Source organism: Desulfotomaculum sp. (genome assembly GCF_982386235.1).
In genome coordinates this window covers 57,672-115,342 of the sequence record NZ_CEVWQM010000007.1, presented here as the reverse complement: position 1 = coordinate 115,342, position 57,671 = coordinate 57,672, and the positions used below count along the sequence as shown (strand labels likewise).

Sequence of the window (57,671 nt, the reverse complement as noted above, 5' to 3'; positions counted from 1 at the left end):
CTGTTTGAAGGGACTACCAATATAGGAGTTATTAACTTTACATCTGTAACGTTGTCAATGTTTTTAATAAAGTCAATCATACTCGGTTCAACATCTTTTCTAAGTTTGATATTGAATAAGCTTTTGTTGTTAACCGTTGACAGCGTTATTCCTTCATTGTTAATAAACTTTGAAGCAACCGTATTTTTGATATTTTCAAGTTCCTTTGTATTTGCTGAGTGGATATGTATGATAAGTTCATAACAATCGCCAACAACAGAAATATCAAATCCATCTACTTGTAATAGTTTAACCGTGCCACCACCCATGGAATCGGAATATATTACAACGACTTCGTCCTGATCACTGGTCATGGTAATTTTAGCGATATTAGGAACAATCGGTTCAAAATCGCTAATTACAAATTGGATATCGACTCCCGAATCCTTTGCAATCTGAAAGGCTTGTTTTAGTCTAGGATCCTCCGGTCTGAAGCCCAAAAGCCCTGAAACAAATCCCAAATCAGAATGTTGTCCTTTATACATATCCGTATAGGCACCATTTTTGGCAAATTCGATGACAGCCTTTGTGAGGTTGCCGTGGATAAATTGTCTACTAAGGAATCCGATTCTTGCTGGGCCACAAGTGTGTGCACTAGAAGGTCCAACCATTGTTGGCCCAACAATATCATTAAATATACTGGGATTTTGACGTTTCACGATTACCACTCCTTTAGCCTTTAAGTATCGATTTAAAGCTTTTTTAAAGAAAAAGAAGTCGCAAACCTTGATATTAATGGGGTGCGGCTTCTTGTATTTGGCATAATGCCAGTTAATTTGCTGATTAATCAAAATTTTAAATCATCATGTGGTTTTGATGGTCACATGCGTAGTTATAGTTATAGTGGAAGATACTATTATTTTCCTAAAACTAATTGGGGTAACCACATTGATAATGCAGGCAGGTAGGTGGTTATTAATAAGGTTGGTAGCCAGGCGAATACTAATAAATAAAATGTAGGGGTGAACATATTTTTTAACGGAGCATTTCCAAGGCGGCTACTTAAATATAATAACGGTGCCGTTGGTGGTGTAATATTACCCATGCCAAGGTTAACTCCAACAACTGCGGCAAAATGTACAGGACTAATACCAATTTGAATGGCGATGGGGAGTAAAATAGGAGTGCAAAGCAGTACAGCACTGACATCGTCCATAATCATACCCATAATAATCATAAATATGTTCATCATAAGTAGGATTATATACTTATCTTCAGAAATAGCGGTTAGAAAACCTGCCAATACCCCGGTCAAGTCTTCCGTTATATATAATCGGCTTAAGATCATAACCGAATATAACATCACCATGATTACACCGGTCGTCACAGCTGATTCAATGATTGATTCAATAAAGTTCTTGCGGTTTAATCCTTTGTAGATAAAAAAACCTACGGGTATGGCATAAAGTGCTGCTAATGCCGCTGCTTCGGTGGGTGTAAACATGCCGCTATAAATTCCACCTAGAACCATAACCGGCATAACCAAGGCTGGACCCGCTGATACAGTTCGTTTTCCTAAGAGCCTAGTGCGTGTGCTAAAATCCATTTTTTCATTAATCACAATATCTTTATTGTTTCTCAATAACCAAATATTTACCAGGGATATTAATACTACGAGAATAATACCCGGAATAACCGAGGCTAAAAAGCTAGCCAAAACCGATTGGTTACCGATCCAAGCATAAAGAATCATAATCGAACTGGGTGGTATCAACATGCCTAGCACCGCTGCGTTGGCAATAAGAGCGGCGGAATGCCCTTTGGGGTAACCTGCCTTTTCCAGGCGGGGAAACATTAAGGAACCGATAACGGATAAAGTAGCTGCTGCACTTCCTGTAATAGAACCAAACACAGCACAGGAAACCACGGCCACTACTCCTAAACCACCCTTGATCCTCCCTACAAAGACTTCAACTAAATCAATTAACTTACCACCGATTTTACCCTTTGCCATAAAGCCGCCGGCAAGAATAAATAAGGGAATGGCTAATAAGACACTGGTACTCATTTTACTATAGCCGTATGGAAGCAGGAAACTTGGGTCATAGCCAGCTGTGATAACTAAAAAGATAGTTGAGGCAAAGAATGCGAAGGGAACAGGGATGCCTAAAACTAATGTTATGATTAATAATACGATGGCAATTTGTACAAGCATTTATTCACATCCTTATTTAAGCAATTTGACCTTTTCTATATGCAGCAAGATCCTTAATAAAATGGATGACAGTGTATAACGACATTAAAACAAAGCCAATAAAAATGGAGCTTTGTGAAATAATCAAGGGTATTTTTAAAGCGGTGGTGGTACCTCCCTTAGCCAGGCTCCATAAAAAGAAATTCGCAGCAAAATAAGTTACAACTAGACAAAGTGCCGTTGTCATAAATGAGGAAAAAAGTTTTAAAGGACCTAGTATTTGCGGTTTTTTTACCATAGTAGAAATTATTTCTGCAGTAATATGACTTTTCTCATAACTACCATAAGACCCGCCCATAAAATACATCCAAAAAGCCAGCACCACAAGTATTTCCTCAAGTCCCTTGATATCTGTCTTAAAAACGTATCGTAAGATAGCCCCTAAACTGATGGCTACGATAATTGACAAACTAGTAAATACCATAATTCCTTTTTGTATTTTTAAAAGTCCATCCCAAGATAACTTTAACCAATCATTAAAAGTACGGTGGCTCAAAATACTCCCCCCTCGAGATTTTTGTAAATATGCGGATGTTTTGTTTTTCTTTCAGAACATCCGCATATACCAATTCTATTATTTAGTCTCGTATTGAGCCATCAAGCCATCAACGATTTCCTTGCCTAACAATTTTTCCAGTTTAGGCCAGGTTGTTTTGCGGGTATGTTCGGCCAAGGTGTGAATTTCTTCATCGGATAACCGTACAACTTCAATTCCTGCCTTTTCCATTTCAGCCATGCATTCGTTATCGATTTGTTCTGCTTCATCAATACTCCTAGCAGCCAAATCAGCAACAATGGTAGAAACGGTTTTTTGGTCTTCAGGGGTCAGGGATTTAAACAATTCATGATTCATAACCCAGGATGTGTTTTCAAAGTAGTTGTTTACCTGCACATAGTATTTAATAACATCTCTAAATCCGTTGTAATTGGCCACCGGAGGTCCACCGCTCCAGCCATCAGCAACACCTGTTTGCAAAGCGGTATATAATTCTGCATAGGGCACCGAAACAGTTGTAAAGTTCATATCTTCTGCCCATTGTCTAAATACATCAATGGGGGGTACCCGTAATAAAATATTTTTCTTGGCTGTGGGGTCCGTAAGGTTTGTGGGCATTTTGGTCAGGCCCAGTCCACCAAAACCTTCTACGTTAAGGCCTAAAAATTTTACACCTAGTTCTTCATGAACTTGTGCTAGGGTATTGTAGACAAAGGAGCCGGGTGCATAAAGTTTTTTGGCTTGGTCATAGTTCTCAGCAACGGAGTGAACATAAAGTAGTTCTAATCTAGGATCGTAATTACTGGGGATGGTAATTAGGGCCATGTCGATGGTGCCCTTCATGATCTCTTCATAAACGACCGTGTAGTCGCCCAATTGGTTGGCAGGATATACACTAACTTGAATTCGCCCATCGGTTTCCTTTTCGACTCTAGCTTTAAACTCATTCAATGTCTTTGTGCCGGGGTGTTCCACTGGATATTGTCCCGCTATTTTTATTTTGATTGGTTTGTCGCCGGAACTTGCTCCTTCCTTATTAGAGCAGCCGGTTAAGAAGATCGTACCAAGAACAAAAATTGCAAGTACCATGGAAACTAATTTTTTATGCCGCATGATTGCCCCACCCTTCTAAATTGTTAAAATTTTTTAACTTTTTTACAAACGCACAGACTATTACTTTATATTGTAAACAGCAAAAGTATCATTAGACAAGGAGGAACTAGCTGTTGCCGTTTACGTGTAGTGTTAGATTTAGGTTTAAAATATTTTTAGGGCTTTATTCAATAATAAGGCAGGATCTAATACAGAAATTACAGAAAATTTGAGACGGTAAATATGGGACAAGGACTCCTGAAGGGGAGTCCGATTTGATTTAAATTATAAGGGGAGGATTACACCAAGGTCTTTTTCAAGGGCCCTTTCATAAATTCGAATAGCGGTTGCCATATCATCCATTGCGATACCAATATTATTGGCAAGAATAATTTCACGATCATTTTTCCTGCCGGGGGCTTGTTTAGTTAGCAGCTGACCTAATTCATAGAGATTTTTAGGTGTAAAGTTAAAGTAACCTGCATTTTTAAAGTGATCAAATTGGCCAAAATCATCTGTATAATTCTTAACAGCTAACTCAATGGCTTCTCGTTTCCACATGCAATCAAAATCTACCGGAGCAAGCAAGGCACCTTCTTTAATCCATTCAGCTTCAATTACAGGGGTTGGGTTTTTGACAATGGGACCGGCTGTTACAATGATATCACTATTTACAATTGCTTCTTTTGGAGTTGCTACTTGAATGACCTCAACACCAAATTGTTCTGACATATTCTTAGCATAAGCCTTACTAATTTCAGGGAATGCGTCATAGGCCTTGACTTTTTTAATGTCGGGGCAAGTAACCAATAATCCTTCGAGGTTGGTTCTTCCTTGGACACCGCAGCCCAGAATCCCTAATTCTTCACTGCCGGGCCGGGCTAAATATTTCGCGGATAAGCCGGTAACGGCACCGGTTCTCATAGCAGTAATCCAAACGCTATCCATAATCACCAAAGGAACACCCGTATCCGGACAGTTCAATACTAACAAACCATTAATATAGGGAAGACCAATTTCTTGGTTTGAAGGATATCCAGATACCCATTTCATACCGGCGGATTTTAGTTCGGGAATCCAGCAAGGCATAGCGTGAATATAGCAATTTTCCCGGGTGTGAATGCCTGGTTTAGGTGGCATTTCTATTTGATTGTTACCTTTAGCAGTAAACGCTACTTCTAATAAATCAATCATTTCACTCATAGGCATATTGACATTTTCTACGTCACTTTTAGAAAGATACAATACTTGTTTGCCCTTCTTCAATTCGATCTCTCCCTCTCCGTTGTTTTTTCAGTATTATTGAATAATTCTTACATTATTAGTTTATTCTTCGTACGAACTAATTGCATTGTTCCATAAACACAAAGATTTCGATAAATTAAGGCTAATTTTTATACCCAAAGCATAATTCGACATTCTTCGTGTGCTATAATATTAGGAAGAATTATTTGTATTGTTATGATTACGGACGAACGAGGAGCGCTTTTTATGCTAAAAGTTGTGGCAGAAGAACTCGTATTGGCCATGAGTAAAATAATTGGTCGTAATGCAATCCTTACGGATGAAAAAGGTATCATTATTGCCAGTTCCGATGATGCAAATCGAATAGGAAGTCTTCACGAACCCTCGTTGGATGTTATAAAATTACGAACGCCCATATTTACGGACAGTAATGAGGCAAAAAAATACAAAAATGTTAAGCCCGGTTTTACGGCACCCATTGAATTTGCTCATAAAGTTGTTGGTACGGTAGGGGTAGGTGGGGACCCGGAAAAAGTAAGAGATTTTTTATTAATTGTAAAAAAACAAGTTGAAATAATGCTGCGTGAGAACGTATTATTAAAATCAGCCCAACTGCGAGAAAATGCGATTCAAAACTTAATTCGAGAGATTACTGTTTTTGATCTAGATGTAGGAGACACGGCTGTCTTAATATCCCGGGGCCAGGAACTGGGGTACAATCTCAATCTTCCGCATATAGCTATCGTTATCGACCTGCACCAATTTAAATCCCTAACCCAATCAATTCGTAGCAGTGATGCTTCAGAAGGTGATAATCCTGAACTGCTTATTCAATCGTTAATAATGAATGTGCTGAATATCATCAAGCAGACCTTTGATTCCCCCCAGGATATAACTAGTTTTATTGGCAATGATAAATTTGTGGTATTACGTGCCATCTTAACGGTGAAAAAGGAAAGTTCGATTATTGAATACATTGATAACAAATGCTTAGCTTTATTAGCTAACCTCAAAGAACGGGGTATCGATGCAACCATTGGTATTGGAACCATCGCCATGAATTTGGTTGAACTAAGGAATTCGTACCGTGATGCCATTAGGGCCTTAACGATTGGTAACAAGCTAAACGATAAGTCTGACATTTACAATATTAAGGATTTACAGCTAGAAGAACTGATCATCAGTATAAATAAACAAAGGGGTCAGAAAATTGTCGCGAATGTATTAAAAAGTTTACAAGAACAATCAGATTGGCCAGAGCTTGCTCGGACGATACGTGCCTGGTGTGAAACTGGTTTTAGTCCCATTAATACCTCCAAGAAACTAAATATCCACCGCAATACATTTTTCTATCGATTAAATAAAATAGAGCAAATCAGTGGGTTGAATTTGCGTAAGTTTAGGGATGCTACGACTTTATATTTCTCTTTACTATTTTTAGAGTTGGACTAAATTGGGCGCTAAAACTACCCAGGGGCACATTAATACCTTTAAAAATGTGCTGGAAGCACATAGCTTTTCGCTGTTGATTTGTTATATTAAATAGTAAGAGATACCGGCAGATGGAATTTAGGGAGGGTGGAATCTTGCGAATTTTAGTGGCAGAGGATGAACCAATTATCAGAATGGACCTCTGTAGCTTATTAGAGGAATTGGGGCATCAAGTGATTGGGGAATGCCGCAATGGTCGGGATGCCATTAAAATTACGCAAGAGCTGAGACCGGATATCGTTTTGATGGATATTAAAATGCCAGATGTGGATGGTTTAACAGCAACAAAGGTTATTCGTGATAAAAAGCTATCCGCAGTAGTCTTACTAACTTCATTTAGTGATCAAAATACGATAACCAAGGCGATTGACAGTGGTGCTCTTTACTATTTAGTTAAACCCATTGTAAGGGGAAAATTAAAACCGGCTTTAAAGATTGCCTATAAACGATTTACAGATATGCAAAGGTTAAACCAAGAAGTAAGAGAGCTATCCGAAACATTGTCAGAAAGAGATGTTATCTCCCGGTCAAAGTTAGTGCTCCAGCAGAAATTAGGATGCAGTGAAGAAGCAGCCTATAAAGTCTTGCGTAAGCTCAGTATGGAAAGACAGCAAAGGATGATCGTTACAGCTAAACAATTATTGCATAAATACAATGCTTATAAATAATGTTAAAAAATGTTGATAGGATTATAGCAGGAGAAAAAACCAATCGATAGAATATATAAAATATTCAATGCTAGGCTTTAAAATAAAATACAAAAACAGGGTTTGTTTTACCACCCTGCAAGGCAATGAAGCCTTATCGTACTGTTATAGGTATTAACAGTATGGTAAGGCTTCTATTTTTAAAGGGGTTTTTAGAGATGATAGAGAAAACCAGATCAATTCAAGAGTATGTACCAGGCAAACAGGTGACCTTAGCCCACTTGATAGCTCACCCGGTGGAAGACTTATACAGAAAACTAGGGGTAGATGCAGGTGGTGCCATCGGGATACTTACTCTTACCCCCGGAGAAACTGCTATCATTGCAGCGGACATTGCTACTAAGGCTGCCGACGTTCGTATCGGTTTCTTAGACCGTTTTACCGGATCTTTAGTCATTACTGGCGATGTGGCTGCGGTGGAACAAGCATTGATGGAGGTCAATCGGGTTCTAAGGGATAAATTGAGTTATACTTCCTGCGATATTACTCGTTCTTAGGATGGGGGGAAATTAAATGGGACGTGCGATGATGGTAGGTGCTGTGGGTGCTGGCAAGAGTACATTGATAGCTGCACTAAAAGGAGACAGTTTAAATGTACGAAAGACTCAGGCCATGGAATTTGATTCCTACACGGTAGATACCCCCGGTGAATATATTGAAAACCCACGCTTTTATAGGGCTTTACTGGCAACCGCTTTACAAGTAAAGGATGTGCTTTTTTTACAGGATGCCACCAGTGAAAGGTGTATTTACCCACCGGGAATTGCCCAAAGCTTTCCTTGCAGCACGATTGGTGTCATAACAAAAATAGATCATCCAGAAGCGAACATTGAAAAAGCAAAACAATTATTAAAAACGGTAGCCTTAAAAAGCAATGATGTGTATGTTGTTTCGGCCATAAATGGCCAGGGTATTAAAGAATTAAAAGAAAGACTAGCGAGGGAATGAAATAAACAATAGGCGGTGCTAAGCGTGCCTTATTACACCATTAAGCAAGGACAGAGATTAGCTGACCTTTGCCGGGAAAACAGTAATTTAACAGAATCGGATATCCACATTCTGCAAGGTTTACTCAATAACTTGCAGGATTTTGCTGATCTTACCGGGTCGGATATTTTCATTGATGTTCCTACCAAAGATCCGGAGGCTTTCATGGTGGTGGCTGAGGCAAAGCCTACGAATGCGCCATCTTTATATAAAGAAAATGTCGTTGGTAAGTATGCCTTGCGCTTTAATGAACCGGCTATTTTTAAAACCTATGAAAAAGGCGAAACGATGGTAAACATGCAAGGGGTTAGCCAGGAAGGTGTTCCCATCAGCCAAAGGGTTAAATCAATCAAAAATAACCAAGGTGAGGTTATTGCCGTATTAATAATGGAAAGGGATAACAGTTTTCAGGTAAGGCAAGAGAAAACAGTGGAGGTCCTTTCGAATACGACCCAAAAACTTACGGATACTTTATTGAATCTTTCGAATGTCGAAGAACTCTTCCCAACATTAATCCATGATGCTTTGCTCATTATCGATTATGATGGTAGAATTTCTTATGCGAACAAAATAGCCAATGGTTGGTTAAAGAGTCTAATGGCAGGTATTAACCCCATAGGAGTGGCGATTGATGAACTAACCCAAGAGATCGATGCGTTAAAATTAATATTTAGCAGTGATTCCGATGTAAATGAAGTAAATATTAATGGACGTAATCTCTTAGCAAGATCTTTACATATCCTTGATAAAACAGATGTACGAGGTACCGTTTATTTGTTAAGGGATATAACGGAACTGCGTAAAAAGGAAAAGCAGCTGATTGCCAAATCCGCAGTGATCAAGGAAATACATCATCGGGTAAAAAACAATCTGCAAACCATTTCCAGTCTGATGCGATTGCAGATGAGGCGGGTAAATAATGAGGAAGCCCGGGTAGCTTTTCAGGAAAGTATTAACCGTATTGGTTGCATCGCCTTAGTACATGAGCGATTTTCCAGAGAAAGCCCCGATGTGATTGAGTTGCGGGAGTGTATCCAAGATATCGTAAATATTTTAACCGATATGCTGCCGCCGGATCAAAATATTACCATTGACGTGAATGGTGATGTGATTTATCTTGCATCCGAACAAGCCACACCGGTAGCCATTGTAGTCAATGAAATCATCCAAAACTCATTTAAATATGCCTTCAATAATGCCATCAATGGTAAATTAACCATTGATATAGAGCAAAATAAAGGGAGGGTTAAGATCGTCATTCATGACAGTGGGGCAGGATTTCCAGAGGGATTTGACATTGCAGTTAATGCAAACCTTGGTTTGCAGATAACCCAAGCACTTGTTGGAGAAAGTTTAGGTGGCAATATAACCATGTACAATGATGCTGGCGCAGTCGTGGAAATTGACTTCCCTTGGGGGGTTGAAAACAGTGAAGTCCCTGCGAATCGTATTGGCAGATGATGAGTTTCTAACCCGTATGGATTTAAAGGAGATGCTTATTGAGCTGGGACACCAAGTAGTCGGTGAGGCCCCAAATGGATTGCTGGCGCTGGATTTAGTGCGAAAATTAAAACCTGATTTAGCAATACTGGATGTCAAGATGCCAAAGCTGGATGGCATAAAAGCGGCGAAGCTGATTACAGGGGAAAAACTCGGCATGGTGATATTACTGACAGCCTTCAGTGAAGATGAGTTAATAACCAGTGCTTTGGATGCTGGGGTAATGGGTTACCTTACCAAACCTGTAACGGAGAAGGAGCTGGCACCAGCTTTGCAGATTGCCTGGGAGCGTTACCGGGAGATCATGTTATTGAAACATGAAAAAGTGCAATTGAAAGAACGTCTTAACAAAGACATCCGACAAGAAAAACTCAAAAATACCAGTGGTAAGTTATCAAAATAGAATACACGGGGCAAAGAGGTCCTTAGGGTATGGAATGACGTTTGTTGATTTCATGCCTAAGGACCTTTTTGTTTTTAGATAGAACGAACTGACAAGGGGTGAGGCATAGGGATGAAACGAAGGACCAAGATTTTTGGCCAAGTGTTCTCCTTCCAAACTGTTCGGGAGGTATTAGCAAAGGCCAGTGAAGAAAAATCCGGGGACATCTTAGCCGGTATTGCCGCTACATCGGCTGCGGAGCGAGTGGCTGCCAAGGTTGTGTTAAGCGAACTTACTTTGGAAGATATCTATAACAACCCATCCGTTTCATATGAGGAGGATGAAGTTACCCGAGTAATATATGACCATATCAACCAACCAATCTATCAACAAATTAAAGGTTGGTCGGTTGCAGAGCTGAGGGAGTTTATCCTAAGCAATGAAACGAACAATGGTTGTTTGAGACGGCTAAGCCGGGGACTAACAAGTGAGATGGTGGCGGCTGTTACGAAACTAATGAGTAACCTGGATTTAATTTATGGTGCTAGCAAATTAATCGTTACTGCCCACTGCAACACGACCATCGGTTTGCCGGGAACACTGGCAACCCGTTTGCAGCCAAACCATTCCACCGATAGCCCGGAGGGGATACTTAGCTCACTGAGGGAGGGCTTGGCCTATGGCATTGGGGATGCTCTGGTGGGCTTAAATCCAGTGGAAGACTCGGTGGTAAGTACGACTCGCTCTTTAGAGACCATGTATAACTTTGTGCAGGAGTGGGAGGTTCCTACCCAGGTTTGTGTTTTATCCCATGTAACCACACAGATGAAAGCCATCGAAAAAGGGGCACCGGCGGATTGTATTTTCCAAAGCATCGCAGGTACCCAAAAAGGGAATGAAGCTTTCGGTATTCGTGTGGGTTTGTTGGAACAAGCGAGGGAATTAGCCCTTAGTTATGGCCGGGGGACGGGTCCCAATGTAATGTACTTAGAAACGGGTCAGGGTTCAGAGCTTTCATCGGATTCCCACCATGGCGTGGATCAACTAACTTTGGAAGCCCGTTGCTATGGTTTGGCCAAGCACTTACAGCCATTTATGGTCAATACCGTGGTGGGTTTTATTGGACCAGAGTATTTATATGATGCTAAACAGGTAATCCGTGCTGGTTTGGAAGATCACTTTATGGGTAAGTTAACCGGTATTCCGATGGGTGTAGATGCCTGCTACACAAACCATATGAAGGCAGATCAGAACGACATTGAAAACTTAGCGGTTCTTTTGGCCAATGCCGGGGTAACGTATTTTATCGGCATTCCCATGGGTGACGATGTCATGCTGAATTATCAATGCACCAGTTACCATGATAATGCAACTTTAAGACAGGTATTAAACAAGCGACCCTTACCGGCCTTTGAAAAATGGCTGATCAAAATGGGCCTGCTGGAAAATGGGCGACTTACTGCCAAGGCCGGTGATACCTCATTTTTCACGCGAAAGGGGGTGTAATCCGTGCTAGAAGAACAAATTCGCCAGATCGTGCAAGCCGTTGTTAAACAAATGAATGATACGGTGGCGGAAAATAATCAAATAGAAGCTAACGGCTTAGAAAATGACAAGAGCATCCCTGCCGGCGAGGGGAATGTGGTAGATGAAGATTTGGAAGATTTTTCAGCCATCGATCTGCAAAAGGAAATTCTTGTTCCTCACCCCAGGGACAGTGCAGCATTAGCCTATTATAAGCAGACAACAACGGCACGTATTGGCGTTTGGCGCTGTGGCCCGAGACCCTTAACACGTACCTTGTTGCGCTTTAGAGCAGACCATGCAACGGCCCAGGATGCAGTTTTTCAAGAAGTAAACGAACAGTTTTTAGAAAAATTTGATTTGGTTAAGGTAAAAACCTTAATTCAGGATAAGGATCAATATTTAACTCGGCCCGACTTGGGTAGAAAACTGCCAGATGAAGAAATAGCCAAGATAAAACAAACGTGTAGTCTAAAACCACAAGTGCAAATTGTAATTGCAGATGGTCTGAGTTCTAAAGCAATTGAGGCAAACTTAGCAGAGATTTTGCCCTCACTAAAACAAGGACTGCAGGCGCAAAACCTCACATCCGGCAGGGATATCTTTGTTAAATTTGGCCGAGTAGATGTTATGGATGTTATTGGCATGGTTTTGGAAGCGGAGGTGGTCGTGCTCCTGGTAGGTGAAAGACCTGGTTTAGGAAGTTCTGAGAGCATGAGTGCTTACCTGGTTTATAAGCCGGGCCCCGCAACATTGGTGGCGGATCATACCGTTATATCGAATATTCATAAGGGTGGTACACCTCCGGCCGAAGCAGGGGCTCACCTAGCCACAGTTATCAAGACAATTTATGATGCGAAGGCCAGTGGGGTTAAATTGAGCCTGCAATAGGCGGGGGGAATTCAGTGAGTGATAAGCTGACGAAAGAATTATTAAGTGTCGGTATTGATATTGGCACCACGACCACCCAATTGGTGATTAGCCGCATCATTGTGAGCAATACCGCAGCCGGGTCGGCTGTGCCTAGGATGACGATTACCGGAAAAAAGATCTTGTACAGAAGTGATATCCATTTTACTCCCTTAACAAACCATGAATGGATAGATGCCCCTGCTGTAACTGAAATAATAACACGGGAATATCACCGGGCGGGCATAACTCCTGCTGAAGTAGATACCGGTGCAGTAATCATAACGGGGGAAACTGCTAAAAAGGAGAATGCCCGTAGAATTTCGGAGGCAATGGCTGGCTATGCCGGTAACTTTGTGGTGGCCAGTGCAGGACCCTTAATGGAGTCAATCATAGCTGGCCGGGGGGCCGGAGTTGCCACAACTTCTTTAGACATGCATAGGGTATGCCTTAATCTTGATGTTGGTGGCGGTACATCAAATTTGGCTGTTTTTAAAGATGGTACGCCCATCGATGCTACCTGCATTAATATTGGGTGCCGCTTAATTGAACTGGAGCAGGGCGGCAACACGATAAAATTTTTGGCACCTGCAGCAAGGGTGGTCATGCAGGAGTGTGGTTTGGCATTGCAAGTAGGAGAGAGGATATCTTTAGACCAAATTCGCTTGATAGCAAGTCATATGGCGGCTGCCGTAAAAAGTCTGGTCGTTTCTACTCAGCTTCCCCAATTAAGTGAACGATTGCTGATGGGGCCCGCATTAAGGTTAGATTATCCGGTTCAGATGATCAGTTTTTCCGGTGGTGTGGCTGATTTTGTGTACTCGCCCGAAGAAATCTGGAGTATTTCTGAGGGAACTCTCTATGGGGATATTGGACCATTTTTGGGAGAAGCACTGAGGAAAGCCTTCATCGGTGAGCAATGGCAGCTGGTTAAGCCTAAGGAAACCATTCGGGCTACCGTTATCGGTGCGGGGGCTCATACCTTAAGCTTAAGCGGCAGTACCGTACAGATAGCACCAGAACTTTTGCCAATACGAAATGTACCTGTTGTAAAACCTTTTGCCCAGGGATGTCCAACGAACATGGCTGATTTTAAAGCAGGACTAGTCAGGCAATTACAACCTTATCAATTGGATGGGTTTAATGAACCACTGGCAATCTCCCTTAAAGGAATTGGGGGAGTACAATTTAGCAAAATACAAGAAGCGGCAAGGACAATCATAGAAGGCGCCAAGGATTACATTGCTTCGAAACAGCCCCTAATATTAATTCTCGAAGAGGATTGTGCTAAAGTTCTGGGGCAAACGTTGCAATATTACCTGGGTCACCGGGCAGGAATCATTTGTTTAGATCAACTCTGTGTGGATGATGGCGATTACATTGATATCGGTGAACCCATTATGGCTAACACGGTCGTTCCCGTAATCATAAAAACGCTGGTATTTGAAAGTGACCAGAAAAAACCGTAACACCAAATAAGCCAGAGGGGAGGGGAAGTAAAGTTTTAACTCCGATTAAAGCAGATATTTTAGCTGTTAAGTTTATCCCAAACGTGTCAGCAGACTTAGCCGTCAAATTAGAGCTAAAAGAAGAACAGCGTAGTATTGGCATGATTACCTGTAGTATTGATGATGCTGGTTATACTGCCCTGGATGAAGCGACCAAAAAGGCAATGGTTGATGTGGTCTACGCAAAATCTTTTTATGCCGGTGCTGCCCATGCCTCGGGGCCATTATCTGGTGAATTTATTGGCATTTTGGCGGGACCAACTCCGGCGGAAGTGAAAAGCGGTATGGAAGCAGCCATAACCTGTTTAGAAACCGAAGCCTTTTTCTATACGGCGGATGAACAGGGCCTGATCGCATTTTACCCACATGTTATTTCCCGTACAGGCAGTTATTTATCAAAGACAGCGGGAATCCAAGAAGGTCAACCGCTTGCCTACCTCATTGCACCGCCTCTTGAATCTACCTTTGCAGTAGATGCAGCACTCAAAGCAGCCGACGTTGAAATGAAGGTTTGGTTTGGGCCACCAAGTGAAACAAACTTTGGCGGGGCCTTATTAACGGGTACCCAGAGTTCCTGTACCGCTGCTGCAGATGCTTTTAAAGAAGCTGTTTTATCCGTAGCTAGGTCACCGAGGGATATTTAAAAGGCCGTGAGCCATGGGCCGTGGGCCTTGGGCTTTGGTGAATGTTTTGCTTTGGGGTCTTTGGCTCATGGCTCACGGCACAGGGCTCATGGCCGACTGATTTTTATTAGTTGTTTGTGACCAAGGCCATGGATAGTTAGTTAGTTAAACTTATTAAATCAATCATTTAGGAGGTAAAAATTATGAGTAATGCAAACGCATTGGGATTAATTGAAACGAAGGGTTTGGTCGGAGCCATCGAGGCTTCTGATGCCATGGTAAAGGCGGCTAACGTGTATTTAATCGGTAAAGTTCATGTTGGTGGTGGGCTTGTTACGGTAATGGTACGCGGGGATGTTGGTGCTGTTAAAGCAGCCACCGATGCAGGTGCAGCAGCAGCCCAACGGGTTGGCGAGCTTATTTCCGTGCACGTTATTCCCAGACCACACGCGGATGTAGAATTAATCCTTCCTAAGCTAGAGGGCTAGGACCAATTAATTGCTGTGTTAGGGGAGGGTTTTATCGTTGAGAATATTTACCGAAATGGAGCTGCAAGAAAGATACCGTAAAAAGCCCTTTGCAATCTTTAACCTTCCGGCAAATTGCAAACTCACCCCGGCAGCGGTTCAATTTTTGCAAGATAAACGTATTAAGGTTGAGACAGGGGACAACAATCCCCCTGTCTCGAATGCCGAGGTGAATTTAGCGGGTAGCCCTAGAAATACAAAGGGATATCTGCTGCCAGATGGCAAGGCTATTGAACAAAAGCCTGAACATATGACCCAATTAAGAGGGAAAAATCTGGTGGATAAGCGTCATCCGGTAATTCGTCTAAGAGGTAAGTTGGATTCCCTACAGGCCCAGATCATAGAAACGATCATCGATTTGCAAACAATGGGTTTTAGCCAAATAGCAGAGGAAATGATTGAAATATTAAAGCTTTCCAGGGCACTAATGCGTGCGGAGGTTACCGGGGAACAACTGCCTGCACCAACCTTTGCAGGGTTGGATGCCCAAGCCATCCGTGAGTTTTCACATTACCCAGAGAAACACATTGGTGTAAAGCACTTCCTGCCTGATCCATCCCACGGGCGATTCATGTCGCGGCTTAATATAATACGTACCCTGGTGAGGGAAACAGAATTGATAGCTGCTGATGTTTTTTGCCAAGAAGATGGAACCACATCCCGGGGTGACATAATGCAAACATTAAATCGCATGAGCAGCATGATCTACATTATGATGTGCCAATTGAAGGCAGGTAAGTACTATCTAGGCAGTGTTAGGGAGTGATAAGGTGGACACCACGCAAGATTTAAGTTCCAGTGATAGCATTTTACAAAAATTTGCATCCGTTATTGAAAACCCTAAAAAGGTTGAGCCGGGCGTAAAGCTTTATACAGGTGTAGACTTAGGAACTGCCTATATTGTATTAGCGGTTATCGATGAAGAGGGTAATCCAGTGGCCGGAGCGATGCAGTTTGCTCAGGTAGTAAAGGATGGACTGGTAGTAGATTATCTAGGTGCTGTGGATATTGTAAGAGGTTTAAAAGCTCAACTGGAAGAAAAACTGGGCCGTGTATTGGATTTAGCTGCAGTTGCCTTTCCGCCTGGGACAGGCAAGGGCGATGCTCGTACGATTCGCAATGTGGCTGAAGCTGCCGGCTTTGAAGTAATAGCAGAAATTGATGAACCAACTGCTGCCAATGCCGTTCTGGGCATAACAGATGGTGCGGTGGTTGATATTGGTGGCGGCACAACCGGCACCGCCATTATCCAAGCTGGCAAAGTAGTGAATGTTTCGGATGATCCCACTGGCGGAACTCATTTTAGTCTTGTTATCGCTGGGGCCTTTAAAATTAGCTTTGAAGAAGCAGAAGACAGAAAGAAATCCCCCCAGGGGCGTACGGAAGTAATCCATTTGTTAAGGCCTGTGATGGAAAAGGTAGCATTTATTATTAACAATCACTTGAAAGAATACTCAGTTGAAGCAGTTTACTTAGCAGGGGGCACCAGTTGCCTGGAGGGGATAGAAAATGTTGTATCCCAGATAGTAGGTGTGCCGGTGCTAAAACCAGCAAATCCATTTTTAGTTACTCCCCTTGGAATAGCAATGTATTGTCGAGCTGGTGCTGCTAGTAACGAATGATTGAGGGTGAACGATTTGCTCATTGGCAGAGTGGTAAGCAATGTTTGGTCAACACGAAAAGTAGATTCGCTATCAGGAATAAAGTTTATGATAGTAGAGATTTTAGATACATTACTGGATGCTGAAGAAGAAGATAAAAGAAAAAAAAGACGTAATGTGCTGGTGGCTGCCGATTTAGTGGGAGCAGGTGTAGGAGATAAAGTGTTAATAACCAGTGGCAGCTCTTCACGACGCATTAAAGAATTTGAAGAAGTTCCCATCGATGCTGCCATAATCGGGATTATCGATGAAAAACAGAGCTAGCAAGTGAGGTGAGAGCAGTTGTCAGGCAATACAGTACAAGCCATTCAAGAAGCAGGAGTTGTTGGTGCAGGGGGTGCCGGCTTCCCAACGCATGTTAAATTGTTGGGTAAAGCAGAATGTGTCATTATTAACGGTGCCGAATGCGAACCATTATTACGAGTGGATCAACAATTAATGAAGGATCGAGCCAAAGATTTACATCAAGGCTTAACACACATAATGGATGCTGTTGGTGCCAGTAGAGGTGTCATTGCCCTGAAAGCCAAATACAGCGAAGCAATCAAGGAACTGATAGCTACCAAAGGCGATAGTCGGGTAGAGATATTTCAGATGGGGGACTTCTATCCGGCAGGGGACGAGCAGGTCATGGTTCAGGAAGTAACTGGCCGTTCTGTTCCGGAAGCTGGCATACCCTTACAGGTTAATTGTATCGTTAATAATGTAGAAACGGTATTAAATGTTGCCGATGCCCTGGCAGGACTGCCTGTGGTGGACACATGGCTAACTGTAACAGGAAAAGTAAGTAAACCCTTTACCGCGAAGGTACCCATCGGGACATCGATCAGATATGTGCTAGCGATGGCTGGGGTGCAAGAAAATCCAGGCCTGGCAATGATAGAGGGTGGGCCGATGATGGGCAAACTCATCCCTGATTGGGATACCCCTGTTACTAAAACAACCAAAGGCCTTATTGTTTTGCCTGTTGAGCATGCACTCATCCGTATGCGTCAGGCTAATATTGATATTTTCTTAAGAAAGGCCCGTTCTTTGTGCATGCAATGTGCCCGCTGTAGTGAGCTATGCCCACGGAATTTATTGGGTCATCGTATAAAGCCACACCGAACCATGCGGTCGATGGCCTATGCACGCAATGACATGGCAGCGGTTAAATCAGCTTTGCTTTGTTCAGAATGTGGGGCTTGCGAATATGCGTGTCCCATGGATTTGTCTCCAAGGCAGATCAATAAAAGAATTAAAGCGGAGTTAGGAAAGGCGGGTATCAAATACCAAGGTGACGGAAGTGATCCCAAAGCAGCAAATAACAAGGATGATCGGAAAATACCAGTTAAACGATTGATTATTCGGTTAGGTCTTAAAGACTATGATCAGCCAGCCCCCGTTCAAGAAATCCCCTTAACGAATAAAGTTAAAATAAATTTACGGCAGCATATCGGTCTTCCTTGTCAACCACTGGTTCAAGAAGGAGATTTGGTGCAGCGGGGACAGGTTATCGGAGAAATTCCCGCAGGCAAGCTAGGAGCTCGGGTACATGCAAGTATTGACGGCATCGTAAGAGAACAAAAAAACGATTCTATATTAATAGAAGCAACAGAGTGAGGGGGGAGCGAACATGCTGGCCATAGGGATGGTGGAATTCAACAGCATCGCGAAGGGGATAGAAGCTGCAGATTTCATGGTCAAAGCGGCTCTAGTAGAACTAGTAACTTGTAATACCGTATGCCCAGGTAAATACATCGTGCTAGTGAGTGGCGATGTGGCGGCCGTGCAGAGTTCCGTGGAAGTGGGTATAGAGAGGGGCAATGAAGCGGTAGTAGATGATTTCATTTTGCCCAATGTACACCCGGCGGTATTTCCGGCTATTAACTGCACCAGTGGAGTAACCGCCTTACAAGCTTTAGGCATCATTGAAGCGTTTTCCATTGCAGCGATCATTGTGGCAGCGGATGCAGCAGCTAAAGCTGCGGCAGTTGATTTAATAGAAGTGCGAACAGGTATGGGTATTGGTGGAAAATCATTTGTAACGATGACCGGGGATGTGGCGGCAGTGAAAGCTGCAGTGGAAGCCGGTGCGGAATTAATTAAAGAAAAGGGACTATTGGTAAATCAGGTGGTTATACCATCACCCAGCAGAAGACTGCACACCGCGATTATTTAATAAATTAGGGGATGAGTAAATGAAAGCCTTAATTACTGCAGGGGATGTAGAGAATAGAGCAAAAAGAGGAGAAAAACAGGTTTTCGTGGGGCCAGACCACATCATTACCCCATCGGCCAGAGATCGTGCACGGGAAATGGGGCTAACGCTAACTTATGCAGACAATGCAATTGTGTCAGTACCTGCTAGCCACCTGCCGACGGAGCCAACAACCGTAGGCAGCAGTGAGTCCAAACAGGATATGGCAAAGCTTATTTCTCAAAATATGGGGGATGTTCAAGCAAGCCCGGAACTGATAGAACGAATTGTTAAAGAAGTACTAGCCGTTTTAGGAACTACGGGGGTAAACAGCCAACCAGTAGTAGAAAAGCACCACAGTGGGGTGCGTTTGATACATGGTGATACCATTGTGTGTGAGCCCTTTTCCACGGGTAACCCACGGGATAAAGTAGCACTAAGGGATGTACTTCCCTTATCCGATAGCCCCAATATGTGTGCCGGCATTATGAAAATGGAACAAAGTGCTTTCCAGTGGGAATTAAGGTACGATGAATATCAATATGTGATAGAAGGTGAACTGGAGATTATTGTAGATGGACAAACTTATGGCGGTAAGGCTGGTGACGTATTTTTTGTGCCCAAGGGAACGACCATCACCTTTAGCAGTCCGGCCAGTACTAAATTTTTCTATGTAAGTTATCCGGCTAATTGGCGAGAGCAGTAAAGGCGGAAAATATAAATTCGGGAGGGGAGCACATGCTTGACTTTGATTTGAGTTCCATTCAAGAAGCTAGGGATTTGGCCGTCAGTGCCACGGAAGCCCAGAAAAAATATGCTAATTTTAGTCAAGAGGAAGTAGACCGGATCATAAAGGCGATGGTTGATGCTGCCATGTCTAATGCAGAGTGGTTAGCTAGAATGGCTGTTGATGAAACTAAGTTTGGTGTGTTTGAAGATAAAATAGTCAAAAATCAATTTGCTGCCCAGGGAGTATATGAATATATTAAAGACATGAAAACCGTTGGTGTGATCAACGAGGACAAAGAGAAAAAGGTAACAGAAATAGCGGCACCCGTAGGCGTAGTGCTGGGGATTATACCATCAACCAACCCCACATCAACGGTTATCTATAAATGCTTAATCTCCTTAAAAGCTCGTAATGCCATCGTCCTATCGCCACATCCCTCAGCAAGTCGTTGTATCTTTGCCGCTGCCCAAATTATGCAAAAGGCGGCAGTTTCTGCAGGGGCTCCCGAAGGAATTATCGGGTGTTTATCTAAATGCACCATGGGAGCGACCGACGAATTAATGACCCATCCAGGCGTTGCACTTATTTTAGCTACCGGAGGATCGGGATTAGTAAGGGCTGCTTATAGTTCAGGAAAGCCAGCCTATGGGGTAGGCCCTGGTAACGTACCGGCCTTTATTGAGCGTACAGCAGATATTCCTTACGCAGTGCAATGTATTATTGATAGTAAGACCTTTGATAATGGAACGATATGTGCTTCCGAACAATCCATTGTTGTGGAAGAATGCATGAAGGATCAGGTGGTAGCTGAGTTAAAAGCCCGGGGGGCTTATTTCATGACGCCGGAAGAGACAAAAAAAGTAGCAGCCATGCTTTTTACAAGCAGAGGCATGAATGCTTCCATGGTGGGTAAGAGCGGTAAATATATTGCCCAAAAAGCCGGACTGGCTGTACCGGAAAATACCAAGGTATTAATAGGAGAACAACAGGGTGTAGGCAAGGACTATCCCTTGTCCAGGGAAAAATTAACCGGTGTTTTGGGTTTCTATACCGAAAGTGATTGGGTAGATGCCTGCAAGAGATGCATCCAGCTTTTGGAATATGAAGGAACAGGACATAGCTTAGCCATACATTCTCAGAATCAGGATATTATTAAAGAGTTTGGCTTAAAGAAACCGGTGTTTAGAATATTGGTCAATACACCTTCAGCCTTAGGCGGCATTGGTTACGCCACAGGTTTGGCCCCTGCCCTTACGTTAGGTTGTGGAACCTGGGGTGGCAGTAGTACATCAGACAACGTAACACCACTACATTTAATTAATAAAAAACGCATTGCTTATGGTATCAAAGAATTCTATAGTAATAAGGTTTCTACCAATAAAAATGATTCCACAGAGATAACACCGGATCTAATAACCACTATCGTAAAACAGGTTATGGCACAAATGAGGTAGTGGAGGTGTTGAATGGTGGACAAAGCCACGGTTGTAGAACTTGTTACAAAAATTGTTCTGGAAGAACTAAAGAATAAAAAGTCACCCGCAGTGGATTGGCACAGCAAATTAAGGCAGGAGGATAAACGAATACCTGTGGGAGTATCAAACCGGCACGTGCATCTCTCTGAAACAGATATCGAACAGCTTTTTGGAACCGGCGCGAAGCTAACACATTATAAAGATCTATCCCAGCCCGGACAATATGCCTGCCAGGAAAGTATTACTTTAGTTGGCCCCAAAGGAGTACTAGAAAAGGTACGGGTGTTGGGTCCTGTAAGGAAAGCTACCCAAGTAGAAATAGCTATTTCAGATTGCTTTAAGCTTGGCATAAAAGCACCAATAAGGGATTCGGGTGACTTAGAAGGTTCGGCAAGTGTTACTTTAGTGGGTCCAAAGGGTTCTTGTACGATTCCTGAAGGTTGCATTATTGCTGGCCGCCATATTCATATGCATACCAGTGATGCAGCAAAATTTAATTTAAAAGACGGCGCTAGAGTATCCATCAAGGCCAATGGCCCAAGACCTGTAACCTTTGGTTCCGTGCTGGTTCGGGTGAGTGAAAAATTTTGCCTGGAATTTCATTTGGATACCGATGAGGCAAATGCTGTAGGGCTTAAAAATAACGACTTAGTTGAACTGCAAATCGAAAGCTAGTGTTGCAACATACCGTTCCGAATTAGTTTCAACACTACTATAAAATAAAGTTTTTCTAAAGATCACCCCATGCATCAAATTGCAAAGGGTGATTTTTTCTTACCCCACCCCGGATGCTTGATCAGAGGTAAATTTAAACACGGTCAACCTGGTTTTAAGGTCTTCTGTCATCTCATCCAGCCTATTTGCTAAGGAAGCAATTTCTCTGGCTGAGACTTCACTTGAATCCATTCCTTCTTCTTCTTGGCTCTCTTCACTGGCCAATACCTGAATCTTTGCTGCAACTTGCTCGGAGCCGGAAGAGATATTTTGTACGCTTTCCGTAATCAGGTCAATATATCGATTGGTCTCTTGGATGGCTAAGGATATTTCTTGCAAAGAGCTTTTGGTCTGATGAATACCCAGGATACCTTGTTCTGCCACGCTCTGACTGATTGTCATTTGATTAGTGACGAGTGAGCTTTGTTGATAAATATCCTCTAACAACTGAGCAACCTCACTGGCTGCTTGTGAGCTGCTATCCGCTAGTTTTTTAACTTCCTGAGCTACCACGGCAAAGCCCCTGCCATGTTCGCCGGCCCTGGCCGCTTCAATGGAGGCGTTAAGGGATAGAAGATGGGTTTGCGAGGATATTTGTTGGATAAGCTGCATGAAGTCAGCAATTTTATTAATGTTATCCCTTAGTTTTTGAACCGCAGCAACATGCTCATCAATTACCTCAGCATTTTTATCAATCACCAGGGCGATTTTTTGCAGTGCCCCTTCACCGTTGGAGGCCGCTAATAACATTTTCTCACTGGCGGTTTTTGAGCTATCAATCTCTGTGGTAATGGTATCCACAGAAGTCGCAACTTGCCTGGCCAAAACATTTGTTTGCTCAACCGTTTCCACCTGATTTTTAGCTACTGCTGTTATTTTCTTATTAAATTTATGTACCTGATTAAACATCTCCAGAATTTGAGTTAGGAAGCCGGAAAGACTTTCTAACATGGTATTAAAACTTTCCCCTAAAACAGCAAATTCAGAACTCATTTTAGCTGCTCTTACTCGTACTGTTAGATCGCCCCGGCTTGCTTGTTCACAGGCAATCATGATCTCCTTTAAGGGTTCGGTAAGTTTCTTAGCCACTGCCCGGCAGATTAAGAAGGCCACTGTTAAAGCCAGCAACCCAACCCAAATAGCTATATTTCGCAGTTGATAAACATTGGCTAGGTAATCCTTTTCCCGCAAAGCAACGAGATAGTACCAGTTTTTGCCTGGTATAAACTGGCTGGCTATAGAATATCTGTCAGCATTTATAAGGACTGATTTTATACCTGTATCGCTTGAACCAATCGTTTTTAGTATCTTATCGGGTATTGCATTATTTGAGCCGGCTGCATTTATAGCTGGTTTTGCTTCACTATCTATAAACAATAAAACTGGTTTAAGGCCCTTGGTGGTAAAGGCAGCCCTTTCCTTATTCAGTAAATATTCTACCTTAGTAGTGAAATCCCGGGAATCAACTGTGCTCGTGTAGAACTCGACCGTTTCTGCAATGTTTTTGGCGGAGACGATTAATTTGTCCTCTATTAATACTTCTACCGTTTGTTTGGCAACTAAATAAGTAGTTAATCCCAAAATACCGATGGCTAAAGTAATAAGCAATGTAAAAAGCAGAAGCAGGCGATGTTGAATACTTTTCTCTCTTCTTGTTCGACCAGTAAATTTGATAGGATTCATTAAATATTATCCCCCCAGGTAAAATTTGGTTATGTACCAAATTTACCTTATCGATGTTATAAACGAGCAGATCTAGGGTTAAGTTTGTTAGAGTTCGATTAATTTTGTGTTAATTCCGGAAAAATTTTAATTTTAGCAAATGAATAGGCCTAAGACGATAGAAAATAATACGAATCTCAGCTGGATAAAAAAATAAGGAACTGCCATCTAGTTGCAGTTCCTCAGAATTGTCGCTCTCTAAAATAGGGGTATTTCATCAAAAATTCCTGCTTAGTAAGGCCATGCTTTTCAATGTGAACGATGGTGAAAATATCTAACTTTATATTACATATTCAGAGGGGAATAATTTGAAAAAATGGGGATGTCTTCATGCCGGGACTGGAACTTTGGGGATTGTTTATTATACCGTGTGAATAGGGCCTAACCTTCCGGGGCAGCTATTTTTTGACAAGGGAACGGCAGACTGGTGTTGTATCCCCCGTTGGAGGGAGTGCATATCACCAAGTATTTGATATTTTTCTATTCCCTATTTAAATTACTTTTATTGATCAACCAATAAGCAATAAGACCCATTCCCATGGATGAAAAAACAAACAAAGCCCAAATAATCGGTGGAATTTTCAGGGCAGGGTCGGTTAGCTTTTGAGCGTCCCGATAAACGTAATAGGCCAATACAATACCTAATACAAAGGTTATTAGTACAGGGATAACAGTTAAAAGAGGGATAATACTCAGGCTAAAAGGATTTAATATACCGCTGTGAAACATCATGAATCACCTCCTTAAAAATGCGACGTCCATCCACGATGTCGCCCTTTTGATGTAGAATTACTTTTACCTTCTCAGTGCTTCCGGAATCCCCCATATTCGTATTTCGTTATTTGCCTTAGTTATCCCCAGGCCAAATAAACGATGCCGATAAGCATGCCAGGCAGACCCAGGTAAAAGAAGCTTCTTGCCCATTTGGATCGTTCAGGTCGGTCAGCCTCAGGGGTGGAGTGATAATGAGCCCGTATATCGTTGCCGGAACCAAAGGCGCCAAGAATTAACCCGGAAATGATCCAAAAACCTAGACCGATAAAGAATGAGTAGCTAATAATTGCATCCGTTGAACGGAATATCAAAGCAATTAAAAGAGGGATGGCAACGCCAATGAGAATGGGTATTTTCATTTATAACCCTCCTTAAAAAATAAGGGACGACCATCTCGATGATGTCGTCCCTATGAGGTGTCAGCATAATATCATATTTAATAATAGTAGCAATTTTATTTTTCGCTTCATCGATTTATTCCTCCACCCGCTGGTATTCCAAACGAGGGGATTCAGCAATGTGGTAAATTTGTTCTTGCTTTTCTCAATAGCGGGAATTGTTTCTTTCATAATTTTATCTAAAATTTTCACAGCAATAGTCATGGAGAAGACCTGCCGTTCCTTTTTCCATTAGCTTTGGTATTCGTGGGCAAAGTGGAATTTCCTTCTTCATTAAGCATATACTGCGATACAAGGTTAACCCAGCCCGAATATTAGGATATTGACAACAGTGGGATTAAAAACGGGGCCAGGAAGGAAGTAAATATGGCTGCCAATGCCATGGCAATACCCGACATGGCTCCCTGCAGTTCGCCTTCTTGGATAGCGATGGCTGTTCCTTGACCGTGGGCGGTGGCTCCGATGGCCAAACCCCTGCAGATGGGATTTTGAATCTTAAAAAGATCCAATAACCAAAAAGCAATCATCGAACCACCCGTGCCGGTGGCCACCACAAAGGCAGCAGTAAGGGCTGGGTCACCCCCTACAATGCGGGTAATCTCCACGGCAATGGGAACCGTTACAGACTTGGGCAGCATGGACAGGGTAATCACTGGATCAAGACCCAATAGTTTAGCCAGAGCTGCCACAGATAGCAGGGTGGACAGAACCCCCAGAAAAATACCCGATAGGATGGGTACGAGATATCTTTTTAATACCTGGGCGTTTTTGTGCAGGGGGACCGCCAATGCCACCGTGGCTGGTCCTAATAGGAATGTCATAATGTCTTTGCCCGGTGTATAGTCCTCAAAGGTTAAACCGCTGGCCACCAGCGTTAGAATAATGATGGTAGTGCTTAAAAATACCACATTGGTTAGGGGAGAAGTTGGATTCCGCCGGTTTAAGCGGCGGCTAAACCAATAACTGAAAACAGTAAGGACGATAACGAAAAGGGTAATCCATAGGTTCATGCCCTCTCGCCCTCCTCCTTATCATACTTCTTGGCTAAGAACAGGACGGTATAGGCCGTCGTAAGAATGGTTACCACGGCTCCAAGCATAACAACTGCCAGGAGCTGTATACCCTGGGCCAGAAAAAGATCCCCCCAAATCATTAGACCAACAGCAATGGGTATAAAGAAGAAAGCCATGTGTTTTAACAAGAGACCCGCCCCTTCTTCCACCCACTTTAATGGAATAACATTAAAAGTCAGCAATCCAAAAAGTAGCAGCATACCAAAAACATTACCCGGCACAGGAATATGCAGTAGGGATACCACAAGGTCACCTGCCTTGAAGATTAACCAAAGTAACGCAATTTGCAAGATGATTTTCAACCAGTGCACAGAAGTCCTCCTTGTTAACGTCAATAATTTTAGAACCGTACCTATTATAGCAAATTTTGCTGGCCATATAGAAACTTCAATTCGCTTTTCGCTGTATCGCCATGGTAGCCAATAAGCTATTGGGTGAGGTTTGCTGCTGAACAAGCGTGGGTTGGGATGATTTTGTTGTGGCCACAGTTGCTTTTATTGTTGTGTTACGGTAAAATGCCCCTAAGTTTTAATCGACATGCGTGAATGTCAAAGATGGGGTGACAAAAATTGACTCCTCGAACAAAAGAGCAGAATGAAGCCATTAGAAGGCAGCGTATTTTTCAAATTCAAAACACCGCAGCAGAAATTTTTTTGGAAAAAGGCGTTAATTTGGAAATGGGTGACATCGCTAGGCGGGCTGGTTTGGGTAGAGGGACTGTTTATCATTATTATGACAATAAAATGAGTCTGCTGGGTGAATTGATGCATCAAGCCTATGAAGAGGCACGAGTGATTACCGAGCAAACCATTCGTGTTAATCAATGCCCCTTGTTACGGCTAGAATACTTTGCGGCAGCCCAGCTAAAACAATGGATCGAACGACCCTACCTATTTATTTTGTTTAAGTATATATTTCAACCAGAACCCATCCTCTTTGAAAATTATGAAAAGCTGCGTAGTGATTTCTATATTCACATTTATTATCCTGTACTAGATACAATTAGGAGGGGAGTTCATACTAAAAAAATTGTATCGATTGAACCGGAGACGATTTCTCAATTTTATTTTGGGACTTTAATCGGGGCAGTAAGTGGCTATTTTGGCAAGAAGGCAACTAATGAATTCATTGACTCAGAATGGCGCGATGGGGTCATAAAACTGCTTGTTAGAGGGATGGAAAGATAAAAAAGAAGGGATTTTCGTATGATTACGATAAAAAGTAAAAGAGAAATTGACTTAATGCATGAGGCTGGGAAACGATTGGCTTCTTGTCATAAGGAAATTGCCAAAATAATAAAGGTCGGCATGACAACACGGGAGATTGACCTTTTTGTGGAAAAGTATTTAGCAAGGCATGGTGCTACGCCAGAGCAAAAAGGTTACAGGGGGTACCCCTATGCAACCTGTGCATCTGTTAATGATGAAATTTGTCATGGGTTTCCCACGGATAAGCCGTTAAAAGATGGGGATATCGTAACGATTGATATGGTTGTTAATTTAAATGGCGGCTTAGCCGACTCCGCCTGGACCCATACGGTGGGTAATATTTCCGAAACGAAAAAGCATTTATTAGCAGTTACGAAGGAGTCCTTATACATTGGTATTAAGCAGGCTTTTCCTGGTAATCGATTAGGAGATATTGGTTACGCGATTCAAACCTATGTAGAAGCAGAGGGTTATTCCGTTGTGAGAGATTTTACTGGTCATGGGATCGGTCGATGTTTACACGAGGAACCACAGATTCTTCATTATGGTCGGCCCGGTAGGGGACTAAGATTAAAAGAGGGGATGGTCATTACAATCGAACCGATGGTTAATGTAGGGACACACCACTGTAAAATGGACCCGAATGGTTGGACGGCAAGAACGGCTGATGGTAAGCTCTCAGCCCAATATGAACATACAATCGCGATTACTAAGGATGGGCCCCTAATTTTGACTGAACAATAAACAATCCTTGGTTGTAGGGAGTAAACTTGTGAAGCTTTCCAATAGCCAAAATTGGCTATTGGAAAAGCAGATCCTTTATATAACCGTGACATTATCCAATTTAGCCCGATAACCCTTTAAAAGGGCGTAAGTAAGTTTATCCATTGTTGCACCGTCAAAAATTGCTTTTTTGACATCGGTTTTGAAAGAAACGTTTCTTAGTATTGCGTGCCGGAAAGTGGTTCCTTTCAATGTTATCGAAAAAATTGGGTTGCAGGCAGCTACTCCTATCAATGCTCATGCAGCGATTGTAAATGCCGCAAACAATGTGAATGTGTCATAGTCGCCCGGGGATCTGACAAATAATGCTTCTTTAGCAATTTGATAATCACCGGCGGGAAGTTTACCGTAAAGCCATTCCCAGTCAATGATGATTTCTTTGCTTCCCATTGCCGGTAACATATATCCAATGGAGTTGAAACCATAATTGTTGATGACAGGTTTGACAGCTATCCATCCATTATCCGTTTTGCGCTGTACAGTGTAACTTTCGCCGTAAGTGTATTCGGTATTCGTGACATTTTTGAGTGCAAGGGTTACCCCCGAGGATGTTGCTGTACCATCTTTCACCTGCATAATAATAGGCCATTTGCTCAAAAACCCATCGATATCTCCAGATCGGATGTCGATACCGCTTCCGCCGCTTGCCCAAATACTTTCAAGATTTACGTTGTCCGGCTTGCCGCTCTGCTTGGAGTGTACGACTAAACGATAACCACCCTCAACACCGTAAACCATTATATAGTAGTCAAGGCTTGAGCTGACGTTTACGCCTATGTATTGCCGAAAGTCCTCAAACAGCAGGCGATCTCCCTTTTTAGCGAGGGTTCGCACATCTTCCAGTGTTAGGGGACGCTGCTTGTCCGGTTCAAGTTCAGGCCTTCTGTGGTCAATGCCGACGACAGTCAATTCACCGTTAACAATCGCCAGATTACCGGTTGTCCGTATTGCACCATTATATTCTGATTGCGTGACGACTAATTGCCCACCTTCCATTGACAAAGCATAATCATAGAGCATACGGTCTGATAAATCATACTGCTTTCCCGCAGCGTAATCATAGACGGTCACGCGAGTATCAACAATTCCAGAACCGATACTGACCGTCGCACAAAATTCAGGCAGCCCGTCGTCGGTTAAGTCTGCCAGATATACATTCCAAATCGGCATCCCGAAAAAGAGTATTTTTTCACCGTGAGAATCAATGGCTTTGACTTCGTACGGCGTCCACCGAAACACAGTATCCGGGTATGCGGGGAGTTCTAATTCCAAGCTGCGACCCCAGGGCATTTGTTCATTTAAGTAGTAATCCAGCCATTTGCGCGGCTCGTATGCGGATACGGGCCGCGCTGCAAACAGCTTTTCAACGGAACCGTGCCAGTCATTCTTAAAATCTTCCCAGCCAAGTCCGATTGTTCCAAGATACTTGGTTATATCGTTCTTGTTGTGTGTTACGCGGGAAATGTAAGCCGTCTTGTCGAGTTTTCCATCACTCGGTGTTGAACGGAAAGCATAGTTTATTTCTTCAAGGTTATCGATCAGCGAGAATAATAACACGGAGTTTTTTGGCGTAACCGCTATATTTCTTATGGCGCTCGTTTCTGTGTCATTAGGTTCATAGTAGACGGTAAGCGTAAACGGGGCACAGCCCGTATGGTAATCGTCGCCGATGGAAAAAAACCGTTGCGTATGCTCTCTGTCAAGTCTTGGGAGAGCATCTATAATTTTTCCGACTGCACTATTGTTGCCAACATAAGGTGTACGCATTGCGGAAAGCGCTTTCAGGTCATCCATATTTACCTTCATATCCGGGCTTGCCAGAACAATCGCATAAACGGTATTTACCTGCGCCGGATAGGACTCCGCGATTTCGCCGTTATAATAGACAATAACCTTGTCGCCAACGGTAAAATGGGTCATGCTGTCTTTTAATTTTACATTGAGAGAAACACGTATCAAGTCGCTGCTCCTGCGCACGTCTTCGCCCTCTTTGACACTTACAAGGATAGCATGGTCATACACTTGCGTTACCGTTCCGGCAAAGTGCGGCTTCTTAGCAACATTGTTCATAGACATTGGTATTATTGAATCAATAGTGCTTCCATCGGTGGCTCTGTTCACCGCTAACCCAACGCTCAGCACCATTGCCAACGCCGCCACCACGATAATCACCCGCGACGGCTTTCTGAAATTCAACACGTTTTTTATTCTTTCTTTAACGCCGCCTTCGCCAAAAGCAAGCGGACTGCCGCTGATGATACGTCTATCCGTCGCTAAGGATAAGAGCGACAGCGAATAATCCCTTTTTATTTCGCCGCCCAGTTCTTTCAACACGCGCTCATCGCATGACATTTCCATATCCGCGCCCATCAGCAGGAATGCCGCCCACGCCAACGGGTTAAACCAATGCACACACAAAATGAAATATGCTGCGAATTTGACAATATGGTCATACCGCTTAATGTGCGTTTGCTCATGCAGAATAATATAATCTCGTTCTTGCACGGACAAGCCGAGCGGCAAATAGATTTTCGGCTTGAAAATACCAAGCACGAAAGGCCATTTTATGTTTGCCGCTTCATAAATATTTGCTTCGGCATGAGCCGCTTCCCGCATCTTTCGTTTAAGGATAATAAAGGACCCTACGCCATAAATGAGCATTACGGCAACACCGGCAAGCCATACAAACGCGCCGATTGTTGTCCAAATTTGCAATGGGTTTACGCTCGCCCCAAGTGCGGGTGCAGGGAGTGAACCGCTGATGATGTTATCTATAACCGTTACGCCGCTGTCAATGCGCGGTGCAGTTTGCATGGCTATATCTGGCGGTATGGCCTGCGCCTTAAACGGTATTAGGCTGAAAACGCTTTCGATTGAAAACGGGCACACAAGCCGAAATCCTGCCACACCCCAAAGGCAATATGAAATGATTTTCGGGGCTTTTTTGAGCAGAAGACGGGCAAAGCATATCGCCGCGATAACAAATGCCCCCGTCAGACTCATGTTCAAAATTGTGAGGAACAATTTATCCATTGACATCGCCCTTTTCGTGTTCGTCAATCAGCCGTCGAAGCTCTGCGGCTTGCGTCGGTGTGAGCTTCTTGCCGCCAAAAAATGAGGTGATAAATTTCGGCAACGACCCGCCGAAGGTATCCTCAACATAACGGCGGCTTTGATGTGCGATTAGCTCATCTTGGGTAAGCAGAATGGTCACGTTTGCATGATCGTTTTTGAATACGCCCTTATCGCAGAGCTTCTTCAGCACAGTGTAAGTAGTTGATTTTTTCCAATCCATTTCGCGCTCTGCCAGCGTGACCAAATCCGGCGAGGTCAATGGTGCATGCCGCCAAATCAGATGCGCAAGTTTTTCTTCTGCTGTTGTAAGATATATATTTTTAGGCATCGTTATTCTCCAGTCTAAATAAAATAAACCATCTTCAGTCTATCCTATTTAGACTAAAATATCAATGTTGAAATTCTTCTGTTTGAGAAAAGTAGATTACGCATCATTTCGTCCCTTAACAATCTGTGTTTTGATTGTGAATCGTTAGGGCAATGATATCAAAAACAAATTACCACAGATTCTTCATTATGGTCGGTCCGGTAGGAGGTAGTAAACTTGGAAAAAGCCAGATCCTTTATATAACCGTGACATTATCCAATTTAGCCCGATAACCCTTTAAAAGGGCGTAAGTAAGTTTATCCATTGTTGCACCGTCAAAAATTGCTTTTTTGACATCGGTCTTGAAAGAAACGTTTCTTAGTACGGCATGCCGGAAAGTGGTTCCTTTCAATCCGGAATAATCAAAATTGGTACCATGGAGGGTTTGATGATCAAAGCATACGCCGGATAAATCGGAATACTTAAAAATAGTACCCTTTAATTCGCTGTTTTTAAAACTTGCCCCTTTAAGACTCGATTTTTCTATTTTAGCGTCGGTAAGATTGGTGCCGTCAAATTTCACGTGATTTAAATTGCTGCATTTAAATGAGCTGTTACTTAAATCAGAATGGCTAAAATCCGAACCTTGCAAGTTGCTGTAGTTAAACTTCCCGTCGAGGACTTTTACTGCTTTAAAATCCGAGTTCGGCAGATTACTTTTAGAAAAATCCATGCCCACCATTTGCTGCAACTCACATGTTTTTGTATGAATACTTTCAATGATTTCCGAGACCTCGCCGATTGAATTAATTGTCGTATTGTAAGCAGTGTCTTCATCGTAGCCTTCCTTTTTCAAGTCATTCAGCTTTTCCTGTAAATCATTGAACAGCTCTTCCTTCAATTCCTGCACGGCTTTTAAATCGTCATAAGGAGCAAAAATCCCGTCTAGGTATTTTTTTAATTTTTCATTCATCGTGATTTCCACCTTCTTAAATCAGATTATCAAGGATCCGCTTTGCATACTCCCAGTTGTTTTTGTTGTCAATATAAGTTGTTTTCCCTTTGTCCGTTATCCGATAATACTTTCTTCGTCCCCCCTGAGTCTCATCTCCCCAGTAAGAGGTTATATTTCCCTCCTGTTCCAGCCTTTTTAAGCATGAATACATGGTAGCTTCCTTTAACTCATACCCACCGTTTGAACCAGAATGGACAAGTTTACTAATCTCATAGCCATATTTGTCTCCCTTTAGTAAGAGCTTTAATAGAATCGTATCGATATGTCCCCGAATCAGGTCAGATGATATTTTTAGGCCCGTCATTTATTTCACCTCTGCAAGTACAGCATAAAGAAAATTACTATGTCTGTCAAGATACTATATTGTGCGTAATAATAAAAATATTATATACAAAAGATAATTGTAGAATTGGTTAACGAGAAGAAAGGAAAATGCAACTAAGACAGTTATGTTTTGAAGCGGAATGTTAAAGTAAACTTAACAAACTCTATACGGGATCTTTACAATGTGTTCATTAAATCTTAACACAGAAACGTTATGATTAATTTGTCCGAAAGATTACGGCATAAATTCTAAAATAAAATCAGGGAGGAATAACATTGTTTAAGAAAGTAAGGGGATTGTTGGTTTTGGCAGCTTGTCTTTCACTTTTAGTATTTGCAGTTGGTTGTGGTGGCACAGCTAATGAAGCAAAGGATAGCGAAGACAAAAAGGCTGATGTAGCAGAGGTTAAAGGTAGCCTTACGGCAGTAGGTTCCACAGCATTACAACCACTGGTGGAGCAATCCGCTAACCAATTTATGAGCAAAAACCCGGACGTTCAAATTACGGTTCAAGGTGGCGGCAGCGGAACGGGTCTCGCCCAAGTTTCCAGTGGTGCAGCCCAAATTGGCAACTCGGATCTTTTTGCTGAAGAAAAGGATGGTATTGATGCCAGTATCTTAACTGACCACAAGGTTGCTGTGGTGGGCTTTGCGGCAGTGGTCAATCCTTCTGTAGGCGTGGATAATTTGACCAAACAACAACTTATTGATATATTCACTGGCAAAACGACCAACTGGAAAGAAGTTGGCGGTAAGGATCAAGAAATTGTTGTAGTAAACCGTGCGAAGGGTTCCGGTACCCGCGCTTCCTTTAAGAAATATGCTTTGGATAACCAGGAAGAAGTTAAAGGTTTGGAGGAAGATTCCTCCGGTACCGTTAAAAAGATTGTGAATGAAACCCCTGGTACCATCAGCTATCTAGCTCTTTCCTATGTTGATGACAAAGTTAAAGCCCTGAAAATTGATGGCGTAGAACCAAATAAGGAAAGCATTACCACTGGCAAATACAATATCTGGTCCTATCAGCACATGTATACAAAGGGTGCTCCGGAAGGTGCAGTAAAAGCTTTCCTTGACTACATGCTGACGGATGATGTGCAAGTTACATTGGTACCACAACTTGGTTATATTCCGGTGAAAGATATGCAAGTTGAAAAGGGTGCTAAATAGTACCGATGTAAAATATTACAACCACCCCCGAAGTTTAAATAGAACAAACCCGTACTCACTAGAATGATGCAGGTTTTGTTCTATTTAAACTTAAATAAAATTTTACCTTCTCTCAACATCACCTTTACTTATGTATTTTATAATGGTACGAATAGCCATCAATCGTGATGCTCATAGCTACCTTTCCGTTGGCAACTGCGATATGGCTAAGCAACTTGCAGAAAAAATTGGCATTAAACCAAGCAGGGTACGGAATACCTCTATACCTTTTATGATGGGCTATATTGAGGTGTTGAAAAAGAAACTAAGAAGGATTTGCTAATACTTGAATGAAGGGAGGTGATATATTGACGAAGGAATTGATAGATAAAATTCTTGAAGAAATAGGATTAGAGAAAATCAAGAAAGAAGAACAGGAGAAGAACGAACATGTCGAAGGAGTATCAAGATACCTTCGGCTTTTTTATTTATTACGGGCTAGGGGATATTCCTTTAGGGTCGTCTGTTAGCTATCAGCTTTCATCCTGAGCTAGCTAAGGATATTCTAACATTGAAAGGCTAGTATTTAGATCCCTGGCTGTCGCTCAGGATAACATTAAGTTTTCATTCTTTGATGGTGCCGTTAACGGTATGGAAGTTTTTTATATTTCTCTAAACTTATACCCAACTCCTCGAACAGTTAGAATATAATCAGGATTGGCTGGGTTCTTTTCGATTTTTTGACGAATGTATCGTATGTGTACATCCACAGTACGAGTGTCAATCATGGTATTAATCCCCCAGATTTGATCAAGCAGAACTTCTCTGGTAAAAACTTTGCCAGGGTTGGACATTAATATTTTCAAGAGTTTAAATTCCTTCGGTGTTAGGTCTACTAATTCTTCATTAACGGTTGTTTTTATTTTATCTAAATCCAGAACAATGTTGCCGACTTTTAATATTTGAGGAGATTTATTCCTTTGGTATTGAAGATGACGGAGATTTGCTTTTACCCGAGATGCCAATTCCCTTGGGCTAAAAGGTTTAGATAGATAATCATCAGCACCCATCTCTAAGCCAACAATATGGTCGATGGTTTCTCCTTTGGCGGAAACCATGATAATGGGAAGGCGATTTGTGTCCGGTTTACTGCGTAAGCGTCGACAAAACTCAAGCCCATCTAGTTTTGGCATCATGACGTCAAGAATGATTAAGTCAGGAACTTCTCGTTCTAACAAACGGCAGCCCTCTTTGCCATCCATAGCAGTAATCACCCTGTGACCATCCCTTTCTAATGTATATTTGATTAATTCCAGAAGATTGATTTCATCGTCTACCACTAAAATTCTGGCCATAACACCCTCCCTTTCTAGATTAATTAAATTATATCGATCCATTGTTAAGGTTTTCCTAACTGAAGTATTAAGTTTTCTTAACTTCTTGTTAACTGTACCCTAAAGGGAGCGGTATAAAATATGGTTAACCACAATTAACCAGATATGTTGGGGGGATGAAAAGCTTGTTATTATTAGACAGTATTAAAAAGATAAGTAGAGCATTAAAGGGGATACTTACCCCGAAAAGCTTACTACTGCAGCTTTTGCATGGATCATACCTGTTAGAAAAATTACATCAAATGATGTCCGCAAAATCGGAAATTATTTTAATTTATGTTGACATTGTTGATTTTCATCAAGTTGTGCAGCTGTCTGGGGAGAATATTGCGAGACAAGTTCTGAATTTACTTCATGAAGCCCTAAAACACAGAACAGCCCAAATTACGAATTGCTCTGAAGAAATAGTGGTGGAAAATCTTTGGGGGGATGATTTTTTGATTATTCTCCAGCAGGAGACTTCTATTTCTAAGGAACAACTTATTAAAATGGCCACAGCTTTAAGGATAACGTTAGAGGAAAATTTAAAGTTAGATCTTATTAAACTAACTGGGAACAGTTTAAAACTGCATATCGGCTGCTCTATTATAAATTGTTGTAACAACAAAACCCCAGAGCAGGCACTGTATAATGCCCTAAAAGAAGCCCAGAGAGTGGCGAAAGGCACCTGGAGCCAGCAAACCGTACACTTACTGGGGGAATTTAATGATTTGTTAGAGAAAAAAGACTTTCGAATTCTTTATCAGCCAATTGTTTCACTGCAAACGGGTGAGGTCTTGGGCTGGGAAGCATTGACCAGAGGACCAAAGGACAGTGCGTTTTTCTCGCCAGCTGTTATTTTTAATTTTGCCGAAGAGGTAGGGTGTTTATTTCCGCTAGAAAAGATTTGTCGGGAACTAGCCATAAACAATTTTGGGCAAGTTAATGAATTTCAAAAACTCTTTCTAAATATTCACCCTTATACGGTTAACGACCCTCAATTTGTAAAAGGAGAGACAAGAAAGCTACTAGATGACGGAAAGGTTTCCCCAAATAACGTCGTATTTGAGATTACAGAAAGACATAGTATTAACGATTTTAGTCAGTTTAACAAGACGTTATCACATTATCGTGGTCAGGGCTACCAAGTGGCGGTGGATGATGCGGGTGCCGGCTTTTCAAGCCTGCAAACCATTGCAGAAATAAGACCGGAATATATTAAAATAGATGCCTCCCTAGTGAGAGACATCTCGACTAACAGAGTTAAACAGGCTTTGCTGGAAACCTTTGTTACCTTTGCCCAGAAAATAGGTTGCCGCATTATAGCCGAGGGAATTGAAACAGAGAAAGAATTGGCGACTCTTTGCTCCATTGGGGTACATTATGGACAGGGCTATTTTCTTGCTCGGCCAGCTTTCCCCAAGCCAAATTTATCCTCCCAGGCACTCAAAAAAATTATTTTACTGTCAAGGCGAAGCCCGACCGGTGTATGGCAAAAGGATTTCCCCATTGGAGAAATTTGCAAACCTGCAATTGAGGTGAATATAAATACCTCAGTAAGGGAACTAAAGGAGATATTTGATGCCAATGATCCCCTAAGCGGAGTGGTTGTTACCGATTTTGGCCGACCAGTAGGTTTAATCATGCGGCAACATTTGGACCGATATTTAGGAACACAGTATGGTGTAGCTCTTTATTTTGAACGTCCTGTTTCCGTGGTGATGGATCGGGGACCTCTTATGGTAGACGCATCGACACCCCTGGAACAGGTGTCTCAGCAAGCCATGGGCCGTAATGAAAATAAACTTTATGACAATGTACTGGTGATAAAGGAGAATGCACTTTTTGGAATTGTATCCGTGCAATCCTTATTAGATACTTTGACTAGGATTCGTGTTGAGGTAGCCAAGGGTACCAACCCCCTGACATTCCTGCCGGGTAATAATTCCATTGAAAAGGAGATGCATAATAGAATAACTGAACAAAGGGACTTTGCCTGTATCTATTTGGATTTAGATAACTTTAAGTCCTACAATGACCGGTATGGTTTTGAGCAAGGTGATCGCTTGATTCTCATGGCGGCGAGACTTTTGACCAGTACCGTACAAAAATTTGGCACACACACAGACTTTGTGGGACATATCGGCGGGGATGATTTTATTGTATTTACTGAAAAACACTGTGCAGAAATTGTTTGCCAACGCTATATCCGCTATTTTGATCATTTAGTCAAAGGTCTTGTTTCACCCAAGGATAAGCAATTGGGAGGTTTCTATGGCCAGGATCGTCAAGGAAGAAAGATGTGGTTTCCATTGGTATCTGTATCCATGGCCATCGTAGATTATGAGGGAGGATGTTCCTCAGAAGAGTTTGTCAAGAATGCTGTACAATTAAAAAATTATGCCAAAACAAAAAAAGGCAGCATCTATTTCCGAAACAATAGAGACTGTCTCTCTTTGGGGTAAGCTAGAATAAAAGGGCTTAAAGATAGAAAGGTCGCGTCTGCCTATATTCCTTCCAGCCAGCCTAACGAAAACTTTCACTTGACAATGATAAAGATAATTATTATCATTTGATTTAAAGAATATATGGCAGTAATTATATTTTCTTGAAAAAGAGGTGTCCCATAATGTTATATCCAGAAGGGGGCTTTTGGGGAGCAAATGCAAATATTTACTCCAACTTAAGTAAAGAGGCCTTGAAGAAAAGACTCGGGAATATGGAGTTTATTAACCAAGTCCTAGTTACTTTGATTAAAAATACGGATATGGAAAGTACATTGGCTTCTATTTTGGATTTAGCTCTTAAGATTACAAAAAGTGAGGCCGGTGGAATTTTATTAACCGATCAGTTATACAATAAAGTGCAGATAATGCTTGTGCGAGGAGATATGACGAGTACCCAACTGCAAAGAATCTTAGATCATGCTAATTTTATCAATAAACCGAAGGTTGCCAGGGAAGTTACTTATATTACTAAGAATTCTTCAGATTTCAGGAAAATGCTTACGGCTGACCCTGACTTACTTGCCTTTATTTCTGTACCTTTAATTGTAGAAAGAAGAACGGTGGGCATTCTCGTGCTGATGCATCGACGACATACCGGGGCAGGAGATCACTCGGCTAGTTATTTACCTCAGGATATCGCCACAATATCTATCTTTGCCAGCCAAGCAGCATTAGTGCTGCATAATACACTTTTAAAATTAGAAAACGGCAAAAAATGTGTATATTTGGAAACCATCGCTGCCCTGGTTACAGCAATCGATGCTAAGGACAAATATACCCGTAACCATTCCAAGAATGTGTCCCGTGTAGCAGTAGCTTTGGCCCAGGAGCTTAAACTTAGTACCCAGGAAATTCAAACCATAGAATATGGTGCACTCTTACATGACATAGGCAAGATAGGCATTCCGGAAGCGATATTAAATAAGAACGGCAAGCTGGCCCAGGAAGAATATGAAATAATTAAAAGCCATCCGGTTATTGGTGTAACCATTTTGCAGCCAGTGGATTTTTTGCAAAGTACCAGTGCCATTATCCGCCATCATCATGAAAGAATTGACGGTAGAGGCTACCCTAATGGGTTAATTGGTGAAGATATTCCCTTTGAAGCACGCATTGTTTCTATTGCTGATGCCTGGGATGCCATGACCTCAGACCGTTCCTACCGAAAAGGAATGTCAAAGGAACAGGCCCTATGGGAATTACAGAATAATACCGGAAGTCAATTTGATGCCTATATGGTAAAGGCCTTTGTATCCATGCACAAACAAAATCGGTACCCGAATGAGTTAAATTGCAATTTCTTATGCGGGTATTGTAGCCGCAAGGATTGATCCGTAGGTTAATCTCATCTAACATCTCAAGCGTATTAGGGGCCATTCGTTAGCCATGCTAAATGTGGAAAATAAAAAATAATCGGGGATGAGATGCATGGACAGAGTAATTTTTGACATAGAAGAAAGACTTAAAGCAAGGGATCACAAACTAACTTCCGGCAGGAAGCACATTCTAAAGGTTTTATTGGAGAATAAGGATAGGCACATGAGTGCCACGGAGATTTATAACATGGTGAAGAAGAAGGTTGGACTTGCCACGGTGTACAGGACATTGGAGCTTTTTTGTGACCATGATATCCTACATGTTATGGATTTTGGAGACGGTCATAAAAGATACGAACTGGGAAGTGACGCCAAAGGGCATTATCATCTTCACCTAATTTGTTTAAAGTGTGGGACGATCTTGGAAGCAGAGGCGACTTTAGCGGGTGATTTTGAGGCCAGGGTTAAATGTGATTATAATTTTGATATGCAAAATAATCTGCTGAAAGTATTTGGTTATTGTAGGGATTGCGGGAAATAAATTACCAGACAAATTAAAACAGCTTAATAATTTTTTGACAAATAAATACGATAAAATTAACGGCATGTATTGACATTGATAATCAATGTCAGTATCATTAGTAGTAGTGAGTCAGTCTTTACCAACCGTTGCACCATTAAGATGATAATAATTATCGTTATCACCAAGCGATTTAGGGGGTGTCAAAGATATCTTACCTAACACTCTTTAAACAGGTTATCGGGAGACGTTCCGGTTCCCCCAGTCAAAATGACAAAATTAGGTTAGACCAGGATATCAATCAGTTAATTGAAAAATCAAAGCAGTTGCTAGAAATAAATCAAAAAATAAGTAATTCTGGACATGAGATCAATGCTTTAGTTTCCGAAGCCACTGAAACAGCACAGTGCAGTCATGGAATGGTGGATGAACTTCGTACGCACATCACTCAGATGATGGATCGGATGAATGAAACCAGAGCCTCTTTACAATTTGCATTGGAAGTTTCCGAGCAGGGTTCCGCTAATCTTAATACAGCAGAGTATGAGGTGGAAAAAAGTAAAGAGCGGGTTTCGCAGGCCATGGACATTATCTCTAAATTACAGGGGGATATTAAAGATTTAGCTGAAATGCTGGCTGCCATTACCAACATTGCCAATCAAACAAGACTTTTGGCTATAAACGCTTCAATTGAAGCGGCGCGGGCAGGAGATGCTGGGCGAGGGTTTTCTGTTGTTGCCCAGGAGGTAAGTAAGTTGGCTACCCAAAGTAGGGATACGGTTGAATATGTTAAAGCTACTCTAGATAAGGTGAAATCCAGCACCAGCACAGTAGTTTGCAGTATGTCTGAAGGCTATAAAGGGGTTGAGGCTGGGATGCGGCTAATTACAGAAGCCAACAAACAATGCCGAACTGCTGTGGATCAAGTGACAAACAGTAAGGATATAGCCGAAAAAGCCCTTTCTAACGCAGAAGCTTTGGATCTAGGAATTGACGGGGTGCAATATATGGCCCAGGAAGTTAAAGAAGTTATCGAAAAATGTGCCAGTATTAGTGACCAAAATAATACCTATAGCCAGGAACACTTCGAGTATATTCAGAGTTTTAATAGTCAGTTAGAAAATTTGCAGGCGGGATAACTACAAAATTGAAGGAGGGATTTGTATGTTAAAACCTTTATCCAGCGTTAAGAAAGGGAGAATTGTTCACATACAAGACATCTGTGGCTGTCCAAAAAGAAAGCTTCATCTTGAGGAAATGGGTTTTACATGTGGTTGCCCGGTGGAAGTATGCAAATGTAATTGTAATGGCCCCCTTGTTGTGGCTGTTCGGGGTAGCAAGATTATGATAGGACATGAGATGGCCCAGCAAATCATGGTTCGATAAAATAATAAGGGGGGGCAGGGGATGCTTACGTTAAAAGATGTTAAACCAGGCCAAACAGCAGTAGTGCAAGGCGTCAACGTTACCGGTCAAGCCAGGGGACGGTTTATGGCTATGGGAATTATTAAAGGCAGTAAAATAAAGGTGGTAAAGATTGCGCCACTGGGTGATCCGATAGAAGTGTTGGTAAAATCCTATAATTTGTCTTTCCGTAAGGCAGAGGCAGAACAGATTCTTGTAACTTTGTCATAAGGAGGTTTTTAGATATGTCAGTTATGACTGTAGCCTTAACTGGTAATCCCAATACAGGCAAGTCAACCATTTTTAATGCTCTGACCGGCGCAAGACAACACATTGGCAACTGGCCTGGAGTTACTGTAGATAAAAAAGTTGGTCTGATGAACAAGGGCAACAAGCAAATTACCGTCATTGATTTACCCGGTACATACAGCTTGAGTGCTTACTCCATTGAAGAAAAAATTGTTAAAGAGTACCTTACAGAAGAAAAGCCGGATGTGGTTGTCAACGTTGTAGATGCCTCAAACCTTGAACGCAATCTGTATTTGACCATTCAATTGCTGGAGTTGGATGTTCCTGCGGTGGTTAACCTGAACATGATGGACGAAGCGGAGGCCAAGGGGTATCGTGTTAACAAGGAATTCCTGAGCAAAAACTTGGGTGTACCCGTTATTTCATCAGTAGCCACCAGTAGAAGCGGCTTAAGCCAGTTGATTGATTCCTTGGATCACTTTGTTGTCCAGAAACAGGTGAAAAGCCCGTTGTTGGCCGAGCATATGAGCAACATTGAGGCAATTAAAAACTCTGGCAAAGAGCAGGACATCATTGAAGAGGAAATCATTGAAGCTAGATATGATTTTATTAATAAGGTTTTAGAAGGTGCACTTGAAATCCAGGAAGGCGTCACTTCTTGGCAGGATAAGCTGGATAATATTATCACCCACCGTTTGTTGGGTATTCCAATCTTTATAGCTGTGCTTTATGCCATTTTTGAATTGACCTTTACCTGGGTGGGGCAGCCGATTTCAGATTTGCTGGATGAATTTGTTTCGGGCACCTTAACCGATTGGGTTGCCGGGGGATTAGCAGCTGTAGGTGCGGCTGATTGGCTGCAGTCCTTGGTTATTGACGGTATCATTGCTGGTGTGGGCGGGGTAGTAGTCTTTGTCCCCTTGATTTTCACCCTGTTTTTATTCATTAGTATTCTTGACGGCACCGGTTATATGGCCAGAGTTGCGTTTATTATGGACCGTGCCATGAGACGGATTGGGTTATCCGGTAAATCTATTTTACCGATGCTGGTTGGTTTTGGCTGCACGGTTCCAGCGATTATGGGGGCCAGGGCTATGGATTCCGAAAGGGATCGCAGGATCACGATTTTGATTGCTCCCTTCATGTCATGCGGAGCCAGACTGCCGGTATATGCTTTGTTTGCAGCTTTGTTCTTCCCGGGAAGCGAAAGTGAAGTCGTGCTTTCACTCTATCTTCTTGGTATTGTCATAGCTATTATTATGGGCATAATCTTTAAATCGACTATTTTTAAAGGAGATTCCGAACCATTTTTGATGGAACTACCTCCCTATCGATTCCCAACCTTAAAGACAATTCTGATTCAGACATGGGAAAAAGGCAAAGGCTTTCTGATTAAGGCAGGTACCATAATCTTCAGCATGTCTGTGGTGATTTGGCTTCTCAGCAGCTATAATTTCTCCGGTTCCGCAGAAATGAACGAAAGCTTGCTGGCTTCCCTCGGTAAAATGATTGCGCCTCTGTTTACTTTCCATGGCTTTGGCACCTGGGAAGCCGGTGTAGCTGTAATTACCGGGATACTAGCTAAAGAAGCGGTTGTATCAACCTTGGGAGTTCTTTATGGTGTGCTTGAATTAGCTGATGATGCAGTATATGCAGCTGGTCAGTTAAAAGCAACGATCGGTACAAGTTTTACCAGTTTATCTGCCTATGCCTTTCTGGTATTTGTACTCTTATACACACCTTGTATGGCAGTTCTCGGTACGATCAAAAAAGAACTTGCATCCTGGAAGTGGACTTTATTTGCAGCAGGCTATACCTTCGGGCTGGCCTGGCTGATCTCCCTAATAATCTACCAAGGCGGTTTGTTGCTTGGGTTTGGCAGTTAGCTTCAAGGGAGGGAAAATACGATGAGTAGTATTTTAGGCATCCTATTTACCGGTGCTCTAGCCGCAGCTATTGGTTATTGGACGATTAAAGGATTTCGCAAAGAAGTAGAGCACATTAAAGATGGTTGTTGCAGCTCAGGAGGTTCTGATTGCAGCGGCTCTTGCGGCACGGGTTGCAGTTGCGGTGTAAGTAAACAAATAGATTATCAACCCACAAAATATAATAATTCATAATAAAGCAAAATGGGTTGCCCTAATAAAATAGGGCTAGCCCATTTTTGGCGCGAGATTCAGGTAAGGACTTTGAAATAAACCAACTAAATATAAATAGGGCATTACTTCGTCTTGAATTTTTGCCAAGCACCGGATTGTAGAATAATAATTGAAGGTTAAGAAAACATTACAAAGTTCTTACTTCTCAAAAATCGTGCAGGGTTTACGATGTATTTTCTATAAATTATTTATACATTTAAACAGAAACCAGACTCTGCGAAACTTCAGCATTTTTTCAAAAGGGGTTCTTAGGAAACCTTTTTAATACGATCTGAAAAGCTAAGGAGGTAGAAAATATTTGGAAAATAAGAAAAAGCTAACTACAGTTGCTGGGGCTCCAGTGGTTGACAATCAGAATGCAATGACAGCAGGTGCCAGAGGTCCTATGCTGTTGCAGGATGTATGGTTCATGGAAAAGCTTGCTCATTTTGATAGGGAAGTGATCCCTGAGAGAAGGATGCATGCCAAAGGGTCTGGTGCTTATGGTACTTTTACGGTAACCCATGACATCACAAAGTATACGAAAGCAAAGGTTTTCTCTGAGATAGGCAAACAAACCGAAATGTTTGTCCGTTTTTCCACAGTTGCCGGTGAGCGTGGTGCTGCCGATGCAGAGCGTGATATCCGGGGCTTTGCAATGAAGTTTTATACTGAAGAAGGCAACTGGGACCTGGTCGGCAACAATACGCCGGTGTTTTTCCTTCGTGATCCACTTAAGTTTCCAGACTTAAATCATGCCGTTAAGCGCGACCCACGCACGAATTTGAGAAGTGCAAAAAACAACTGGGATTTTTGGACATCTCTCCCCGAGGCACTTCATCAGGTGACCATCACCATGAGTGACAGGGGCATTGCAAAGTCATACCGGCATATGCATGGCTTTGGTAGCCATACCTTCAGCATGATTAATGCTAATAATGAGCGTGTATGGGTTAAGTTTCACCTCGTTTGCCAGCAGGGCATTGAGAATTTAACAGACGCTGAAGCGGAAGCCATTGTCGCCAAGGATCGTGAAAGTCATCAAAGGGATTTGCTCGAAAGTATTGATAAGGGAGACTTCCCGCGTTGGAAGATGTTTATCCAGGTAATGACGGAGGAACAGGCCGCAAATATGCCATACAATCCTTTCGATTTAACAAAAGTATGGTATAAGAAAGACTTCCCGCTCATAGAGGTTGGCTATTTCGAGCTTAACCGAAACCCTGAGAACTATTTTGCAGAGGTTGAGCAGGCAGCTTTTAACCCTGTTAACGTAGTACCGGGAATAGGCCTTTCTCCCGATAAAATGCTCCAAGGAAGACTATTCTCCTATGGAGATGCACAGCGTTACAGATTGGGGGTTAACCATCACCAGATTCCGGTAAACGCTCCTCGTTGTCCAGTGAACAGCTACCACCGGGATGGCCAAATGAGGGTGAATAACAATGCCGGCAGCACAATCGGTTATGAACCGAATAGCTATGGCCAATGGCAGCAGCAGCCGGAATTTAAGGAACCTCCCCTTGCTTTAAATGGTGCGGCAGATCACTGGAATTTCAGAGAGGATGACGATGATTACTACACCCAGCCAGGCAAACTGTTTATACTAATGAATCCTGAACAGCAACAGGCTCTCTTTGGGAATACAGCAAGAGCGATGGGAGACGCGCCAAAGGAAATTAAAATCCGGCATATCGGAAACTGCCTGAAAGCGGATCCCGCTTATGGCAGGGGAGTGGCTGATGCACTAGGTATCGCACTGGATGAAGTAGAATAATTGCTTGTTAAAGAAGAGATGGCACGATCATCAAGCATTGAGTCCTAAAAAGAACAATTTTTAACAGAGAAAACCCCTGCTCCACGAGATTTTGGAGCAGGGGTAATTTATTTTAGTAGTTTTCGCAAAGTAGCTCGTAATGGGCCTGTGGGTGGGCACAGGCAGGACATAATTGAGGTGCTTCCTGACCTTTATGAACATAACCGCAGTTACGGCACTTCCATTTAACTTCGTCATCACGCTTAAACACAGTGCCATTTTCAACATTCTTAAGCAGGGCCAGGAAACGTTTCTCATGCTCTTCTTCAACTTCTCCGATTTCACGGAATACGTCGGCGATCTCTGCAAAGCCTTCTTCCCGGGCAATTTTTTCAAATTCAAGATACATATTTGTGTATTCATAGTTCTCCCCGGCAGCGGCTTCTTTTAGGTGTGTTTTGGTATCTGTAATACCCTTTAGGAATTTAAAGAGTCTCTTTGCATGTTCCTTCTCGTTATCTGCTGTTTCTAAAAAGATGGCAGCTATTTGCTCGTACCCTTCTCTTTTTGCCACACTGGCCCAATAAGTATATTTGTTACGGGCTTGGCTTTCCCCGGAAAAGGCTTCCTTTAGATTTGCTTCGGTTTTGGTTCCTTTTAAGTTCATTCGATACTCCTCCTTAGATAAAATAAATTTTTTCACGAATCCCTGTCAGGCAGCGGCAGTAAGGTATAGGATTATAGCGGATAGTTAGTTAGGTTGAAAGGGTTAACCATCAGTTAGCAAAATGTCTTTTTAAGAGACCTTTAAAAGCAGCACCATGGCGTGCTTCATCTTTACACATTTCATGAACCGTATCGTGAATAGCATCATACCCAAGTTGTTTGGCCTTTGTTGCTAAATCTTTTTTGCCTTGACAGGCTCCATGCTCTGCATCAACTCGGGCTTGTAAGTTGGCCTTGGTGTCAGCATCTACCACTTCACCCAATAACTCAGCAAACTTTGCTGCGTGTTCTGCTTCTTCCCAGGCAATTCTTTTATAAGCCTCAGCAACCTCGGGATAACCCTCCCGGTCAGCTTGCCTGCTCATGGCTAAATACATACCTACTTCTGTACATTCCCCCATAAAGTTATCTTTAAGAGCTTGAACTACTTCTGGGTCTAAGCCTTTAGCAACGCCAACTTTGTGTTCATCTGCCCAAACCAATTCCTCATTTTCTTTTTTCTCAACAAACTTATTAGCAGCAGCTCTACATTGTGGACAATTTTCAGGTGCATTTTCTCCGATATGGACATAACCACATACCGTACAAACAAATTTTTTCATTATAATTTTCCCCCTTGTTAATGATTAATCGTATTTTTTATGAAGGCACCTGTTGCAGGTGCCTTTGAAATAAATGTGCTGTTCATTAACCCGATGGATTTCCAGCTCACTCAAATCCAAGCAGGATAAATCAATCCTTATATCGTAGACGTGACCGCACTTTTCACACTTAAAGTGGCCATGGGTTGAAGTATCAGCATCATATCTTGTTTCGTTCTCTTCTATCACCAGCAATTGTACAACGCCTTGTTCTAAGAAAAGCTTTAAGGTATTGTAGACCGTGGTTTTAGAAAGAGTCGGTATTTCTTGAACCAATGCCTTAAAAATAATGTCAACGGTGGGATGATTTTTATGCTGAATAAGGTAATCAAAAATCCTAATCCTTTGATAAGAAGGCTTGATGCCATTTTCTTTTAGGTATTCTTCGATAGATCTCTTTGCAACTTCCATATTACTCATCCCTTTTATGAAGAATTTGTATCATCTTCACTTTTATAATGATTACAATATTATTATAGTTTCATTTACCTGCTCTGTCAACAGCCTAGTTTAAATTTTTTTGGAGGGAGCTTATTTATTGGTTTGTTAAGTATTGGCCTTAATCAATGTTTTGATCCATGACGGATCAGCTCATTCACGTGACAAGGTGACAAGGGGACGGGGATATTGACATAAATGATTGTATGACATAAGCTTGAGAATATTATTGATACGGAGACAGACAGCTTGAGGTTCTATAGCTGGGTAATAACTACAAAAACAAGGTTGAGCATATTGGTGCAAAGCCTTCATTTAAGTGTTGAGGATACCCTGCTGATTTAGTGCGAACCTATAGTGCACATAAAATTCCCGAGGGGTTCGCACCGCGAAATTAGGGATAATTTGTTGGAATATGAAGAAAATAACGGGTTTATTACATATTTTTTGATAAAAAAGTTTAAAAAAGCAAGAAAAATGTTATCTGGTTGATAATTTTTATTACTTTTTGCTGTCACTCCCTACACGCGAGTGTGGATTGAAATATCCAACATCCCTTTATGGATAACGTATCCTCGGCCGTCACTCCCTACACGCGAGTGTGGATTGAAATTGATATTCACTATAGCTGATTAATGAGATCTTGGGTCACTCCCTACACGCGAGTGTGGATTGAAATTCGTTTGTGACTGAACCAGGGACAACCTATCAAAGGTCACTCCCTACACGCGAGTGTGGATTGAAATATCGATAATTTGATCAATTGCAGGCCCGTATAAGGTCACTCCCTACACGCGAGTGTGGATTGAAATTTGTCTATGTAGCAGCCTTTGGCCTTTATTTGGCTTGTCACTCCCTACACGCGAGTGTGGATTGAAATAAAAAGAGTCCTGGTGGGGCGAAGTAGAAGACTAGTCACTCCCTACACGCGAGTGTGGATTGAAATTGCTCCTGCGTTTGCTGAAGGTGCTGCTGATGCTACGTCACTCCCTACACGCGAGTGTGGATTGAAATCTGCTCGTATAAAGGAGTGTGTAAATAATGCTTAAGTCACTCCCTACACGCGAGTGTGGATTGAAATTACCCAAGTACCACCATCGGTACTGGTACTTACGTCACTCCCTACACGCGAGTGTGGATTGAAATTTATTAAGGGACTTGAAACAGTATGACGTTGACAAAGGTCACTCCCTACACGCGAGTGTGGATTGAAATACATAGTATCCTGGTCTAACATTACTACTATTGTAGGTCACTCCCTACACGCGAGTGTGGATTGAAATTTTTGTAATTGGGGCAGATAAGCAAATAAACGACGTCACTCCCTACACGCGAGTGTGGATTGAAATGTACAGTTTTTACTGTACACTGTGGACAAATAATCGTCACTCCCTACACGCGAGTGTGGATTGAAATCTCATCTTCGACGAGCTTGATGTAGCGAATAATTCGTCACTCCCTACACGCGAGTGTGGATTGAAATAAGCCCTTCGTAGGCACCGGTGTTAATATCGATCCGTCACTCCCTACACGCGAGTGTGGATTGAAATCATAACCTTTCCCTACCTGTTAATATTTGTAATGTCACTCCCTACACGCGAGTGTGGATTGAAATCAAAAAGCCCTATGGCCACTTTTATTAATGCCCTGTCACTCCCTACACGCGAGTGTGGATTGAAATGTAAATCTTACCGTGAGTGGCGAATACATCTAGGTCACTCCCTACACGCGAGTGTGGATTGAAATTTTATAATTCAGTGCTTCAAAAGGAAATTGAGAAGTCACTCCCTACACGCGAGTGTGGATTGAAATCCTGTGTATCTCTCTAATTAATGTACCTGCAGTTGGTCACTCCCTACACGCGAGTGTGGATTGAAATCTTTTTATACACATTTTTTGTTGTCCAACTGTCGATGGTCACTCCCTACACGCGAGTGTGGATTGAAATCTGTTTTGTCATGGTGTCATACCTCCCGTTAGTGTCACTCCCTACACGCGAGTGTGGATTGAAATCGTTGGGATAATATCGGTCATCTTTGCTGCGCAAGGTCACTCCCTACACGCGAGTGTGGATTGAAATTGATTTCAGTTGTTGCGGTTGAAAATTCATCCGAAAGTCACTCCCTACACGGGAGTGTGGATTGAAATAGACCGTAGGCGCAACTGGCAGGGTGGGCTAACAGTCACTCCCTACACGGGAGTGTGGATTGAAATACCAAAGCTAAACACATCAAAGAAGAATACAAGAGTCACTCCCTACACGGGAGTGTGGATTGAAATTCATCCCTTACCCACTCTGCCAGGACAATCCAGCACGTCACTCCCTACACGGGAGTGTGGATTGAAATATCATCCATGGGTGGTCCATCGGAAATCTCTTCGGTCACTCCCTACACGGGAGTGTGGATTGAAATATCCTGGTTTTTAAATTGATAAGCCAAATTATCTCGGTCACTCCCTACACGGGAGTGTGGATTGAAATCCATTGCCTGGTTTCCTCTGCAATTTCCTTGTCGAGTCACTCCCTACACGGGAGTGTGGATTGAAATCTCGATTTCCTGTGCCACCCTTACTTCTGCAAGTGAGTCACTCCCTACACGGGAGTGTGGATTGAAATCGCTTGGATCGTCAAGTCGCAGATTTAATATTATGTCACTCCCTACACGGGAGTGTGGATTGAAATGCACAGGCCACATAAGTTAGATACTTTAGTTAATGTCACTCCCTACAATCAAGCATGCAAGTTGCCAAATGGCTAGGGCATGTCTAGAAAGGGTGATTTACGATCTCATCGGTATTAAACATCGAAAACCCAACAAAGAGAAGAAAAAATCACAAAACAAAAGAGATATAGACCAAGCTATGAATTCAGTCAACTATATTTGTTTGGTGTGTAATGAGACAGAGAAAATACCATTAACGATTGTTAGGGACCTTGACTCAATTAATCTGCGAAAAAATGGCCATTTTCTACCTTAATAGTTTGGGAATCTACAGCTGATATTGTGAAAAAATATGAAAGATAAGCCAATTTAACCGTTACTTATCTTGGATAGTGAACAAGTGAAATGCCATCCTTGCCATTGATATGGGCAATTCATAAACAACAACGCCAATGACGGAGGAGAATGGTTCAACCTGCATTCAGTTTGAGCCATTCTTTTTTATTAAAATTGTTAAATGTTCTCAGATATGGTACCGCTTACAATAAAATGGTAGAATAAAGTCAAAATATTATAATATTTGTAATTCAAAAAAGAGAATTATGTCGGTAGCTCTTGTCTATTACATTCGCAAAGGAGGGAGTCAATGCTTTGTGCACATATTAACCCAACAACATCCGAAGAGCAAAGTGTTAAAATGCATCTGGAGAATGTGGCTGAATTGACCAAGGAGTTTTGCTCGAAGATTTCCCTGGGTGCGACAGGAGAATTAATCGGTATTCTCCACGATATGGGCAAAGGAACCGGTAAATTTGATGCCTACATTCGTTATAGTGCCAAGTGTTCGGAGGATAAATCTCTTAAGGGGACAATCAATCACTCAACTGCCGGTGCCAAGTATATCTACGATACCTTTTATAACACAACGGACAAAATCCAAAGATTTACAGCCCAATTGATTGCCTTGGCTGTTTGTTCCCATCATGGAGGCCTGATTGATTGTTTAGATCTTGACGGCATGGATAAATTCACGAGGAAAATGCAGCCGGAAAAAGAGATACACTATGATGAGGCATTAAATCATTTTACTGAAGAATGTTTGGCAGAGGCTCAGATCAAGGAACTGTTTGAAAAAGCAGCAGCAGAGGTGAAGAATACACTCAATCGCATTTGTGAGTTGGAAAAATTACCGAAGTCCCGCTGGTTTGCTTATGGAGTTCTTACAAAATATCTTTTCAGTTGTCTAATTGATGCAGACCGGTATGATACCTATTTATTTATGGAGAATAAGGAAAGAAAAGAGACACTTGATAAGTCCGCATTATGGGGGGAACTTGCTGATATTCTCGAAGAGAAACTAAAGGATTACCCGCAGGAAAGTAAGATCGATTGCCTTAGGGCGGACATTTCCTTAGCCTGCAGGGATTTTGCTCGGAACGGATCAGGTATCTATCAGCTTGCGGTCCCTACCGGAGGTGGGAAAACTCTTTCCAGCCTGCGTTATGCCTTGAATCATGCCAAAGCCTTTAATAAGGATAGGATTTTTTTTATCATCCCATTTACGACTATCATTGACCAAAACGCCGGAGAAATAAAGGATATTTTAGGACATGAGGAGATGATCTTAGAGCATCATTCCAACTTGATTGTCGAGGATGATGCCTGGGCGGATGAAGAAGAAACGGAAAACTACAAGCTGTTGACGGAACGGTGGGACAGTCCGATCGTTTTCACTACCATGGTTCAATTTCTTAATACCTTATTTAAGGGCGGGACTCAGGATGTTAGGAGGTTCCATCATCTGGCTGATTCCGTGATCATTTTTGATGAGATTCAAGCCATTCCTATTAGATGCATCCATATGTTCAACACAGCTCTTAATTTCTTAGCTTATATTTGTGGGGCTACGGTGATCTTGTGCACGGCTACGCAGCCTCTTTTAGAAACCACAAAGATTCCTTTGCAATTAAACGAAAATCCCAACATCATTCCCGATGTTCATGAGAAATTCAAACAGTTTAAACGAGTGAATCTGATTCCTAAGTTGGTGATGGGAGGCTATAGTACTCCCGCTCTCAAAGATTTTATACTGGACAGAATGGATCAGGTACAAAGTGTGTTGGTGATTTTAAATACTAAGAATTCAGCCAGAGAAGTCTTTAAAGAGTTAAAGACGGCAAATTCCGGTCTCCTCGAAGAGAAAAAATGTAAGGTTTTTCATCTGAGTACCAATATGTGCCCGGCCCACAGGATAAAGGTTTTAGAGACCATGAAAAAGCAATTAGGACATGGGAGGGTGATCTGCGTCAGTACTCAACTTATTGAAGCAGGGATAAATATCTCCTTTGAGTGTGTGATCCGTTCCTTGGCTGGTTTGGACAATATTGCTCAGGCGGCAGGACGGTGTAACCGGCATGGCAAGAGCGAACGGGGTAATGTTTATATCGTGAATCTAGAGGGGGAAGACGTGAGCAAGCTTGCGGATATCCAAAAAGGCCAGGAGTGCACGGAAAGAGTCCTGCGGGATTTTGCGGAGAATCCGGAAAGCTTCGATCAGGAACTTCTATCTCCCCAAGTCATGGCAAGATATTATAAATACTACTTCTACGAACGAAGAACGCAAATGAATTATACGTTGGCAAAGCGGAAGCCAGCTAGAACTTTGTATGATGTACTGGCCGACAATAGGGAGGCGGCGGTGGCATTTAACAGCCGCAAGGGCAGTCCATCTGACTTAATGCTGAAGCAGGCCTTTAAGACAGCAGGCGAGGAATTCCAAGCTATTGATGAAAATACGACAGGTATTCTCGTTCCTTATAAAGAGGGTAAGGATCTGATAACCTCGATCAACGGTACCTGTACTTTGGGAGAGTTAAAAGGCTACCTGAAAAAGGCCCAGCACTATTCTGTAAATCTATATGAAACAGATAGGAGAAGATTAGAGAAAATGGGGGCGCTAGTTTGGCTGAAGGATAAAACCATCCTTGCTCTGCGGGAGGAGTTTTATGATGAGGAGGTGGGGATAAGTTTTGATAAAAAAACTATGGATTTTTGTGGTATTTAAGGGGGACGAAGTTTAATGGAGAGAGAGAACCGGGTTGAGTTCAAGGTCAGCGGGCGTTATGCCCTTTTCAGCGATCCCATCAACCGAGTGGGAGGGGAAAAAATATCCTATCAAGTGCCGACTTACCAAGCACTTAAGGGGATATTGGAAAGTGTCTATTGGAAACCTACCTTAATTTGGATTATTGACGAAGTACGGGTTATGAAGCCGATTAGAACACAATCGCAAGGGATTAGGCCAATTAATTTCAGTGGCGGAAATACCTTATCCATCTATACTTATTTAACCGATGTGGAGTATCAAGTGAAAGCCCATTTCGAATGGAATCTAAATCGCCCTAACCTGGAACAGGATAGAAATGAGAACAAGCATTATATTATAGCCAACCGCATGATCAAATGCGGGGGGAGACGGGATGTTTTTTTAGGAACCAGGGAGTGTCAGGGCTATGTGGAGCCTTGTCGGTTCGGGGAGGGAGAGGGTGCTTATGATGATTACGGCACTATTTCCTTTGGACTGATGTTTCATGGTTTCGATTATCCGGATGAAACAGGTAAGAACAAACTAGTAGCTAGGCTTTGGAAAACAGAGATGAGCAATGGCTACATCAAATTTATAAGGCCGGAAGAATGTGCTGTGAAGCGGGAGCTTTCCGCCATGAGGCCTAAAGTATTTGACAACACGAATTTTTGCGAAGTTGAGGAGCTGTAAGGAGGAAACGTATTGGGCTGGATTCATAAATTGTATGATACCTATGAAAATTGTAAAAGTGAAGTCGGTGCTGCAAGTCCTGATGAGCAGGCGATCCCCCTTCTTCCCATGGCCCATTCCACCCAGAATGCTCAAATAGAAGTAATCCTCAGCAGAGACGGCGATTTTATCAGTGCCAGGGAGTTGAAGAAGGAAGAGGCGATGACGATTATTCCGGTCACGGAGGACTCTGCTACGAGAAGCAGTGGGATAGCACCTCACCCCCTCTGCGATAAACTTCAATATCTGGCGGGAGATTATACCGACTATGTAAAGAAGAAAAATGGTGGGAATTTTCACATACAATACATAGAACAACTTGAGGGTTGGTGCGGCTCTGAGTATAGCCATAGTAAGGTTTGGGCTGTCCTCACTTATTTAAAAAAAGATACTTTAGTCGGGGATTTGATCCGGCAGAAAGTCCTGGTCTGTGATGAAGAAGGGCTCCTGGCTAAAGATATAAAGATGGGGGCCGGCGACCAAAGTGATGCCTTTATTCGGTTTCGGGTGGAAACGAGCGGGGAGGAGGAATCAGCGATTTGGCTTGATCCTCAGGTATATGAGAGCCACGTCCGCTATTATCTCAGTATCCAAAAAGAGGTTACTCTTTGCTATGTCAGGGGAGAAGCTATTCCCTGCTCTGATAAACATCCTGCCAAAGTCAGAAATACAGGGGATAAGGCCAAGCTGATTTCAGCCAATGATAGCGTCGGGTTTACTTACCGGGGACGCTTTGGAGATAAAAACCAGGTAGTGCAGGTGGGTTATGAAACCACCCAAAAAGCCCATAACGCTTTGCGCTGGCTGATTGAAAAGCAGGGGTATAGAAACGGTGATCAGGTAGTAGTGGCCTGGGGGACGAAAAATGAGTCCTTGCCCCCTTTTCTAAACGATACTGAAGATATATTGGCGGAAGAAGCACCGGCATTTTCAACTGAGCAGGATTTTGCCCGGAGACTAAATAAGGCTATCGCAGGTTATGGCTGTGATTTGGATACTATGGCGGAAATTGTGATTATGGGATTGGACGCCGCCACTGTGGGACGGTTAGCTATCACATATTACCGGGAACTGGACGGTTGGGATTTTCTAAACAGGATTAAAGCCTGGCATAGCACTTGCATCTGGAAACATACTTATAAAAAGGTCTCGGATGGGGTCAATGAAAAAGGGAAACCAAATTTTAAATTTATTACTTTTATCGGTGCTCCGGCCCCTAAAGATATAACTTGGGCGGTGTATGGCGATAAAGTTAGCGATAAGTTGAAAAAAGCAACGGTTGAGAGGCTGCTGCCGTGTATTATTGATGCTGCTCATCTGCCTTATGATCTGGTCAACTCAGCGGTTAACCGGGTGTCCAATCCCATTGGTATGGAAAAGTGGGAATGGGAGAAAGCCTTGACTATCACATGCGCTCTGATTAGAAAATATCGCTATGATAAATCCGGTAAGAAGGAGGTATGGGAGATGTCCCTTGATGAAAACCAGAAGGACAGGAGTTACCTTTTCGGCAGGCTTTTAGCCATTGCCCAGCAAATTGAAGAGTATGCCTTGTATACCACAGGGGAAAGAAGAGCGACCAATGCCGAACGCTTAATGCATCAATTTAAGCTCCGCCCCTACAAAACTTGGGGGATTATTAACGATAAACTCGGACCCTATATGGAAAGATTAGGTGCCAAAGGGGCCAATCTAACTGAACGGATGACAAGAGTCAATGCCATGCTGTCCTTTGAGGATTTTACCAGTTCGGAACAATTGAAAGACAGTTATATTTTGGGATATTACTGTCAAAGGGAAGTTTTTCTGGATGAGAAAAAACAACGCATGGAAGAAAAACAAAAGAAAAAGTTAGCTCTATCGTAAAAAAGGAAGGGGAGAATTAAGGTGAGTAATTTTCTTAACAAAGTAGATTTTGCAGTAATTCTTTTGGTAAAAAATGCTAATCCCAACGGAGATCCTCTCAATGGCAACCGCCCCCGAGAAAATTATGAGGGGTTTGGGGAAATTTCCGATGTCTGCATTAAACGCAAGATCCGCAATCGTTTACAGGACCTGGGTCAGGAGATTTTTGTCCAGTCCGATGAACGGCGGACCGATGGATTTAGAAGCTTGAAAGACCGGGCAGACGGTTGTGCCGAGCTTAAAAAGGCGGGCAAGGACAAAGAGCAATATGCAGCCATATCCTGCCATAAATGGATTGATGTTCGGAGTTTTGGGCAGGTGTTTGCCTTTAAGAAGGCAAACGATGATAATGCTGTTTCCATTGGTATCAGAGGTCCGGTTTCCATTCACTCTGCGGTCAGTGTGACACCTATTGAGATCTCCAGTATCCAAATAACTAAAAGCGTTAACGGAGAGACAGGGAAAGATCCCGATAAGAAAAGTCCTGATACTATGGGGATGAAGCACCGGGTTGATTTTGGGGTGTATGTGTTCTATGGCAGTATCAACACCCAGCTTGCCGCTAAAACAGGTTTCAGTGAAGAAGACAGAGAGTTGCTTAAAAAAGCCTTGATCACTCTTTTCGAGAATGATTGCTCTTCCGCTCGGCCCGACGGCAGCATGGAAATTTGCAAAGTATATTGGTGGAAACATAACTCCCAATCCGGACAGTATTCTTCCGCCAAGGTTCACCGAAGTTTGAAGGTTGTGCCTACCAGGGACAATCCCAAAAGCATTGAAGATTTCAAGATCTCTCACGAAGAGTTGGCCGGATTGTCTCCGGAAATTTACGATGGGATATAGAGATGGAATACCAAGAAGAGGAGTTTTTGCTCTTATCCGGAATCCAGCACTACGTGTTTTGCAAACGTCAATGGGCTTTAATCCATATTGAGCAGCAATGGCAAGAGAATTTGCACACCATTGAAGCGGAATTCTGCACGAGAAAACCCATGACAATACCATCAAAGAAAAGCGGGGAGATCTGATCATCTCCCGGGGTATGGGGATTTTTTCCCGTACCCTAGGGATCATCGGAGCATGTGATGTGGTGGAATTTCATAAGTCCCGGGAAGGAGTCACCCTCCACGGCCGAGAGGGAAGTTATCAGTCGGTTCCTGTGGAATATAAGCGTGGCAAGCCTAAGCAGGACAATGCGGATGTGTTGCAATTATGTGCTCAAGCCATGTGCTTGGAAGCGATGCTCTTGTGCAGCATATCGGAAGGATTTTTGTATTATGGGGAACCTAAACGCAGGTTTAAAGTTGCTTTGGATAAGGAAATCCGAGAGGAAGTCAAGCGGATTTGTAAAGAAATGCATGAACTATATGATAAGAGACATACCCCTAAGGTTAAAACAACGAAGGCTTGCAAATCCTGTTCCCTTAGCGAACTTTGTCTGCCGAAGCTTTGTAAAAATCCATCTGCCATGAACTATATGAAGAAGAATATTTCGGAGATCGAGGTTGATCAATAAGAAAATTATTAAATACTCTCTATGTGACTTCCCCCAATACTTATTTATCCCTTGATGGAGAAAATATTGTGATTTTGAAGGATGATGTGGAAGCACTGAGAGTCGCCCTGTATGATGTTAATACTCAAACAGCAGCAGGAAGAAAGCGGTTGCGTCAAGTTGCGAAGCAATGTGTGAGCTATGGACAGCGTGTTCAAAATTCGGTTTTTGAATGCATACTGGATGCGGCAAAATTTCGTGAAGTCCGGCATAAGCTTGAGAAGATTATTGATACGGAAACAGACAGCCTGAGGTTCTATATGTTAGGTAATAACTACAGAAACAAGGTTGAGCATATTGGTGCGAAGTCTTCATTTAATGTTGAGGATACCCTGCTGATTTAGTGCGAACCTATAGTGCACATAAAATTCCCGAGAGGTTCGCACCGCGAAATTAGGGATAATTTGTTGGAATATGAAGAAAACAACGGGTTTGTTACATGTTTTTTAATAAAAAAGTTTAAAAAAGCAAGAAAAATGTTATCTGGTTGATAATTTTTATTACTTTTTGCTGTCACTCCCTACACGGGAGTGTGGATTGAAATACTTCGTTAAAGGAAAAGAATTTTCTGTTGCGAAGGTCACTCCCTACACGGGAGTGTGGATTGAAATGGAACATGTTTTATTCTCAACCATGTAAACCTTTTGTCACTCCCTACACGGGAGTGTGGATTGAAATTTTTTGTACTATTACAGGTATTACATCCTGGTACGTCACTCCCTACACGGGAGTGTGGATTGAAATTTTAGTTTGTTGCTCAAACCCTGCTCTTTCTGTTGTCACTCCCTACACGGGAGTGTGGATTGAAATCCTTGACCAAGGTGTAAATTCAATGGTCCTAGCCGGTCACTCCCT

The 57,671-nt window shown here is 42.4% G+C and carries 55 protein-coding genes, 2 pseudogenes and 2 CRISPR repeat arrays (2 of these 59 cut by a window edge); of the genes and pseudogenes, 39 read left to right on the top strand and 18 right to left on the bottom strand.

Features of this window, described 5'->3' with window-relative positions; genetic code table 11:
* The 5 genes from AC1U9Z_RS06245 to AC1U9Z_RS06225 all read right to left on the bottom strand — a co-directional run.
* On the bottom strand, positions 1-698 hold the beginning of the coding sequence (locus tag AC1U9Z_RS06245) for an L-serine ammonia-lyase, iron-sulfur-dependent, subunit alpha (protein WP_479956399.1). The gene continues 913 nt to the left of window position 1, outside the view; only the first 698 of its 1,611 coding nucleotides appear in the window; it begins with the start codon at positions 696-698; the stop codon falls past the left edge of the window.
* A 197-nt stretch (positions 699-895) separates the two neighbouring features.
* The gene (locus tag AC1U9Z_RS06240; RefSeq protein ID WP_333529707.1) at positions 896-2,194 is read right to left on the bottom strand and encodes a TRAP transporter large permease; all 1,299 of its coding nucleotides are present in this window, start codon (positions 2,192-2,194) and stop codon (positions 896-898) included.
* A gap of 16 nt (positions 2,195-2,210) precedes the next feature.
* Complete coding sequence (locus AC1U9Z_RS06235) at positions 2,211-2,729, bottom strand: TRAP transporter small permease (RefSeq protein ID WP_479956397.1); 519 nt, start codon at positions 2,727-2,729, stop codon at positions 2,211-2,213.
* A gap of 78 nt (positions 2,730-2,807) precedes the next feature.
* A complete protein-coding gene (dctP, locus tag AC1U9Z_RS06230) occupies positions 2,808-3,842 on the bottom strand; it encodes a TRAP transporter substrate-binding protein DctP (protein ID WP_479956395.1) in 1,035 nt (344 codons plus the stop codon).
* Positions 3,843-4,106: 264 nt separating this feature from the next.
* Positions 4,107-5,087, bottom strand: a complete 981-nt coding sequence (locus AC1U9Z_RS06225) for an ornithine cyclodeaminase family protein (RefSeq protein WP_479956393.1) — start codon at positions 5,085-5,087, stop codon at positions 4,107-4,109.
* Between the two features lie 225 nt (positions 5,088-5,312).
* Here AC1U9Z_RS06225 and AC1U9Z_RS06220 point away from each other — a divergent pair, with 225 nt between their 5' ends.
* The 19 genes from AC1U9Z_RS06220 (at position 5,313) to AC1U9Z_RS06130 (ending at position 21,944) form a co-directional block, all read left to right on the top strand.
* Complete coding sequence (locus AC1U9Z_RS06220) at positions 5,313-6,518, top strand: sugar diacid recognition domain-containing protein (protein ID WP_333529703.1); 1,206 nt, start codon at positions 5,313-5,315, stop codon at positions 6,516-6,518.
* A gap of 134 nt (positions 6,519-6,652) precedes the next feature.
* Positions 6,653-7,225: an ANTAR domain-containing response regulator gene (locus AC1U9Z_RS06215; protein ID WP_479956391.1), complete on the top strand. Its 573-nt coding sequence runs from the start codon at positions 6,653-6,655 to the stop codon at positions 7,223-7,225.
* A 197-nt stretch (positions 7,226-7,422) separates the two neighbouring features.
* Positions 7,423-7,761 (top strand): BMC domain-containing protein, encoded by a 339-nt coding sequence (locus AC1U9Z_RS06210; protein WP_333529701.1) that lies wholly within the window; start codon positions 7,423-7,425, stop codon positions 7,759-7,761.
* Positions 7,762-7,777: 16 nt separating this feature from the next.
* A complete protein-coding gene (locus AC1U9Z_RS06205; RefSeq protein WP_479956388.1) occupies positions 7,778-8,212 on the top strand; it encodes a EutP/PduV family microcompartment system protein in 435 nt (144 codons plus the stop codon).
* A 24-nt stretch (positions 8,213-8,236) separates the two neighbouring features.
* Complete coding sequence (locus AC1U9Z_RS06200) at positions 8,237-9,712, top strand: sensor histidine kinase (protein ID WP_479956386.1); 1,476 nt, start codon at positions 8,237-8,239, stop codon at positions 9,710-9,712.
* Positions 9,681-10,154: an ANTAR domain-containing response regulator gene (locus AC1U9Z_RS06195; protein WP_479956384.1), complete on the top strand. Its 474-nt coding sequence runs from the start codon at positions 9,681-9,683 to the stop codon at positions 10,152-10,154. The genes AC1U9Z_RS06200 and AC1U9Z_RS06195 overlap by 32 nt, the downstream gene beginning before the upstream one ends.
* A 111-nt stretch (positions 10,155-10,265) precedes the next feature.
* Entirely contained in the window at positions 10,266-11,639 is a 1,374-nt protein-coding gene (locus AC1U9Z_RS06190; RefSeq protein ID WP_479956382.1) for an ethanolamine ammonia-lyase subunit EutB, read from the top strand.
* 3 nt (positions 11,640-11,642) lie between these two features.
* Positions 11,643-12,548 (top strand): ethanolamine ammonia-lyase subunit EutC, encoded by a 906-nt coding sequence (eutC, locus tag AC1U9Z_RS06185; protein WP_479956380.1) that lies wholly within the window; start codon positions 11,643-11,645, stop codon positions 12,546-12,548.
* Between the two features lie 14 nt (positions 12,549-12,562).
* Complete coding sequence (locus AC1U9Z_RS06180; RefSeq protein ID WP_479956378.1) at positions 12,563-14,035, top strand: ethanolamine ammonia-lyase reactivating factor EutA; 1,473 nt, start codon at positions 12,563-12,565, stop codon at positions 14,033-14,035.
* A 44-nt stretch (positions 14,036-14,079) separates the two neighbouring features.
* Positions 14,080-14,718 carry an ethanolamine utilization microcompartment protein EutL gene (eutL, locus tag AC1U9Z_RS06175; protein WP_333529732.1) on the top strand — a complete coding sequence of 213 codons (639 nt, stop codon included), beginning with the start codon at positions 14,080-14,082 and terminating at the stop codon, positions 14,716-14,718.
* A gap of 182 nt (positions 14,719-14,900) precedes the next feature.
* Positions 14,901-15,185 carry an ethanolamine utilization microcompartment protein EutM gene (eutM, locus tag AC1U9Z_RS06170; RefSeq protein ID WP_333529694.1) on the top strand — a complete coding sequence of 95 codons (285 nt, stop codon included), beginning with the start codon at positions 14,901-14,903 and terminating at the stop codon, positions 15,183-15,185.
* Positions 15,186-15,222: 37 nt separating this feature from the next.
* Positions 15,223-15,990, top strand: a complete 768-nt coding sequence (locus AC1U9Z_RS06165) for a hypothetical protein (RefSeq protein WP_479956375.1) — start codon at positions 15,223-15,225, stop codon at positions 15,988-15,990.
* A gap of 4 nt (positions 15,991-15,994) precedes the next feature.
* Complete coding sequence (eutJ, locus tag AC1U9Z_RS06160) at positions 15,995-16,846, top strand: ethanolamine utilization protein EutJ (RefSeq protein WP_479956373.1); 852 nt, start codon at positions 15,995-15,997, stop codon at positions 16,844-16,846.
* Positions 16,847-16,852: 6 nt separating this feature from the next.
* Complete coding sequence (locus AC1U9Z_RS06155) at positions 16,853-17,149, top strand: EutN/CcmL family microcompartment protein (RefSeq protein ID WP_479956371.1); 297 nt, start codon at positions 16,853-16,855, stop codon at positions 17,147-17,149.
* 18 nt (positions 17,150-17,167) lie between these two features.
* Positions 17,168-18,487, top strand: a complete 1,320-nt coding sequence (locus AC1U9Z_RS06150; RefSeq protein ID WP_479956369.1) for a 4Fe-4S dicluster domain-containing protein — start codon at positions 17,168-17,170, stop codon at positions 18,485-18,487.
* 13 nt (positions 18,488-18,500) lie between these two features.
* Positions 18,501-19,046, top strand: coding sequence for a BMC domain-containing protein (locus tag AC1U9Z_RS06145; protein ID WP_479956366.1), 546 nt, complete (start codon positions 18,501-18,503; stop codon positions 19,044-19,046).
* Between the two features lie 19 nt (positions 19,047-19,065).
* Entirely contained in the window at positions 19,066-19,770 is a 705-nt protein-coding gene (locus AC1U9Z_RS06140) for a cupin domain-containing protein (RefSeq protein WP_479956364.1), read from the top strand.
* A gap of 32 nt (positions 19,771-19,802) precedes the next feature.
* On the top strand, positions 19,803-21,248 hold the full coding sequence (locus tag AC1U9Z_RS06135; RefSeq protein WP_479956362.1) for an acetaldehyde dehydrogenase (acetylating): 1,446 nt from the start codon (positions 19,803-19,805) through the stop codon (positions 21,246-21,248).
* A 15-nt stretch (positions 21,249-21,263) separates the two neighbouring features.
* Positions 21,264-21,944 (top strand): phosphate propanoyltransferase, encoded by a 681-nt coding sequence (locus tag AC1U9Z_RS06130; protein ID WP_479956428.1) that lies wholly within the window; start codon positions 21,264-21,266, stop codon positions 21,942-21,944.
* 99 nt (positions 21,945-22,043) lie between these two features.
* On the opposite strand, the gene AC1U9Z_RS06125 is transcribed toward AC1U9Z_RS06130, so the two are convergent.
* The 5 genes from AC1U9Z_RS06125 to AC1U9Z_RS06105 all read right to left on the bottom strand — a co-directional run bounded on the left by AC1U9Z_RS06125 (position 22,044) and on the right by AC1U9Z_RS06105 (position 26,261).
* Positions 22,044-23,666: a methyl-accepting chemotaxis protein gene (locus AC1U9Z_RS06125; protein WP_479956360.1), complete on the bottom strand. Its 1,623-nt coding sequence runs from the start codon at positions 23,664-23,666 to the stop codon at positions 22,044-22,046.
* Between the two features lie 519 nt (positions 23,667-24,185).
* Positions 24,186-24,437 (bottom strand): hypothetical protein, encoded by a 252-nt coding sequence (locus AC1U9Z_RS06120; protein ID WP_479956358.1) that lies wholly within the window; start codon positions 24,435-24,437, stop codon positions 24,186-24,188.
* A 119-nt stretch (positions 24,438-24,556) separates the two neighbouring features.
* Complete coding sequence (locus tag AC1U9Z_RS06115; RefSeq protein ID WP_479956356.1) at positions 24,557-24,838, bottom strand: DUF5316 family protein; 282 nt, start codon at positions 24,836-24,838, stop codon at positions 24,557-24,559.
* A 353-nt stretch (positions 24,839-25,191) separates the two neighbouring features.
* Entirely contained in the window at positions 25,192-25,887 is a 696-nt protein-coding gene (locus AC1U9Z_RS06110) for an LrgB family protein (RefSeq protein WP_333529682.1), read from the bottom strand.
* Positions 25,884-26,261: a CidA/LrgA family protein gene (locus tag AC1U9Z_RS06105; protein WP_479956354.1), complete on the bottom strand. Its 378-nt coding sequence runs from the start codon at positions 26,259-26,261 to the stop codon at positions 25,884-25,886. The genes AC1U9Z_RS06110 and AC1U9Z_RS06105 overlap by 4 nt, the downstream gene beginning before the upstream one ends.
* 258 nt (positions 26,262-26,519) lie before the next feature.
* Here AC1U9Z_RS06105 and AC1U9Z_RS06100 point away from each other — a divergent pair, with 258 nt between their 5' ends.
* Both AC1U9Z_RS06100 and map read left to right on the top strand, forming a co-directional pair.
* The gene (locus AC1U9Z_RS06100; RefSeq protein WP_333529680.1) at positions 26,520-27,137 is read left to right on the top strand and encodes a TetR/AcrR family transcriptional regulator; all 618 of its coding nucleotides are present in this window, start codon (positions 26,520-26,522) and stop codon (positions 27,135-27,137) included.
* 18 nt (positions 27,138-27,155) lie between these two features.
* A complete protein-coding gene (map, locus tag AC1U9Z_RS06095) occupies positions 27,156-27,902 on the top strand; it encodes a type I methionyl aminopeptidase (protein ID WP_333529679.1) in 747 nt (248 codons plus the stop codon).
* 276 nt (positions 27,903-28,178) lie between these two features.
* Here the strand turns inward: map and AC1U9Z_RS06090 are convergent, their stop codons facing one another.
* The 4 genes from AC1U9Z_RS06090 to AC1U9Z_RS06075 form a co-directional block, all read right to left on the bottom strand.
* A complete protein-coding gene (locus AC1U9Z_RS06090; protein ID WP_479956351.1) occupies positions 28,179-30,974 on the bottom strand; it encodes a M56 family metallopeptidase in 2,796 nt (931 codons plus the stop codon).
* Positions 30,967-31,344: a BlaI/MecI/CopY family transcriptional regulator gene (locus AC1U9Z_RS06085; protein WP_479956349.1), complete on the bottom strand. Its 378-nt coding sequence runs from the start codon at positions 31,342-31,344 to the stop codon at positions 30,967-30,969. Before AC1U9Z_RS06085 ends, AC1U9Z_RS06090 begins: the two co-directional genes overlap by 8 nt.
* A gap of 235 nt (positions 31,345-31,579) precedes the next feature.
* A complete protein-coding gene (locus AC1U9Z_RS06080; RefSeq protein WP_479956345.1) occupies positions 31,580-32,296 on the bottom strand; it encodes a pentapeptide repeat-containing protein in 717 nt (238 codons plus the stop codon).
* Positions 32,297-32,312: 16 nt separating this feature from the next.
* A complete protein-coding gene (locus AC1U9Z_RS06075) occupies positions 32,313-32,642 on the bottom strand; it encodes a PadR family transcriptional regulator (RefSeq protein ID WP_333529675.1) in 330 nt (109 codons plus the stop codon).
* 296 nt (positions 32,643-32,938) lie between these two features.
* On the opposite strand from AC1U9Z_RS06075, the gene AC1U9Z_RS06070 reads away from it, so the two are divergent.
* Positions 32,939-33,832: a phosphate ABC transporter substrate-binding protein gene (locus AC1U9Z_RS06070; protein ID WP_479956341.1), complete on the top strand. Its 894-nt coding sequence runs from the start codon at positions 32,939-32,941 to the stop codon at positions 33,830-33,832.
* A 347-nt stretch (positions 33,833-34,179) separates the two neighbouring features.
* Positions 34,180-34,341, top strand: a complete 162-nt coding sequence (locus AC1U9Z_RS06065) for a hypothetical protein (protein WP_479956339.1) — start codon at positions 34,180-34,182, stop codon at positions 34,339-34,341.
* A 132-nt stretch (positions 34,342-34,473) separates the two neighbouring features.
* Here AC1U9Z_RS06065 and AC1U9Z_RS06060 read toward each other — a convergent pair whose 3' ends face one another.
* Complete coding sequence (locus AC1U9Z_RS06060) at positions 34,474-35,166, bottom strand: winged helix-turn-helix domain-containing protein (RefSeq protein WP_479956337.1); 693 nt, start codon at positions 35,164-35,166, stop codon at positions 34,474-34,476.
* Positions 35,167-35,321: 155 nt separating this feature from the next.
* On the opposite strand from AC1U9Z_RS06060, the gene AC1U9Z_RS06055 reads away from it, so the two are divergent.
* From AC1U9Z_RS06055 to AC1U9Z_RS06015, 9 genes are all read left to right on the top strand, one after another.
* The gene (locus AC1U9Z_RS06055; RefSeq protein ID WP_479956333.1) at positions 35,322-37,649 is read left to right on the top strand and encodes an EAL domain-containing protein; all 2,328 of its coding nucleotides are present in this window, start codon (positions 35,322-35,324) and stop codon (positions 37,647-37,649) included.
* Between the two features lie 164 nt (positions 37,650-37,813).
* Positions 37,814-39,022: an HD domain-containing phosphohydrolase gene (locus AC1U9Z_RS06050; RefSeq protein WP_479956331.1), complete on the top strand. Its 1,209-nt coding sequence runs from the start codon at positions 37,814-37,816 to the stop codon at positions 39,020-39,022.
* 97 nt (positions 39,023-39,119) lie between these two features.
* Positions 39,120-39,548, top strand: coding sequence for a Fur family transcriptional regulator (locus AC1U9Z_RS06045; protein WP_333529669.1), 429 nt, complete (start codon positions 39,120-39,122; stop codon positions 39,546-39,548).
* Positions 39,549-39,727: 179 nt separating this feature from the next.
* Positions 39,728-40,666: a methyl-accepting chemotaxis protein gene (locus tag AC1U9Z_RS06040; protein ID WP_479956328.1), complete on the top strand. Its 939-nt coding sequence runs from the start codon at positions 39,728-39,730 to the stop codon at positions 40,664-40,666.
* 25 nt (positions 40,667-40,691) lie between these two features.
* Positions 40,692-40,913, top strand: coding sequence for a FeoA family protein (locus AC1U9Z_RS06035; protein ID WP_333529667.1), 222 nt, complete (start codon positions 40,692-40,694; stop codon positions 40,911-40,913).
* Between the two features lie 21 nt (positions 40,914-40,934).
* Positions 40,935-41,162 carry a FeoA family protein gene (locus AC1U9Z_RS06030; protein ID WP_333529666.1) on the top strand — a complete coding sequence of 76 codons (228 nt, stop codon included), beginning with the start codon at positions 40,935-40,937 and terminating at the stop codon, positions 41,160-41,162.
* Between the two features lie 14 nt (positions 41,163-41,176).
* Positions 41,177-43,066 (top strand): ferrous iron transport protein B, encoded by a 1,890-nt coding sequence (gene feoB / locus AC1U9Z_RS06025; protein ID WP_333529665.1) that lies wholly within the window; start codon positions 41,177-41,179, stop codon positions 43,064-43,066.
* Positions 43,067-43,087: 21 nt separating this feature from the next.
* Complete coding sequence (locus AC1U9Z_RS06020; RefSeq protein ID WP_479956325.1) at positions 43,088-43,300, top strand: hypothetical protein; 213 nt, start codon at positions 43,088-43,090, stop codon at positions 43,298-43,300.
* Between the two features lie 337 nt (positions 43,301-43,637).
* The gene (locus AC1U9Z_RS06015) at positions 43,638-45,095 is read left to right on the top strand and encodes a catalase (RefSeq protein WP_479956323.1); all 1,458 of its coding nucleotides are present in this window, start codon (positions 43,638-43,640) and stop codon (positions 45,093-45,095) included.
* Between the two features lie 112 nt (positions 45,096-45,207).
* On the opposite strand, the gene rbr is transcribed toward AC1U9Z_RS06015, so the two are convergent.
* From rbr to AC1U9Z_RS06000, 3 genes are all read right to left on the bottom strand, one after another.
* Complete coding sequence (rbr, locus tag AC1U9Z_RS06010) at positions 45,208-45,741, bottom strand: rubrerythrin (protein ID WP_479956321.1); 534 nt, start codon at positions 45,739-45,741, stop codon at positions 45,208-45,210.
* 109 nt (positions 45,742-45,850) lie between these two features.
* Positions 45,851-46,402 carry a ferritin family protein gene (locus AC1U9Z_RS06005; protein ID WP_479956319.1) on the bottom strand — a complete coding sequence of 184 codons (552 nt, stop codon included), beginning with the start codon at positions 46,400-46,402 and terminating at the stop codon, positions 45,851-45,853.
* 24 nt (positions 46,403-46,426) lie between these two features.
* Complete coding sequence (locus AC1U9Z_RS06000) at positions 46,427-46,852, bottom strand: Fur family transcriptional regulator (protein WP_479956317.1); 426 nt, start codon at positions 46,850-46,852, stop codon at positions 46,427-46,429.
* A 237-nt stretch (positions 46,853-47,089) separates the two neighbouring features.
* Here AC1U9Z_RS06000 and AC1U9Z_RS05995 point away from each other — a divergent pair.
* From AC1U9Z_RS05995 to cas2, 7 genes and pseudogenes are all read left to right on the top strand, one after another.
* A pseudogene (locus tag AC1U9Z_RS05995) lies at positions 47,090-47,224 on the top strand (CRISPR-associated endonuclease Cas2); the annotation flags it as partial.
* A 168-nt stretch (positions 47,225-47,392) separates the two neighbouring features.
* Positions 47,393-49,562: a CRISPR direct-repeat array (repeat unit 32 nt; unit sequence GTCACTCCCTACACGGGAGTGTGGATTGAAAT).
* A 626-nt stretch (positions 49,563-50,188) separates the two neighbouring features.
* Positions 50,189-52,606, top strand: coding sequence for a CRISPR-associated helicase Cas3' (gene cas3, locus AC1U9Z_RS05990; protein WP_333529659.1), 2,418 nt, complete (start codon positions 50,189-50,191; stop codon positions 52,604-52,606).
* Positions 52,607-52,621: 15 nt separating this feature from the next.
* The gene (cas5c, locus tag AC1U9Z_RS05985; protein ID WP_333529658.1) at positions 52,622-53,317 is read left to right on the top strand and encodes a type I-C CRISPR-associated protein Cas5c; all 696 of its coding nucleotides are present in this window, start codon (positions 52,622-52,624) and stop codon (positions 53,315-53,317) included.
* Between the two features lie 12 nt (positions 53,318-53,329).
* On the top strand, positions 53,330-55,222 hold the full coding sequence (gene cas8c, locus AC1U9Z_RS05980) for a type I-C CRISPR-associated protein Cas8c/Csd1 (RefSeq protein ID WP_479956314.1): 1,893 nt from the start codon (positions 53,330-53,332) through the stop codon (positions 55,220-55,222).
* Between the two features lie 21 nt (positions 55,223-55,243).
* Positions 55,244-56,104 (top strand): type I-C CRISPR-associated protein Cas7/Csd2, encoded by an 861-nt coding sequence (gene cas7c, locus AC1U9Z_RS05975; RefSeq protein ID WP_333529656.1) that lies wholly within the window; start codon positions 55,244-55,246, stop codon positions 56,102-56,104.
* 2 nt (positions 56,105-56,106) lie between these two features.
* A pseudogene (gene cas4 / locus AC1U9Z_RS05970) lies at positions 56,107-56,777 on the top strand (CRISPR-associated protein Cas4).
* Between the two features lie 68 nt (positions 56,778-56,845).
* Positions 56,846-57,160: a CRISPR-associated endonuclease Cas2 gene (gene cas2, locus AC1U9Z_RS05965; RefSeq protein ID WP_479956312.1), complete on the top strand. Its 315-nt coding sequence runs from the start codon at positions 56,846-56,848 to the stop codon at positions 57,158-57,160.
* 168 nt (positions 57,161-57,328) lie between these two features.
* A CRISPR array of direct repeats spans positions 57,329-57,671; the repeat unit is 32 nt; unit sequence GTCACTCCCTACACGGGAGTGTGGATTGAAAT (it continues 1,357 nt past the right edge of the window).

Excerpts from the sequence above, each read along its gene's own strand:
- AC1U9Z_RS06035 (WP_333529667.1), top strand. The coding sequence starts at position 40,692 with ATGTTAAAACCTTTATCCAGCGTTAAGAAAGGGAGAATTGTTCACATA.
- AC1U9Z_RS06075 (WP_333529675.1), bottom strand. The coding sequence starts at position 32,642 with ATGACGGGCCTAAAAATATCATCTGACCTGATTCGGGGACATATCGAT.
- AC1U9Z_RS06005 (WP_479956319.1), bottom strand. The coding sequence starts at position 46,402 with ATGAAAAAATTTGTTTGTACGGTATGTGGTTATGTCCATATCGGAGAA.
- map (WP_333529679.1), top strand. The coding sequence starts at position 27,156 with ATGATTACGATAAAAAGTAAAAGAGAAATTGACTTAATGCATGAGGCT.
- AC1U9Z_RS06240 (WP_333529707.1), bottom strand. The coding sequence starts at position 2,194 with ATGCTTGTACAAATTGCCATCGTATTATTAATCATAACATTAGTTTTA.
- AC1U9Z_RS06140 (WP_479956364.1), top strand. The coding sequence starts at position 19,066 with ATGAAAGCCTTAATTACTGCAGGGGATGTAGAGAATAGAGCAAAAAGA.
- feoB (WP_333529665.1), top strand. The coding sequence starts at position 41,177 with ATGTCAGTTATGACTGTAGCCTTAACTGGTAATCCCAATACAGGCAAG.
- AC1U9Z_RS06125 (WP_479956360.1), bottom strand. The coding sequence starts at position 23,666 with ATGAATCCTATCAAATTTACTGGTCGAACAAGAAGAGAGAAAAGTATT.
- AC1U9Z_RS06060 (WP_479956337.1), bottom strand. The coding sequence starts at position 35,166 with ATGGCCAGAATTTTAGTGGTAGACGATGAAATCAATCTTCTGGAATTA.
- eutM (WP_333529694.1), top strand. The coding sequence starts at position 14,901 with ATGAGTAATGCAAACGCATTGGGATTAATTGAAACGAAGGGTTTGGTC.
- AC1U9Z_RS06120 (WP_479956358.1), bottom strand. The coding sequence starts at position 24,437 with ATGATGTTTCACAGCGGTATATTAAATCCTTTTAGCCTGAGTATTATC.
- cas3 (WP_333529659.1), top strand. The coding sequence starts at position 50,189 with ATGCTTTGTGCACATATTAACCCAACAACATCCGAAGAGCAAAGTGTT.
- AC1U9Z_RS06115 (WP_479956356.1), bottom strand. The coding sequence starts at position 24,838 with ATGAAAATACCCATTCTCATTGGCGTTGCCATCCCTCTTTTAATTGCT.
- AC1U9Z_RS06220 (WP_333529703.1), top strand. The coding sequence starts at position 5,313 with ATGCTAAAAGTTGTGGCAGAAGAACTCGTATTGGCCATGAGTAAAATA.
- AC1U9Z_RS06055 (WP_479956333.1), top strand. The coding sequence starts at position 35,322 with ATGAAAAGCTTGTTATTATTAGACAGTATTAAAAAGATAAGTAGAGCA.
- AC1U9Z_RS06145 (WP_479956366.1), top strand. The coding sequence starts at position 18,501 with ATGCTGGCCATAGGGATGGTGGAATTCAACAGCATCGCGAAGGGGATA.
- AC1U9Z_RS06205 (WP_479956388.1), top strand. The coding sequence starts at position 7,778 with ATGGGACGTGCGATGATGGTAGGTGCTGTGGGTGCTGGCAAGAGTACA.
- AC1U9Z_RS06110 (WP_333529682.1), bottom strand. The coding sequence starts at position 25,887 with ATGAACCTATGGATTACCCTTTTCGTTATCGTCCTTACTGTTTTCAGT.
- AC1U9Z_RS06085 (WP_479956349.1), bottom strand. The coding sequence starts at position 31,344 with ATGCCTAAAAATATATATCTTACAACAGCAGAAGAAAAACTTGCGCAT.
- cas5c (WP_333529658.1), top strand. The coding sequence starts at position 52,622 with ATGGAGAGAGAGAACCGGGTTGAGTTCAAGGTCAGCGGGCGTTATGCC.
- AC1U9Z_RS06030 (WP_333529666.1), top strand. The coding sequence starts at position 40,935 with ATGCTTACGTTAAAAGATGTTAAACCAGGCCAAACAGCAGTAGTGCAA.
- rbr (WP_479956321.1), bottom strand. The coding sequence starts at position 45,741 with ATGAACTTAAAAGGAACCAAAACCGAAGCAAATCTAAAGGAAGCCTTT.
- AC1U9Z_RS06210 (WP_333529701.1), top strand. The coding sequence starts at position 7,423 with ATGATAGAGAAAACCAGATCAATTCAAGAGTATGTACCAGGCAAACAG.
- AC1U9Z_RS06135 (WP_479956362.1), top strand. The coding sequence starts at position 19,803 with ATGCTTGACTTTGATTTGAGTTCCATTCAAGAAGCTAGGGATTTGGCC.
- dctP (WP_479956395.1), bottom strand. The coding sequence starts at position 3,842 with ATGCGGCATAAAAAATTAGTTTCCATGGTACTTGCAATTTTTGTTCTT.
- AC1U9Z_RS06050 (WP_479956331.1), top strand. The coding sequence starts at position 37,814 with ATGTTATATCCAGAAGGGGGCTTTTGGGGAGCAAATGCAAATATTTAC.
- AC1U9Z_RS06080 (WP_479956345.1), bottom strand. The coding sequence starts at position 32,296 with ATGAATGAAAAATTAAAAAAATACCTAGACGGGATTTTTGCTCCTTAT.
- AC1U9Z_RS06000 (WP_479956317.1), bottom strand. The coding sequence starts at position 46,852 with ATGGAAGTTGCAAAGAGATCTATCGAAGAATACCTAAAAGAAAATGGC.
- AC1U9Z_RS06020 (WP_479956325.1), top strand. The coding sequence starts at position 43,088 with ATGAGTAGTATTTTAGGCATCCTATTTACCGGTGCTCTAGCCGCAGCT.
- AC1U9Z_RS06190 (WP_479956382.1), top strand. The coding sequence starts at position 10,266 with ATGAAACGAAGGACCAAGATTTTTGGCCAAGTGTTCTCCTTCCAAACT.
- AC1U9Z_RS06090 (WP_479956351.1), bottom strand. The coding sequence starts at position 30,974 with ATGGATAAATTGTTCCTCACAATTTTGAACATGAGTCTGACGGGGGCA.
- AC1U9Z_RS06045 (WP_333529669.1), top strand. The coding sequence starts at position 39,120 with ATGGACAGAGTAATTTTTGACATAGAAGAAAGACTTAAAGCAAGGGAT.